General features: G+C 36.6%; 37 protein-coding genes and 1 pseudogene (1 of these 38 running past the window's edge). 8 read left to right on the top strand and 30 right to left on the bottom strand.

The window, feature by feature from the left end; all coding sequences use genetic code 11:
- Positions 1 to 664: 664 nt before the first annotated feature.
- The 7 genes from ACE025_RS06160 to ACE025_RS06130 form a co-directional block, all read right to left on the bottom strand.
- Entirely contained in the window at positions 665 to 2,935 is a 2,271-nt protein-coding gene (locus ACE025_RS06160; RefSeq protein ID WP_485938508.1) for a glycoside hydrolase family 65 protein, read from the bottom strand.
- Positions 2,936 to 2,954: 19 nt separating this feature from the next.
- Entirely contained in the window at positions 2,955 to 3,803 is an 849-nt protein-coding gene (locus ACE025_RS06155; protein WP_485938506.1) for a DUF1189 family protein, read from the bottom strand.
- A 40-nt stretch (positions 3,804 to 3,843) separates the two neighbouring features.
- Positions 3,844 to 4,701: a sugar ABC transporter permease gene (locus tag ACE025_RS06150; RefSeq protein ID WP_485938504.1), complete on the bottom strand. Its 858-nt coding sequence runs from the start codon at positions 4,699 to 4,701 to the stop codon at positions 3,844 to 3,846.
- A 3-nt stretch (positions 4,702 to 4,704) separates the two neighbouring features.
- The gene (locus ACE025_RS06145; protein WP_485938522.1) at positions 4,705 to 6,042 is read right to left on the bottom strand and encodes a carbohydrate ABC transporter permease; all 1,338 of its coding nucleotides are present in this window, start codon (positions 6,040 to 6,042) and stop codon (positions 4,705 to 4,707) included.
- A 94-nt stretch (positions 6,043 to 6,136) separates the two neighbouring features.
- Complete coding sequence (locus tag ACE025_RS06140) at positions 6,137 to 7,438, bottom strand: extracellular solute-binding protein (RefSeq protein ID WP_485938502.1); 1,302 nt, start codon at positions 7,436 to 7,438, stop codon at positions 6,137 to 6,139.
- Between the two features lie 254 nt (positions 7,439 to 7,692).
- Positions 7,693 to 9,522, bottom strand: a complete 1,830-nt coding sequence (locus ACE025_RS06135; RefSeq protein ID WP_485938500.1) for a glycoside hydrolase family 13 protein — start codon at positions 9,520 to 9,522, stop codon at positions 7,693 to 7,695.
- A gap of 26 nt (positions 9,523 to 9,548) precedes the next feature.
- Entirely contained in the window at positions 9,549 to 11,240 is a 1,692-nt protein-coding gene (locus ACE025_RS06130) for a glycoside hydrolase family 13 protein (RefSeq protein ID WP_485938498.1), read from the bottom strand.
- Between the two features lie 311 nt (positions 11,241 to 11,551).
- Between ACE025_RS06130 and dsdA the strand changes: the two genes are divergently transcribed.
- Positions 11,552 to 12,925 carry a D-serine ammonia-lyase gene (gene dsdA / locus ACE025_RS06125; protein WP_485938496.1) on the top strand — a complete coding sequence of 458 codons (1,374 nt, stop codon included), beginning with the start codon at positions 11,552 to 11,554 and terminating at the stop codon, positions 12,923 to 12,925.
- Positions 12,926 to 12,987: 62 nt separating this feature from the next.
- On the opposite strand, the gene ACE025_RS06120 is transcribed toward dsdA, so the two are convergent.
- The 3 genes from ACE025_RS06120 to ACE025_RS06110 form a co-directional block, all read right to left on the bottom strand.
- Positions 12,988 to 13,902, bottom strand: coding sequence for a diacylglycerol/lipid kinase family protein (locus ACE025_RS06120; protein WP_485938494.1), 915 nt, complete (start codon positions 13,900 to 13,902; stop codon positions 12,988 to 12,990).
- Between the two features lie 51 nt (positions 13,903 to 13,953).
- Positions 13,954 to 14,910: a LacI family DNA-binding transcriptional regulator gene (locus tag ACE025_RS06115; RefSeq protein WP_485938492.1), complete on the bottom strand. Its 957-nt coding sequence runs from the start codon at positions 14,908 to 14,910 to the stop codon at positions 13,954 to 13,956.
- A gap of 159 nt (positions 14,911 to 15,069) precedes the next feature.
- Positions 15,070 to 15,516 (bottom strand): Fur family transcriptional regulator, encoded by a 447-nt coding sequence (locus tag ACE025_RS06110; RefSeq protein WP_485938490.1) that lies wholly within the window; start codon positions 15,514 to 15,516, stop codon positions 15,070 to 15,072.
- Positions 15,517 to 15,817: 301 nt separating this feature from the next.
- Here ACE025_RS06110 and ACE025_RS06105 point away from each other — a divergent pair, with 301 nt between their 5' ends.
- Together ACE025_RS06105 and ACE025_RS06100 are read left to right on the top strand one after the other, a co-directional pair.
- A complete protein-coding gene (locus ACE025_RS06105) occupies positions 15,818 to 17,110 on the top strand; it encodes a glutamate-1-semialdehyde 2,1-aminomutase (RefSeq protein WP_485938488.1) in 1,293 nt (430 codons plus the stop codon).
- Between the two features lie 99 nt (positions 17,111 to 17,209).
- Positions 17,210 to 18,310, top strand: coding sequence for an FUSC family protein (locus ACE025_RS06100; protein ID WP_485938486.1), 1,101 nt, complete (start codon positions 17,210 to 17,212; stop codon positions 18,308 to 18,310).
- 46 nt (positions 18,311 to 18,356) lie between these two features.
- On the opposite strand, the gene ACE025_RS06095 is transcribed toward ACE025_RS06100, so the two are convergent.
- From ACE025_RS06095 to ACE025_RS06040, 12 genes are all read right to left on the bottom strand, one after another.
- A complete protein-coding gene (locus ACE025_RS06095) occupies positions 18,357 to 20,543 on the bottom strand; it encodes a family 2 glycosyl transferase (protein ID WP_485938484.1) in 2,187 nt (728 codons plus the stop codon).
- Complete coding sequence (locus ACE025_RS06090; RefSeq protein WP_485938482.1) at positions 20,540 to 21,961, bottom strand: glycosyltransferase family 2 protein; 1,422 nt, start codon at positions 21,959 to 21,961, stop codon at positions 20,540 to 20,542. The genes ACE025_RS06095 and ACE025_RS06090 overlap by 4 nt, the downstream gene beginning before the upstream one ends.
- Before the next feature lie 4 nt (positions 21,962 to 21,965).
- Complete coding sequence (locus ACE025_RS06085; protein ID WP_485938480.1) at positions 21,966 to 23,000, bottom strand: HEAT repeat domain-containing protein; 1,035 nt, start codon at positions 22,998 to 23,000, stop codon at positions 21,966 to 21,968.
- Positions 22,993 to 23,409: a response regulator gene (locus ACE025_RS06080; protein ID WP_485938478.1), complete on the bottom strand. Its 417-nt coding sequence runs from the start codon at positions 23,407 to 23,409 to the stop codon at positions 22,993 to 22,995. The genes ACE025_RS06085 and ACE025_RS06080 overlap by 8 nt, the downstream gene beginning before the upstream one ends.
- A 21-nt stretch (positions 23,410 to 23,430) precedes the next feature.
- Positions 23,431 to 24,279 (bottom strand): SGNH/GDSL hydrolase family protein, encoded by an 849-nt coding sequence (locus tag ACE025_RS06075; RefSeq protein WP_485938476.1) that lies wholly within the window; start codon positions 24,277 to 24,279, stop codon positions 23,431 to 23,433.
- Positions 24,280 to 24,501: 222 nt separating this feature from the next.
- The gene (ntdP, locus tag ACE025_RS06070) at positions 24,502 to 25,038 is read right to left on the bottom strand and encodes a nucleoside tri-diphosphate phosphatase (RefSeq protein ID WP_092479624.1); all 537 of its coding nucleotides are present in this window, start codon (positions 25,036 to 25,038) and stop codon (positions 24,502 to 24,504) included.
- 247 nt (positions 25,039 to 25,285) lie between these two features.
- Positions 25,286 to 26,464, bottom strand: a complete 1,179-nt coding sequence (gene mutY, locus ACE025_RS06065) for an A/G-specific adenine glycosylase (protein WP_485938473.1) — start codon at positions 26,462 to 26,464, stop codon at positions 25,286 to 25,288.
- A gap of 7 nt (positions 26,465 to 26,471) precedes the next feature.
- Complete coding sequence (recX, locus tag ACE025_RS06060; protein WP_485938471.1) at positions 26,472 to 27,320, bottom strand: recombination regulator RecX; 849 nt, start codon at positions 27,318 to 27,320, stop codon at positions 26,472 to 26,474.
- Between the two features lie 155 nt (positions 27,321 to 27,475).
- Positions 27,476 to 29,236, bottom strand: a complete 1,761-nt coding sequence (locus tag ACE025_RS06055) for a glycoside hydrolase family 3 protein (RefSeq protein WP_485938469.1) — start codon at positions 29,234 to 29,236, stop codon at positions 27,476 to 27,478.
- 184 nt (positions 29,237 to 29,420) lie between these two features.
- On the bottom strand, positions 29,421 to 29,957 hold the full coding sequence (locus tag ACE025_RS06050) for a general stress protein (RefSeq protein ID WP_485938467.1): 537 nt from the start codon (positions 29,955 to 29,957) through the stop codon (positions 29,421 to 29,423).
- A 34-nt stretch (positions 29,958 to 29,991) separates the two neighbouring features.
- On the bottom strand, positions 29,992 to 30,861 hold the full coding sequence (locus tag ACE025_RS06045; protein ID WP_485938465.1) for an SDR family oxidoreductase: 870 nt from the start codon (positions 30,859 to 30,861) through the stop codon (positions 29,992 to 29,994).
- A 183-nt stretch (positions 30,862 to 31,044) separates the two neighbouring features.
- Positions 31,045 to 31,875, bottom strand: a complete 831-nt coding sequence (locus tag ACE025_RS06040; protein ID WP_485938463.1) for a general stress protein — start codon at positions 31,873 to 31,875, stop codon at positions 31,045 to 31,047.
- A gap of 229 nt (positions 31,876 to 32,104) precedes the next feature.
- Here ACE025_RS06040 and ACE025_RS06035 point away from each other — a divergent pair, with 229 nt between their 5' ends.
- The 3 genes from ACE025_RS06035 to ACE025_RS06025 all read left to right on the top strand — a co-directional run bounded on the left by ACE025_RS06035 (position 32,105) and on the right by ACE025_RS06025 (position 33,738).
- On the top strand, positions 32,105 to 32,308 hold the full coding sequence (locus ACE025_RS06035) for a DUF1659 domain-containing protein (RefSeq protein ID WP_485938461.1): 204 nt from the start codon (positions 32,105 to 32,107) through the stop codon (positions 32,306 to 32,308).
- A gap of 33 nt (positions 32,309 to 32,341) precedes the next feature.
- Positions 32,342 to 32,566, top strand: a complete 225-nt coding sequence (locus tag ACE025_RS06030; RefSeq protein WP_485938459.1) for a DUF2922 domain-containing protein — start codon at positions 32,342 to 32,344, stop codon at positions 32,564 to 32,566.
- 98 nt (positions 32,567 to 32,664) lie between these two features.
- Positions 32,665 to 33,738 carry a peptidoglycan-binding protein gene (locus ACE025_RS06025; protein ID WP_485938457.1) on the top strand — a complete coding sequence of 358 codons (1,074 nt, stop codon included), beginning with the start codon at positions 32,665 to 32,667 and terminating at the stop codon, positions 33,736 to 33,738.
- Positions 33,739 to 33,796: 58 nt separating this feature from the next.
- Here ACE025_RS06025 and ACE025_RS06020 read toward each other — a convergent pair whose 3' ends face one another.
- From ACE025_RS06020 to ACE025_RS06005, 4 genes are all read right to left on the bottom strand, one after another.
- Complete coding sequence (locus tag ACE025_RS06020) at positions 33,797 to 34,666, bottom strand: MurR/RpiR family transcriptional regulator (RefSeq protein WP_485938455.1); 870 nt, start codon at positions 34,664 to 34,666, stop codon at positions 33,797 to 33,799.
- 127 nt (positions 34,667 to 34,793) lie between these two features.
- Positions 34,794 to 36,269 carry a PTS transporter subunit EIIC gene (locus ACE025_RS06015; protein ID WP_485938453.1) on the bottom strand — a complete coding sequence of 492 codons (1,476 nt, stop codon included), beginning with the start codon at positions 36,267 to 36,269 and terminating at the stop codon, positions 34,794 to 34,796.
- Between the two features lie 26 nt (positions 36,270 to 36,295).
- Complete coding sequence (gene murQ / locus ACE025_RS06010; protein WP_485938451.1) at positions 36,296 to 37,189, bottom strand: N-acetylmuramic acid 6-phosphate etherase; 894 nt, start codon at positions 37,187 to 37,189, stop codon at positions 36,296 to 36,298.
- Positions 37,176 to 38,279: a DUF871 domain-containing protein gene (locus ACE025_RS06005; protein ID WP_485938449.1), complete on the bottom strand. Its 1,104-nt coding sequence runs from the start codon at positions 38,277 to 38,279 to the stop codon at positions 37,176 to 37,178. The genes murQ and ACE025_RS06005 overlap by 14 nt, the downstream gene beginning before the upstream one ends.
- Positions 38,280 to 38,534: 255 nt before the next feature.
- Between ACE025_RS06005 and ACE025_RS06000 the strand changes: the two genes are divergently transcribed.
- On the top strand, positions 38,535 to 39,158 hold the full coding sequence (locus ACE025_RS06000) for a histidine phosphatase family protein (protein WP_485938447.1): 624 nt from the start codon (positions 38,535 to 38,537) through the stop codon (positions 39,156 to 39,158).
- 298 nt (positions 39,159 to 39,456) lie between these two features.
- The gene (locus ACE025_RS05995) at positions 39,457 to 40,134 is read left to right on the top strand and encodes a deoxynucleoside kinase (protein WP_485938445.1); all 678 of its coding nucleotides are present in this window, start codon (positions 39,457 to 39,459) and stop codon (positions 40,132 to 40,134) included.
- Between the two features lie 180 nt (positions 40,135 to 40,314).
- Here ACE025_RS05995 and ACE025_RS05990 read toward each other — a convergent pair whose 3' ends face one another.
- From ACE025_RS05990 to ACE025_RS05975, 4 genes and pseudogenes are all read right to left on the bottom strand, one after another.
- Positions 40,315 to 40,869 carry a dihydrolipoamide dehydrogenase gene (locus tag ACE025_RS05990; protein WP_485938443.1) on the bottom strand — a complete coding sequence of 185 codons (555 nt, stop codon included), beginning with the start codon at positions 40,867 to 40,869 and terminating at the stop codon, positions 40,315 to 40,317.
- Positions 40,870 to 41,025: 156 nt separating this feature from the next.
- Positions 41,026 to 41,352: a four-helix bundle copper-binding protein gene (locus ACE025_RS05985; protein ID WP_485938441.1), complete on the bottom strand. Its 327-nt coding sequence runs from the start codon at positions 41,350 to 41,352 to the stop codon at positions 41,026 to 41,028.
- 125 nt (positions 41,353 to 41,477) lie between these two features.
- Positions 41,478 to 42,400 (bottom strand): annotated as a pseudogene (locus ACE025_RS05980) (sugar kinase).
- Between the two features lie 26 nt (positions 42,401 to 42,426).
- On the bottom strand, positions 42,427 to 42,625 hold the 3' portion of the coding sequence (locus ACE025_RS05975) for a LacI family DNA-binding transcriptional regulator (RefSeq protein WP_485938439.1). Its footprint extends 839 nt past the window's final position; the window shows 199 of its 1,038 coding nt (coding positions 840–1,038); the start codon falls outside the window, past its right edge — the gene reads right to left on this strand; it ends in the stop codon at positions 42,427 to 42,429.

Raw genomic sequence — 42,625 nt, 5'->3', positions numbered from 1 at the left:
TAATTCATTGTCTCAGCGACAACTCCTTAATACTATCATCGTTTCAACTTAGTGTCAACAGTTATTTTCAACTTTTCTTACGAACACTTCGCATCAACAACTCCGTTAGTATAACAATTCCTAATTGCGTTGTCAATAGTTTTTTCGAATATTTTCTTCATTTGCTGAATATTTATTCAAAATACTAGAGATAATCTCTCTTGCCTATCAACTCTTATGAGTTTAACTTATTTTCTATATCGTGTCAATACTTAAAGTATAGAAAATAGTTTACCATCAAGTAAACTCTTACAAGTCCTCTCTGACGACATTTAATACTATAGCAACTTTTCTGTATTTGGTCAACCGTTAATTAAGATAAAATTACAATTATTTAAAATAGCGAACATTACTTAGTTCTTTCAATACGAATATATATACATTCCTTATCTTTTCAAGTGGTATCTCTATGACATAGCAGCTTTCGTTCGTTTTTCTTACGTTTCCCAAAGTATACGAGTATAAAGGTTATTCTATTGTTTCTACCTTACTTGCTCCAACTTTCTTTTCAAGAATTAGACGGTTTACTTAAATATCAAATAAGCTCAGAAAAAAATATCACTAAATCTCTACGATTTTCTTCTGAGCTTATTTTTATAATACTCCTATCTACTGCAACACAATTTTATTTGACTGAAGTTGATACGGTATCTTCTAATAGTTCTTTTTTATCGTACAATTTGATCTCTAACGGCTCTCCTTCTTTTAATTGAACCGTTACAATACTTTTTGTCACTTGGATTTCTAGTAATCGACCGCGATATTTTACTAAAAAGCTGTAACTTGACCAATTTGGCGGACAGAATGGTTTGAATACCAATTCTTCGTTAGCTGTTCTCATACCAGCGAATCCTTGGACGATTGCTAGCCAGCCTCCGCTCATAGAAGTAATGTGCAATCCATCTTCCGTATCGTTGTTGTAGTTATCCAAATCCAACCGCGCAGTTCTAGCATAAAATTCTACAGCTTTTTCTTCTTTTCCTAATTCAGCCGCCAAAATAGCATGGATAGCTGGTGATAAAGATGATTCATGTACCGTCATCGGTTCATAGAAATCAAAATTCCGTTCTTTTTCTTCTATAGTAAATTCATGGTTCAAATAATATAATCCTTGAAGAACATCTGCTTGTTTAATAAAAGGAGAACGTAAAATTTTATCCCATGACCAGTTTTGATTGATTGGTCTTTCATCTGGACTTAATGAATCAACAGTTTGTAAATCTTTGTCTAAAAATGTATCATGTTGAACAAAAACATCAAATTCCTCATCATATGGATAATACATCCGTTCGATAATATCTTGCCATTGCGCTAACTCTTCCTCGCTGACCCCTAGTTCTTCTTTTTTCACATGAGAAGCTTTCGCTAAACTATCTATCGTATAACGTAATGTCCATGTCGCCATTTTATTCGTGTACCAGTTATTGTTTATGTTATTCTCATATTCATTCGGCCCAGTAACTCCATGGATCATATAACTGTTTTTTCGTTTGGAAAAATGGACTCGATCAGCCCAAAAACGTGATATCCCTACTAAAACTTCTATACCCTTTTGCTGCAAGAAAGAGTCGTCTCCAGTATAGTTCGTATAATTGTAAATAGCATAGGCGATGGTTCCATTACGATGGATTTCTTCAAATGTAATTTCCCACTCGTTATGACTCTCAATACCATTGAATGTCACCATCGGGTATAAAGCACCTTTTAGTCCTTGTTGTCGAGCATTATGGTAAGCTCCCTCTAATTGATTATATCGATAGTCAAGAAGCTGCTCCGTGACTTCTTTATCTGATATAGACAAATACATCGGTAATATGAATGCTTCTGTATCCCAATAAGTTGCCCCTCCATATTTCTCTCCAGTAAATCCTTTTGGTCCAATGTTCAATCGAGAATCATTTCCGTAGTAAGTAGAAAAGAGTTGGAATATATTAAATCGGACTCCTTGCTGGCTTTCATCGTCTCCCTCAATCTTCACATCTGCCTTGCTCCAGCGTTCTGCCCAAGCTGCAATATGTTCGGCTTCCAGTTGTTCTGCCCCTTTTAAAAGAGCGGCTTCTAATAAGGCTGCCGCTTCATAAACTTGTCGATCCGCTATTGTGTCTCTGCTCGTCACTACTGTCACTAATTTAGAGACAAGCGCTTGTTCTCCTTCGCTAAGTTCAAAAGTAATCGTTTCTCCAACTAACATATGTTGGTCTCTAGTTTCTCGATGACTATTCCCTTCAGCAAGGTTCTGCATCATGGTTGTTACTGTAAACTGTTCTGTTCCAAATGGATTTTCAATGGTATCTGTGGTCAAGTAACTTTTTTCATTACTATCTCTTTGTCGTTCTATCCAAAACTTTTCTTCATAGTTGCTGTCTTCATTTTCTACATCGCCATCCAAATACGAATCAAATTTGACAGTCGCTGAACCTTTTAAGACTTCTGCATTTACTTCGATGACTGCCAGTTCTTTTTGCACAATACTTACATAACGTTTGAAGGAAAATCGTATTTCCACGTCTTCTTTACTCCATACGTAACTGCGTCTTAAAATCCCTTCTTGCATATTTAGAGATAAGTTGAAATCCTTTACTGCATCAATGGCTAGATCAACTTTTTCGTCATTCACATAAATAGCTACAGGTATAAAGTTAGTCGCATTAATCACTTTTCCGAAGTATTCTGGGTAACCAATTTTCCACCAGCCGACTCTAGTTTTGTCTGGGTACCAAACACCTGCTAGATATGTTCCAATATGTGTATCCCCAGAATAACCTTCTTCAAAATTGCCTCGCATACCCATATAGCCGTTTCCGATCGATGTGATGCTTTCTTGTAATCGTTTGTTCATTTTATCAAGAGACGTTGTCTTTATTTCCCATGAATCAATATCAAATAATCTTTTCATTTATCTCTCTCCCATTGGATTAATATTGAACTTGTTTAGACATTTCTTTCTGTGCTTTTATTTCACTTATTCTATTATGATAATAAATTACCCAGATAAATCCGATCATACCTATAGATTGAACAGTCACCATAGTAATAATGTTAAAATCGATCAATCCTATCAGCATAGCTAAAATCGTAGGAACACCCGTTGCATGCAGAACAACAGAAACCGACTCCTTATAACTACTTTTCAACAACGGTTTATTTTTTGAAGCTATATATAAGAAGAAAGCTGCTCCAAAAATCAAAAACACTAATTCAGCCAATACTAAAACAAATAAAATGAAGGATAATACGGCAATAAGAAATGACTGATTCTTTATAAACCATTGTTGAGAAACAGCCTCTTTTAACTGATTTGTTGAATCCATTCCTTCTAATGTAAAATCTTTTGTGTAAGGGATATAGGAAGCAGATTGATTTGCCTCTTTGATGATCAACTGATCTTTAAGAAATAATACTGCATTCCCTTCTTTACCGAGTATTTGTTCTGCTCTTTGTGAAGAGATCCCGGCCATTACGACACCTTTTTCTGAGTTGACCGTAAATTCATCTATCGTCATTTCCCCATTCTCAATGGAAGCTTCTGTCATTTCATTGACTACCGATTGATCCAGCAATTGAAAAGTATTTGGAAAAGTATTTTCTAGCGAATAACTGTTCATTTTTGTATAGTTTAGACTCACTGGAACGATCATCAATGCATTTAAAAATAATAGAAGAAACAACAATTGAAACCAGCTTAGTGGTTGACGTTTTTCTATGATTCTTTTAGGGCTCCATATCGTCTTAAAATAATTTAATGGAAAAGTATCTGTTTTCAATAGTAATTTCACTTCCTTTTATATTGCATCTGCCCAATAATCATCCTTTTGTTCCACCCTTAGTCAATCCTGTTACAAAGCTCTTTTGTAAATAGAAGAATAAAATAGAAATTGGAACAGCTATTAAAATCGCTCCAGCTGAAAAGAGCGCTACTTGTTGATTTTGCGGATTGTTAATGAACGTCTGTAACCCAATCGCTACTGTATAATTTTCTGTTGACCGTAGTAAGAAACGAGCCAGCATAAACTCTCCAAATGGGTTCATAAAAGCCCATAAAGCTTGTACTGCAATCATTGGGCGTACTAACGGCATAATGATTTGCCAGAAAATACGGAAATGGCCTGCTCCATCTAAACGAGCTGATTCATCCAAGTCAATCGGAACCGTATCAAAGTAACCCTTCATTAACCAAGTATTCATTGGAATTCCTCCGCCGATATACACAAGAATCAAGAACCAATGCTGATCTAGACCACCTACCAGCAAAGCCATTACATAAAACGCTGTAAGAGCAGCAGTTGTTGGAACCATCTGGATAATCAAAAAGAATTTCAATGTTACTTTTCGACCAGTAAAGCGGTAACGGCTGTATGCAAAACCGGATAAGGTTACAGCTGCAACTTGTACCAACATAGCCATAACGGCCACCTTTAATGTATTCATGTACCATTGTCCGTACTGTGTTTCAGCAAATAAACGTCTAAAATTGTTAAGCGTCCATTCAAAACCGAAATCCAATTTAAATGCCAATAAGTTTCCAGGTTTGAATGCAGAAGTAACTGTGATCAGTAACGGATAAATGATGATGACTGACATAAACAACAAAAATAGGTACGTAAAGATTTTCCCCCATATGCGTTGATTTTTTTGTGTTTTAACTTTTTTTGTATTTTGCATCGCTTAATCCTCCATTTCAAATGCCCGTGTCCGTTTAAAGACTAGTAAGGACACAAAGATCACTATTGCCGAAATAATCAACGTGATAGCTGAGGCGATATTGTATTGTGGAGAAGTTCCAGTAGTTAATTTATAGATCCACGAAATCAAAATATCTGTTGCTCCTGCTCCTGACCCCACACTTCCAGGTCCACCTTCATTAAAGAGGTAAATCATAGAAAAATTATTGAAGTTGAACGTATATTGAGTAATAAAAACAGGTGCGGCTACCGCAAAAATTTGCGGCAAAGTAATGTATCTGAACTTCTGCAATATGCTCGCTCCATCAATAATGGAAGCTTCATACCAATCATCCGGAATAGATTGCAATATACCAGAAGTCAAGACGTAAATATAAGGGAATCCAAGCCAGCCTTGAATGGAAATGATGGCTATTTTTGTCCAGAAAGGATCTGTCTTCCAAGAAATAGCCGGAATATCAATGAATGGCAAACTATTGATTAATGGAATTACTTGAGTATTGATTGCACCTGCACTGTCGTTAAACATATTGGAAAAAGAAAGAATAGTGATAAAAGCAGGTACTGCCCAAGGCAAGAGTAAAATAACACCAAAAATCCGTTTAAATTTAATGAATGGCTGATGCATTACAATAGCAGCAAAAATACCAATAATGATTTGTAGTGTTGTGGCGGAAAGCGTCCATATTACTGTCCATCCAAATACAGCCCCAAATGAATCTCGATAGGTGCTCAATGTAAAGATGGCAGCGAAGTTTTCAAAACCGGTCCAATCAATCAAAGTTGCAGGTGGTATATGATAAAAATCGTAATTTGTAAAAGCGATAAAAATCGTCACTAATACAGGAAATACAATGGTAAATATCATTAAGATATAGGCTGGAATAGTCAATAAGTAAGCAAAACCATTATTCCAAGTGTTTAATAATGTATTTTTGATAGAGTAACTAACTTTTTCAGGAGTTAATGCTTTCAGTGCTGCGATACGTCTTGCATCACTGATGTTAGCTGCATAAAACACTATAAAAATCAATGTAACTAAAATCTGCAATGTCCCTTGAATCATTAAAAATAAAGAATGGTCTTCTCTAGGGATCGAACCTAATGTGATCAAATTTTCAAAAGCGCTGACTCCGAATAAAACCATTTCTATTACGAATAGCAGAAACACTGCTAGAAAAAGTGCACCTTTAAAGTATTGTTTATTGTAAAACTGTCCTAATCCCGGAATAATTGAGAACACACCTGCTTTTTGGATGTGTTTTTTATCTTCTGGAGAGTATTCTACTTTTTTCTTACGTACCTCACTCGTCTCCACAATTATTCATCTCCTTCTTAAAAATTTTCGGCAGAGATATAGTCAATCATCTCCGCCGAAATCACGTTCCTACTATTTAGTATTTACGTTATCTTTTTTAGTATTTTTGTTCGATATTTTGTTCAATAACTTTAACTGTGTCGTTAGCTGATTCTTCTGGAGTTTTGTTGCCTGATCCAGCATCAAACATCATTGTTTCAGCACCTACCCAAACTTCTGCCATTTCTGGAATGTTTGGCATTGGAGATGAAACGTTGTATTGGTTTACTACAGCCATTGCTAATTCGTCATCATTAGCATCAATGATTGTTTGTCTTACCATTTGGTTAGCAGGTACTTCATTTGTATATTCTGAATATAATGCTTCCATGTTTTCTTCATTTGTAGCAAAGTCTAGGAATGCTTGACCTAATTCAGGATTTTCTGAATATTGGCTGACTACCCATCCTTTACCACCAGCAAAAGGTTGGTATTCTTCTCCATTTGGCAATGTTGGTACTGTTGCAACTCCAACATTTACTCCAGATTCCATATAATTCGATGCAGCCCAAGGTCCATTGATTACTGCTCCAGCTGTACCTGTTGTAAATTGCTCATCAATAAAGTTACCAGCTGTTGTAACATCTAACATTCCTTTTGGCCATGTGTTTTGGAACCAATCTGTTGCATATTGGATACCTTCGATAGCTTCAGGTTTATTCAACCCAATGTCTGAAGGGTCAGTTCCGTCAGCGCCGAATACATATCCGCCGTAACCATTCAATAATCCGTATGAGTTATAGAAATCTACCCAGTTCGCAAGGAATGCTACACTCTTACCTGCTTCACCTTCATAATCATATTGCTCATCTTCCGTTAACGCTTCCAACTCTTCGAAAGTTTCAGGCGCTTTTTCTACTAAATCTGTATTGTAGTATAGAACCATTGACTCGATAACAAAAGGTGCTCCATAGATTTTATCTTGCATTGTTACTTGTTGTTCGTCGATCTCATCATAACGACCGTCGTCAGGTAATGTGTACTCAGCTAAATGTCCTTGCTGTCCAAGACCTCCGATTCTGTCATACGGTGCCAATGTTACGTCTGGAGATAGACCAGCTGGACCATCTAAAGGCAAAGCTTCAAGAGTTTCGAACATATCTTTTTCTTCTACTTCAATCGTTGCTCCTGTTTCTTCTTCAAAAGAATCAGAAATGCCTTCGATAAATCCAGTATACATTGGGTCAATAGAGATTTTTAATGTTTCCCCATCAAAATTAGAACCTGAAGTTTCTGTTGAGTCATTTGTTCCAGAACTTGATTCGGCAGCTTCTTCCTCGCCTCCTCCACATGCAGCTAACAGTAAAGCGCTTGCAGAAACAACGCCCATTAAGTATTTTTTAAATCTTTTTTGATTCATGAATAATTCCTCCCTAATGTGTTCTTTTTAAGTACATCCTTATTATTACGAATATTACCTGTTTTTGCAAACGTTTTCTTAATGTTACCGGTAACAGAAATATTATCATCAGAACGCTCTCTGTAGAACAGACTGTTCTACCTTACTCTACCCTCAGCTGCTTTGGTTTTATGGCAATTTTAATACAAAACTGTTTTTCAAAAAAAACTACCCTTCCTTACTATCAAAGTAAGAGGATAGCCCTTTAGTGTTAATTAGTGTTCTTGATAGTTGTAGTTGTCATGATCTAACTTTACTTCATCACCTAAAGTAAAGAGGACGAATCCATATGGCTTGATGCGTATTTCATTGGCTTTTATAGAGGTTAAATTTCTAAAGATAGGCACTGGCTCTTGATGGTATTTCAATGAGACGGTTTCTTCGCCTTGATTGAAGTATCCATAGATATCTGCCCCGTTATAGAATTTTTTAAACCCAACCACTCGTTCGTCTTCTCTTACATCCAGCCACTCAGTTTCTCCAAAGCTCAATAAATCCTGATGTTCTTTTCTAAATGTGATCAAGCTTTTAATAAAATGATACATATCGTTGTCTCGTTCTTCTTCATCCCAGATCATACATTTTCGACAATCAGGGTCATTATAACCTTCCAGACCAACTTCTGTTCCATAATAAAGACAAGGAGCCCCTGTTTGAGTGAACATAAAAGTCAGTTCTGCTTTAGCAATTTGCTTGTTCCCATTTGCTTTTGTCAATAGTCGCGGAGTATCGTGAGAATCTAGCATGTTGAACATAACTTCATTGGTTTGTCTGCGATACAACATCAATTGCTCATTTAATCCGGAAACCATTTTTACAGCGGAACTTGATTTATTAGTAAAGAATTCTTCGATTTGTTCCGTAAATGCATAATTCATAACAGCGTGAAATTCATCTCCTTGCAGCCAACTTTGAGAAGAATGCCAGATTTCTCCTAGAATATAGATCTCAGGGTTGACCTTACGTACAGAGCGATTGAATTTTTTCCAAAAACGATGATCTACTTCGTTTGCTACGTCTAATCTCCATGCATCAATACCAAATTCTCTTACCCAGTATGTTGCGATATTGATCAAATATTTTTGAACTGCAGGGTTTGCTGTATTCAATTTGGGCATATGTCCAGTAAATGCAAAAGTATGATAGTTCAATGGGCCTACGTTCTCCAATTCATCTGCACTTAATCCTTCTAACGATCTGATTGGAAACTCATCGATATGGAACCAATCGATGTATTCTGAAGCTTCTTGTTTGTCTAATACATCTTGCCATTGATAAGAAGACATCCCCATATGATTGAACACCGCATCCAGCATGACACGTATCCCGCGTTTATGAGCTTCTTCAACTAAATTTTTGAATAATTGTTTGTCGCCGAAATGCGGATCGACTTCGAAGTAATCCACTGTATCATACTTATGGTTAGATGGTGCTTTGAATATCGGCGTAAAATAAATCCCATTGATTCCCAGATCAACTAGATAGTCCAAATGATCGATTACACCTTGAAGATCTCCACCATAAAAATCATCTCGTGAAGGGTGCTTTTTTCCTCCCCACTCTAAGACGTTTTCAGGATCGTTAGATTTGTCTCCATTTGCAAACCGTTCTGGAAAAATTTGGTACCAAATCGTTTCCCGAGCCCAGTTTGGTATAGCTACGCGGTCAATGTCATGGAAATAAGGCATACGGAAAAAACTATTGATATTTTCCATGTACCGATCTTCGTAAGGATACGCTCCCCTGTCTGAATATAAGACTTCAATCCCATCTTTTCCGGTAATATGAAATGCATAAGCTAAACGATTATGAGGTGCAGAAGCAACGATTCCCCAGTAGTCATGAATATTTGTTTGAGCGATTAATTTTAAGGGCTGCTCGTTTTCTTTCCATTCCTCTTTTTTATATGCATAGTTGTCCCCGCTGATCAGGGTAATTTTTTCTGCTTCTCCAGCTTTCGTGCGTAATCGAATATTGAATTTGTTGTCATCATAAAGATAAGCATACTCGCTATCTGGACGATGCAATAATGCTGATGTGTCCATTGGTTGTTCCTCATTTCTTATTCAATTTATTGTTCTGTTTGTTCAAATACCACTACAACTGCGCCATAGGGAGCAAGTGTTACTTTGTCTGCTTCAATTATATTATGCTCATTTTGCAAGATATCCCTGTAAGACAGCTTAGTTAACCGAGCATCTATGAATAGCTGTTCTTGGTCGCTGAAGTTGCAGCAAACCAAAGCAGTAAAATCTCCTAAAGTTCTTTCGTAACAGTACAAATGATGATTTGTATCAAGGAGTTGAAAATCACCTTTTGTAAACAAAGGTGTTTTTTTGTATTTTAACAACTTCTTGTAATAATTCAATATACTTGTTTCATCCTGTTCTTGCATTTCAACAGTATACTTCGGTTCTTCATTCACTCCGCTCCATGGTGGACAAGTAGAAAACCCCGCATAATCGCTTGTATCCCATTGCATAACTCCACGACTCGCGTTGATGCTTCTAGCATTCAGCTGTTCAATAATAAAATCATCTGAATACCCTAACGATTGAGCTTTCTCTATAAAATAAATTTCCTTCATCTTCTTGAAGTCATCTAGTGAGTCGCGCTCCAAGTTCTTCATGCCGATCTCTTCTCCGTTCAAGAGAATCGGGATACCTTTTTGCAGATACATCAATGTTGCCAGCATTTTCGTACTGTTGTCTCTCTCCTTTTCTGTACTGCCGAAACGAGATACCATACGAGCCATATCATGGTTATTCCAATACAAAGTCGGTCCCCCGATATCGCTCAATCCTTCTTGAAATTCGCTCATAGTCTTTTTAAATGCAGGAATATCCAATTTTTCTATTTGCATGTCAGATGGTAATCTAGCATCTTTTTGAGAATCATCCATAGGAAAAAATCGGAACGTAACGACTGTATCACATGCTCCATTCGCAGGATCAGAATACTCTCTCGCTTTTTTAACATCTGCTGATGCAGCTTCACCTAATATAAAAATATCTTCTTTTTTCCGACGAAGTGTCTTTGCCATTTCAGCTATATAGTCCGTTACTTTTTCGAGATTAGAATAATATTCCTCGGCTAAGACGATTTCTCCCTCTTTTGCATGGACATCAGGAAATCCCTTAGCTTTATCTAGATGAATGAATGCATCTAATCGAAATCCATCTACTCCCTTTTCCAGCCAATAATCAGCTATGTTGACTACTTCTTGCTGGACCATTTCATTTTCCCAATTTAAATCAGGCATCGTCTTATCAAATAAATGAAAATAATACTGATCCCCTGACGGTTCTTTCTCCCACACAGATCCTCCGAAAAAAGAAGCCCAATTGTTAGGAAGCTGATCACCTGGTTTAGGATCCCTCCATATATAAAAATCCCGATAAGGATTATCTCTTCCTTTTATAGCCTCCTGAAACCAATGATGTTCTCTAGAAGTATGATTCAGGACTAGATCAAAAATCACTTTAAGTCCTAAACTATGTGCTTTATCCAGCAATTCTTCTACATCTTCCATCGTGCCGTACAAAGGATCTATCGTGTAATAATCAGATACGTCATAACCATTGTCTACTTGAGGAGATTGAAAAATGGGATTTAACCAAATAACGTTAGCTCCTAAAGATTGAATATGCTTCAATCGCTCAATAAGCCCTCTGATATCGCCAATCCCGTCATTATTTGTATCTTGAAAACTTCCAGGATAAACTTGATATACAACAGCTTGCTGCCACCACTTTTCTTCCATTTTGTTCTCTCCTAACTTTTAATTAATGATCCGTTTTTAATTTCCTGTTTCGTATTAAGATTAACGAAATTAGAAAGCACTTACAAGGTTTAATAAATGTTACCGATAACATCTTTTTTAAATTTCCCCTTTTCTTTCACTTCTGTACTGCACATATCTTATTAGTTTATTAGACAACCTTTTTAAACATCAGTTTTTATTAATCATAGTTTATACTTCAACACTTGGTATGATTGAAGATATGCTAGCATTTCTTTGTTGAGTATGCTATTGTAGTGGTGTATTTTTGAGATATTGGAGGAGGGATTTTCGTGAGTGAAAAAATCGTTGCAGGTAAAAGTTTACCTCAATGGATTGAGTCGGTACCAATATTAGAAAAGATTATAAAAACAGAAGAAATATTTTGGATCAACCAAAACAAAACAGCTTTCGACACCGCTAATGAACAAGTTGATTATACTCAAAAGGATGTTGATGATGCTGAAAGTCGTTTAAAACGATTTGCTTCTTATTTAAAAATTGCTTTCCCCGAAACCAAGGAATCAAACGGTATCATCGAATCTGATTTAACTCCCTTAACTGAAATGAAAAAAATTATCGAAAAAGAAACAGATACTTTTATCCAAGGAAATTTTTTATTAAAAAGAGATGATACTTTGCCCATTGCTGGAACGATCAAAGCCAGAGGTGCTATCTACGAAGTACTAAAACACGCTGAGACATTAGCTTTGGAGTATGGTCTTCTAAACTCTATGGATGAGGATTACAGTATTTTTGCCAGTGAAAAGTTTCATGATTTTTTTGCAAAACATAAAATTGCTGTAGGCACGACTGGCAACCTAGGTATCAGTGTGGGGACGGTCGGCGCTAAGTTAGGCTTTGAAGTAACTGTCCATATGTCTGTCGAAGCTAAAAAATGGAAAAAAGATTTTTTACGCTCGCGCGGGGTAACGGTTATTGAACATGAGTCAGACTTTACTAAAGCCGTTGAAATGGGACGGGCCGAATCAAATGCAGATCCTATGTCTTACTTTGTCGATGACGAACATTCTGTAGATCTCTTTTTAGGATATACGGTCGCTGGAAGTCGATTAAAAACACAACTTGATGATAAAGGTATCACAGTTGATAAAGACCATCCTCTCTTCGTTTATTTGCCTTGCGGAATTGGCGGAAGCCCAGGAGGTATCACTTTCGGTTTGAAACAAATTTATGGTGACAACGTCCACTGCTTCTTTGCTGAACCTACTCATACTCCTTCTATGCTGGTAGGGCTTGTTACACAGCAATACGATAATGTGTCTGTTAAAGACTTTACTATTGATGGAAAAACATGTGCGGATGGATTGGCTGTTCCTCGTACTTCTGGTTTTGTGGCTAAAGTAATGGAAAACTTCTTCAGCGGGTCTTATACACTTGATGATCGCCATACTTATCAATTACTCGCTTCTTTAGCGGACAGCGAACAAATCTTTTTAGAACCCGCTGCTGTAGCCGGTTTACCTGGAGCTGTTCGTTTATTATCTACTGAAGAAGGCAAGCAATACTTGCAAAAACATGATTTGATTGATAAACTGCCTCATGCTACCCATATTGCTTGGGCGACTGGAGGAAGCATGGTTCCGGAAAGTGACCGAGAAGAATTTTATCTTCAAAGTACAACACCTCTAGATTACATGCAGTAATTCTTAAACACAAATGAAAACTGCACCTAAACGAGAATGAATCCTCGTTTAGGTGCAGTTTTTTATTTATCCTCGATCACAGTGGAATCAGCAGGAATAAGTACATTTAACGATTTCGGGAAAACTTCGATCTCAGCCGGAAAACTTAGTCCAACTTCTCCATCGATCGTCGTTTTTAAATCATTATTTTCATCCAGTCTGATTTGTCCTTTACTAAAAGGTATCATGTCCACTTGTTCAGAATAATCTGTATGATTTTGGAACAACTTAGGAACTAAAACCAATTTTTGATGCAACGTAGTTTCTTTCAATCCTAGAAAATACAATTTTCCATCTTCAATAGTTGCTTCAGGAATGAAATTTTGAATACCGGCTACCGAATTGCTTAATGCAATGATGACTAAGCTATACTGTTCTTCCAGCTCTTTCCCATCAAAAAGCAGCGTAAATGGATAAACGGTTTCTTGATCTAAGGCCTTCACACCTTGGATGAAATAGGCTAATGGGCCAAAAGTTGTTTTCATTTCACTGTCGACGTGTTGAACCGTTTCCGGTATCGGACCAGCCGAAACGGAACTGACAAAATAAGTCTCATTGATCTTACCTGTATCAATCGAAACCATCTGCGCATCCGCAAAAACTTCTATTGCTTCTAGCGGATCATTTGGAATGCCTAAAGCTTTGGCGAAGTTATTGACTGTTCCAAGCGGAACAATACCTAAAGCTGCTGATTGATCGTTTTTTCTTAACCCATTTACTACTTCATGCATCGTTCCGTCTCCACCCATAGCAATTACAGTATCAAATCCTTCACTAGTTGCTTTACGTGCGTATTCTTCAGCATCACCTTTTTCTTTTGTTTGGTTGATTTTGATCTCTTGGGCTGTTTCACCTAAGATTGACTGTAATTTTTCTAAGTATTCTTCAGACTTTTCTTTTCCTGAAGATGGATTTGCGATGATCATTATTTTTTTCATACAGTTGCTCACTCTTTTCTGTCTATTCAGTAGATTTTAATGGGTATTCAGCTATTTCTTTTTTCTTGTCGATCCTCTTTCTACCAACGTTGATTCAAAGACTAGATTTCCTTGAGATGTACCATTTTCAGCTATTTTTTTCAAAATCATTTTAGCACAGGCTTCCCCCATTTCCACTACAGGCTGCCTCATAGTCGTCAATCTGGGATAAGCAATCTGGTCTAGGAACACGCCGTCATGTCCTACTATACCAAAATCATCTGGAATACTGCCGTTCATTTTTAAGATGCCTCTTTCGATTCCTAATGCTAAACGATCAGAACTGCAGACAAAAGCCGTATTTGGTTCAAATAAGCCCCAGTTTTCTTCTATAAATTGTGATGACAGAGAAGAATGGTTTTTAAAATGGAATGCAGTCTTTTCTTTATGATGTTTTTCCATTACCTCTTTATAGCCAGATTCTCTCGATTTTTCAAATTTTTCATTAATATCAATTCCTATGTAAACAACTTTCTCATAACCTAAATCTAACACATGCTGGGTGGCAGCTGATACACCTTGTTTATTATCTGTATCTATAAAGTCGTATCCGCGATCATTTTCTCCAAACAATACCACAGGTTTTGTCGCTCTGGCAATCCATTCATAGTCTTTTTGACGTACTCCTGTCATGATATACCCATCGCATAACCCGATATCAAAGTTGTTTTGCGTCACTAATTGAAGCGAGTACTGTTCTTCTTCCAACCCTTTAGCAATTCCGGTCAGCAAATTCATGTAATAAGGCTCTGTCGTACTCATTTTTTCTAAAATAAAAAATTTGATGACTAGAGTTCGATTATTTACTAGAGCTTTGGCGGCTGTATTAGGGCGATAATTCAACTCTTTCATCGCTTGTATCACTAATGTTTTCAATTCATCTGTTACTTGCTCTGGATGGTTGATCACTCGAGAAACAGTCATTTTAGAAACATTGGCTTTTTTTGCCACATCATTTAACGTCGCCATTTAGAATCCCCTTTCAATCTACCTAACTTGATTAGGTTTCTTCTATTTTATTATCACTATTTTTTTGTCAAAAAACAACAGACAAGAGAAAAATAGAAACCTTGAAATCTAAAATCGTTCAAGGTTTCTACATAACTGTTCATGAAAAACAATTCTATACTATTTTACCTCAGAAAATTGCTCCAGTTTTTGACAATCCATGCATAATCCATAAATCTCTAAGCGGTGATGTGTAATTTTGAAACCTGTAAGATCTGCAGTAACACTTTCAACATCTTCTAGACCTGGATAGTAAACGTCTTCTACTTTACCGCAATTTTCACAGACAGCATGATAATGCTCAGTCGTTGCGAAATCAAATCTGCTGGAAGCATCTCCGAATCTCATTTCTTTAACAAAACCAATTTCTGTAAATAACCGCAAATTATTGTAAACGGTAGCTACACTCATACTGGGGAATCGATCAGACAATGCTTTATAAATTTCATCAGCAGTCGGATGACTATCATGTTCAATCAAATACTCCAATATCCCATAACGCTGAGGTGTGATACGAATGTTATTTGCTTTTAATTTATTAATGGATTGAGACACACGCTCACTCATAAATAGGGCTCCCCTTTTTTAAAATAGATTATAACCATTATTAGATAATAATGACCTACTCTATCATTTTACTTACTTTTCCTCTTTTTTGCAACTAGATTTCTTTAACTAACAAGTTTTCTTTATACAAATACACAAAGTCTTCTCTAGTCTTAGAATCATAGCCGGTCAAAACATCTTTTTATGAGAGTTTTGATGACTTTTCACAATAAAGATTGAAAATTCTGTACAATTCTCCTATGATTAAAGTACAAAGAATTTAGTTTTTTGCGATTTTCACAGATATTTTAGGAGGAACAATATGAAGTTAGACCATTCAAAATCAAATCAAGTAGGCGCGGAAGCAGAAAAAGTTATTGTAGGGGGTGTAAACAGTCCAAGTCGTTCTTATAAAGCAGTCGGCGGCGGGTACCCTGTTACAATGGAATACGGAGATGGTGCTTATTTATATGACGTTGATGGCAACCGGTATATTGATTACTTAGCAGCATATGGTCCTATCATTACAGGATTCAATCATCCTCATGTTGTAAAAGCTGTCAAAAGTGCAGCAGAAACAGGGGTTTTATTTGGTACACCAACTAAACATGAAGTTAAATTTGCAAAAATGTTGACGGATGCTATTCCTTCAATGGATAAAGTTCGTTTTACAAACTCTGGAACTGAAGCTGTCATGACGACAGTCAGGGTTGCTCGGGCATATACAAATCGCGAATTGATCGTTAAATTCTCCGGTCAATACCATGGTCACTTTGACTTGGTTCTGGTAGAAGCAGGAAGTGGTCCTTCAACTTTAGGAACGAATAGTTCTGGCGGAGTAACAGTTGGAACTGCAAGAGAAGTAATCACTGTTCCTTATAATGATGTTGAATCTTATCGTGCGGTCATGGAAAAATGGGGAGACCAAGTCGCTGCTGTATTAGTTGAACCGATTGTAGGAAACTTCGGTATGGTTGCACCTAAACCAGGATTCTTGGAAGCTGTCAACGAAATCACTCACCAACATGGTGCTTTAGTGATCTATGATGAAGTAATCACTAATTTCCGTTTCCATTACGGCGCTGCTCAAGATCTATTAGGAGTTATCCCGGATTTAACTGCCTTTGGTAAGTCTATTGGCGGCGGTCTGCCGATCGGTGCTTATGGTGGTCCAGTTGAAATCATGGATACTGTCGCTCCTTTAGGCCCTGCTTATCAAGCTGGAACTATGGCTGGAAATCCGCTTTCGATGCAAGCTGGTATTGCCTGTTTAGAAGTTTTACAAGAACCAGGTATTTACGAAAGAATGGCTGGCTTCGCTGAACAATTAAGAGATGCTTTAGAAGCTGCTGGTAAAAAATATTCTATTCCAACTGTTGTCAACCAGATAGGCGGATCATTACAAGTCTACTTTACCGACCACGAAGTAAAAGATTATAATGACGCCGTTGACACAGATGCTGAACGTTATGGGCAATTCTTTAAAGCGATGTTGGATGAAGGTATCAATTTAGCACCTAGCAAATACGAAGCGATGTATATCACTATTATGCATACTCAAGAAGACATTGATGAAACTAAAAAAGCTATCGATACTGCCTTTTCTAAATTATAAGATAACTGTTTGCCTTCGTATGCCCTTTGCAAAACCATTAAGGTTTGGTATAATAAATCAATTGTAGACAATTATTAATCATGAGGGGACTCAGTTTTTATGAAAATTGGCGCTCGTACGTTTAAAACAGGACTTGCAGTTGCACTCGCATTATTAGTTCCACCCATACTTGGTATGCCGGAAGGAAGTATCTTGGCTGGAATTTCTGCTGTTTTTGCAATGCAGCCTTCACCTAAACGTCAGTGGGTTCAAGTTCGAAATCGAATTTTAGGAAATACTATAGGTGGTATAGTTGCTGTTATTTTCACCGTGAGTTTTGGAAGTCATTATTTGATCGTTGGTTTTGCATCTGCCATATTGATCGCTATTTTACACCAGTTGAATTTTGACAATGTTATTGGGAATGCTGTAGTGACATTGATCGTTATTAGTTTTACTACAGCAGATTCTTTTGTATTGGCTGCAGGAATACGTGTGTTGTCCACGATTATGGGTGTCATCATTGGAACAATGGTGAACACGTTTTTGTATCGGCCAAAGTATGAAGATAAGCTTTTTCACTTAATGGATTACACATCGTCTGAATTGATGAAATGGATTCGAGCAAGCGTTCGAAAAAATACACAGTTTACTCTTTTGAAAAAAGATTTGAAGTTCATTCAATCTGAGATCAAACGGATGGACAACTACATGTCTATGATGAAGGAAGACAACATTTTAACCAAATCCAGACCTAAACAAATCAGAAACCTTCGTAGAATCGCAGTTTATCGACAATTGGTCGAAACAACTAGAGCTGCATACAACTTAGCTAGTACATTGCATTCTGCAGAAAATGTTTTTAATCACTTTTCTTCTGATTTGCGTATACTGATTCGAGAAAGATTGGAAGTTTTGCTAAGCGGTCATGAGCAGATACTGCTGAAGTTTAATGGTCGTGTAGATCCCGAAGCGGTTAATTTTATTGCGTATAAATCTTCTCTTCGAAAAGAATTTATGAGTACCTTTTTTGATGAAGCTAAATTAGATTCATACATGCATGACGATTACGGTGACAGCAATGCTGTTATTCATATTATGTCAGCTATATTGGAATATGAAGAAAATCTGATTCTATTGAATCGATTAGTTACAAGCTACCGACACTATGATTGGTCGCAGAAAGAAGCCATTGACAATATTCAAAATATTGAACAATAATAAATAAAATCCGCCATTGGGTATTAACTACTCAATGACGGATTTTTTATTCATAATTTAAAAATAACTGTTTAATGATTTGATAAGAAGTTTTTAGTCTTTCTTTTGTTTGGGGCAAGTCCCAGTTTTCCCAGGTATATCTCTTCATTTCAGGCAGCTCTTTTCCGTTTTCCAATGCTGGGAACGATTCAACAACCTCACCATTTCCAGAAATATATAATGCTCCAATAGAGATTTCATCAATTACTTTGCTTGCAGAAATACCGTCTTTATATATGTCGCCAATAAACTCTTTTTGACTGGGATCTTTTGCTTGCAGCAACAACCAAGGAATTCGCAGTTCTATCATCTCATCTTCAAGGACATGATAATCTGTCAACGAGTCATAATTTTCTGAAGCTGGATCTGCATTCCCTTCTTTCAACTTGCCTGTTTCATAAAATTGGAATGGAACAGTCCTGTTTTCAGTCGGTAAATAATATTCCTTATTCAGTGCATAATAAATTGGTATAAATTTACCGCTATTGTCCTCCGGTTTTTCTGGTTTTGGATCAATAAAATCACTTTGGATTCCATATTGATAAGTATAGAAATCATAATAATCGTTAATCAGGATACGCGATTCATCATCATTTAATTGGATCAAAAATTCTGCTCCATTTTTAAATTGAATTCCATTCATATTTTCAGCAGCCTTATTCCCTTGCTCTGGTACAGTATCCAGCAAAATAATAGGATATCCTTTACTACTTCCCGTCCCAATATCTAACCTCACATACAAATAAGATTCATCGTGATCTGTATAAAGAGCTTTTAAGTCTCCATTTTCTTTTTCATAAATAGGCTCTGTGGTCCAGTCCTCTTTATTTCCGTTAGGATGTATTTTTAAAGGATCAAAACTCAGCAATCCAAACCTTTGCTCGTTCGTTTGTACATTCGACCAGAACGGACGACGATCGGGATTATCATAATCCATGGTGTTCCAAGTGCGTTTGAACCATTCGTCTTGCCACGAAAAAATCAAACCGCCTAAATAATCTTCAGCTATGATATCTTCATACAAGCTGCTGATGAGCTCTCCTTGTGTAGTCTCGGATAAAAATCCTTGGTTTTTCCCGAATGGGTTCGTGTGTGTCATCCCTCGCGAAGCAGGGACACCGAACTCAGCTACTAAAATAGGTAAGCGATGCACACTTTTCAACTCATTCAAATACCCTGCGTAATTATTTTTCTCTCCTCGATGATCCTCATAGTTCAAATAATCCGGATCATAATTTAAAAAATCAGGATAGTAAGGATAAACATGGTACGAAGCAAACTGACCAGTCTCTTCTGCTTCCCCTTTAGCATAAATCACATTTGGATCCACACTGACAATATCTTCAGCATTACTGGAATCTGCTGGATGTTCAAGAATATCAGTAGTCACCCAGTTCGTAAAACTCATAGGGCGTTTCCAGTCGTATTCTTCAAGCTCATATTGGGTCAACTCGTCCATCAATTGGGCTAACCAGTATTCGAATGGCTGAGCATCTTTCGTCTCAAAAAATGTCCCAGTATAATCACTTATATCGCTGGAATGCTTCTCATTAGTTGAAAGCACAACTTCCGGATTCCACTCTACTCCTATGATCCATCCAATAATGTATTGAGAAACATCACTTTCGTAAACGCCATGAGCATGTCCAGGTGAAGGTTCAATTGTTTTATTTCCGTGAATCAAATCGACTATTGATTCCATTTCTTGTTTAAAAAGAGCAAGGTTCTCCGGCTCAAATGCATCCATTGAATCAAGGAGATTTTCTTCATTCATCCATACACCGTGGAAGATATAAATAGGATTTTCATTTGTTTCATTATATTTTTTCAATGCGTTATAAAAACCAGGCGGATGGATTGTATAAATACGGATAGTATTAGCGTTCATTTCACCAATCTGTTCAAACCACCTATAATATTCATCTTCTGTAATACCTGCTTCTCCAGGAAAAGTACCTGGTTTAGCCATCCCCATATTGACTCCTTTAATGGTCATAGGGACCCATTTACCATTTTCGTAAACTTCAAAACTATTCTCTTCTATTCTGGCATTATAATTGAATGATGACTCTTCTTCCATTCCAACGTCATTTGGCTTATCTTCTGGTCTTTGCATATAGAAAATCGATCCTCCAATTAAAAACAATAGCAAGCCTAGTACTATAATCATCAACTTTTTTATACTCAACTTCATGATAATGTGTCTTCCTTTGTGAACCCAGCGCGTTCCATCTTGCCCCACTCTTTATTTCCTCGAAGGAATCGGAATAATCCCTCCAATCGCCATAAAAGAGTCAATGGTTTATACCAAAAAATTTCTGTCAAAGCGCATCCCATGATTTTTCCGATATCTTTGAAAGAAGGATACACATTTGTTGACCAAGCATCTAATAAAACAGCCGCTACTGAGTACACTGCACTGTAGATAACAAATAATAAAAATAAGACGATTGCATAGTCATAATAAACATTTCCAAGGAACATTGACAAAATAACAAATAGATAGCCGCCTACTTCAACGATCGGCCCTAATGCTTCTACAAACCAAAAATAAGGCATCGCTATCATACCTATTGCTTTATACTTTGGATTAAAAGACATTGTTTTATGACGTGTTAAACTTTCTAACAACCCTTGATGCCATCTACGTCTTTGACTTCTTAAAATAGACAATTTTTGAGGTGCTTCTGTATAACATACCGGATCCGCTACATAAGCAATTTTATGGTTTGACTTGCGTTCTTTGATCAATTTGTGCAATTTAACTACCAATTCCATATCCTCACCAATGATATCCACTGAGTAGCCTCCCGCATCAATCACCCATTTACGATTGAATACACTGAAAGCTCCAGAAATGATCAAAACTAGATTGAATTTGCTCAAAGCAATACGTCCGATTAGAAAAGCTCGAATGTATTCAATCGTCTGCATGATTACTAAAGGATTTTTAGCCAAACCTTTTCCAGCTATTGTTCCGGATTCAACAGTCAAACCATTCACAATCCTGATCGTTCCTCCAGCAGCTATAACTTCTTCATTAGAATTGATAATTGGTTTCATAACTCTTAATAGCGCATTTTTTTCTAAAATAGAATCTCCATCAATTGAACAAAAATAAGGATACTTAGCCACATTGATTCCTGTATTTAAAGCGTCTGCTTTTCCACCATTTATTTTATCCACCATCACAAGATTAGGGTGTTTTAAAGAACGATAAATTTGTTTAACTTCTTGCGTATTCAATTGTTTTCTTATGATGCGATCAACAGGTACCATTTCAAATTCATTGATTACTTTAGTTTGTGTACTATCTGTAGAACCATCATTAACAATGATGTATTCTACTTGAGGATAGCGAATATTCAATAAAGAATAAACACTCTCTATAATACCTTCTTCTTCATTGTATGCTGGAACTATAATAGATATTGGTTTTGCATAGGCAGCATTTATGTAATCGGCATCCTGTGTTTTTTTATCTAATTTTGATTGTCTTCCTTCTTCAGAAGACGCGATGATCAACATGACGATATACGAACCTATAATACTGAGCATATAAAAAGCAATCAGAGAACCAACAAATAACATCAATACATTAATCAAATCCATAAGATCATCCCTTCTCGTTCAGTAACTCATTAGCAATATCTACAGCATAAGCGTCTTTAGAGAATTGGACGATTTCTTTCAATACGGCTTTTCCATTTTTCCCTTGTCGGATTACTTCAGCCGCTTTCGATCGCACCCACCAGTTCTGATCTTCTATTAAATTACGAAGATGTGCAATCGAACTTTCTGTAGGCAAGATACTCAGCAGCCTGACACACATCAAACGTTCCTCCCAAATGGGCGAAGCAATAAAATGTGTTAGTTTTTCTACTTCAATCGGTATTCCGATTTCATAAGCTGCTTTTAGTGATCGAATTCTAATTTCCAGCTGCTCACTCTCGCGCTGCTTTTCTAAAAAAACTAGTGATCTTGCTTTTCGTTTCAACCCGAGTGTGTCTATATAAGCTAACTGAGTTGTCTGCGGCAGCTGTTCAAATTGTTTTTCTAATTCGCTCTCAGCTTGGTCGCTGATCCCAAAGAATATTTTTTTGTATTCGTATTCTGAAAACACTATTTTTGCTGCAATTAATTCTTCTATAAAGTAAGAAATGTCAAAATAGGAACTTAAGATCATAATTTCAAAATATTCTTCTTTACTGATTTTTTTATGCAGCACCTTTTTACACTCATCAAAAAGGCTCTCCATTCTGAAGTCACCAATTCGGTAGAGAGCATTCATTCTTATACTCCATTTGCTGCTTTTTAACTGTTGTCGGTAAAAGCTCAAAAGGTTTTCACTAGTGAATTTTTGAATATTGAACAAAATATTTTTATCTGACGCATTTCGTGTATAGGATATCAATATCTCTTCAATGGCTTCAATCTCATATTGTTCATAAGTCAATTTATGGTTTAATTGCTTTTGTTGACCAATCAAGTACTGGTACCAGTCTAGTTCATTGTTCTTAATATACTGTTCTTTGTTTTGTTCAAAACGTTCTATTTTTTTACCATAGAAAACTAAGTAAACGAAAAATAAAATAAAAATCAGCAACAACAATACAATCAGCCACACCAAAAAAGATATTAAATCATTCATGTTTGCCGACCCTTTCTATCATACTTTCCATGCGCGCCTTAAAAACACGTAGACTAAATGGCTTTCGTAAATGAAAATCAATACCGCTTTTATATGCAAAAATAATATCATCTTCTGAAATTCCTTGTGTCATCATAATAATGTTATCATTCTTATTTTCTGGTCTTTTTCTTAATAACTGAATCAATTCTAACCCGCTCTTTTTAGGTAAAAAGTCGTTTAAAATAATAATTTGAGGCTGACCCGACAAAGACCATTCATCATTGATAAATAATAAACCATCCGAAAAAGCTTTCAATTCGATAGGGTATTTTTCAGAGTCTAATGAGTCTAGTGTATGGTAAAGAGCATTTAAAAACACTGGGTCTTCATCAATAATACTGATTTTCACTAATTTCTTGTTATTCATTTTTTGTTAACCGCCTTTAAATTAATTCCCAGCACCTGAAGTTGTATCTACTGGTACTGCCAATTCTTCATTAAATATTTCACCCATCAACTGGTTGCCTTCTTCGTTTAATGTCACTCCGTTTTCTTCAACATTGGTTTCTATAGAGCCATTTTGCTGTTCTAATAGTTCTAAGTATTTTTCATGTATATCAAACAATGGTAATTCGATTTCCTCTGCTACTTCTACTGCAGCATCTTTATAATCTATGTAAGTCAGCATTCTAGAGTTGTAATCTTCTGATTCTTCATTAGGTGTAGGGGTTACTAACACAACTAAGGCATCTGGCAACATCTCTTGGATTTGATTTACATTCCTAACCAAATAGTCTTTAGAATCCTCTATACTGACATCACGGATTTGATCACCTAAAGCTGGAGTCAAAAAGAATACAACATCTGCATTTGTTTCTGTTAAGCTTTGTGCTGCATTAGTAATATATAGATCATAAGAATCTGTTTCTGGTTTCAAGAGCGAAGTTGATTGCAGATCATTGGTCAATGAAGAATTTAGTGCTGCAGCAACACTTTCTACCCAAACGGCGTCATCTGCTGATTGCCCGTAAAAAGCAATAGCTGGTTCTTTCTCTGTTAACTCTATGTATTTTATGTAATCTATGATAGACAACTGATTGCGCTTACTTTCATAAGAAGAAATATCATTTTCCTGAACGGGTACTTCTTGATCAGTACTTTCTTTTTTTTCTCCCTCAGCTGAAGTTGCTTGAATCAACTCTTGCTGTTGTTGATTTGAAAAATCATATCCTGCATACACTACACCTACTGTAATAAAAAATAACAACACAACTAATATCATACTTTTCTTTTTCATGGTTCCACTCCTTATTTTTAACATCTATCATTATTATAATAAAAAAACAGGTCATCTTCACAATTTTCATTATGGTGATGACCTGTTCGGCTCTATCTCACATTACTAGACAAAACGCTTCAATACCTATTTTTATTCAAAAAGTAACCACGGTATTCGCTTGTCAAAAACGCTTGATGAAGATTTCACTTTATTGGAACACTCACAACCTTGTACCAAGACCTATTGTTTCCCAGATAATTGACGGTATCGGTCATACCAAATGTCCATGTATGCCTGAGAGAATGGACCTTTGCCTTCGTTGATCCAATCTACAAGGATTTTGACATTTTCTTTCAATATATGATCAATATCTTCTGGATATTCCCATTTACGACTATGGTCTTCGTACTCGTCTACATCCAACAACCGCTTTTCGCCATCTGGAAATACTTTGATGTCTAAATCATAATCAATATATTTTAATCCTTCTTCATCAATAAGAGCTGGTGAGGCAAGGTTACAATAATAAGATACTCCGTTATCGCGAATCATAGCGATGATGTTGAACCAGTATTTTTTATGGAAATAAAGAATAGCCGGTTCTCTTGTCACCCATCTTCTGCCATCTGCTTCGGTAACTAGAGTATGGTCATTGCAGCCGATCAAGGATTGATTACTTGTTTTTAGTACCATTGTATCTCGCCACGTGCGATGTAAACTGCCGTCGTGTTTATAGCTTTGGATCGTGATGTATTCTCCTTCTTTTGGATGATGCATCGCTAACCCAACTTTCTTTATCTCTATTACTTGTTAAGAGATAGTTACTTTACCACAAGTGTAAGAATACACTCGAATCATTAAATAGTATACCATAATCATTTTAATAAAGTAAAAAAAAGGTGGGTGTTTAGCCCACCTTTTTTTTCGTTGATCTAAAGCATCAATTTCCCGCCTCTTTTCGGTGCACAAATGCTCTTAAGGTAACAGTGAAAAAAGCCTTTATCGATATTCAAAATAAGTTTGTTTATTTCTGTAAAAATTTATTTTTATACGCTGCCCACATCTTCATTTGAGGACCCGGGAAAGTATATTGATCAAAATCTTCGGGTTTCACCCATGCACAATGCTCTGGAATCGTAGCAATTGAGTCTTCGTGGCTGAGTTCTCCATAATAAATAGCCATGTGCCATTTAAGATGGCTGAAAATATGTGTATCTCCAGCAAACGGCTCTGTTATCAAAACGGGTTTTATTCCGTAAAATAAATCCAGTTGATTGCTCAAGTCATTAACTGAATAGTCTGTCAGTCTATCTTTTGTCGTGACGAACTTCCCTTTGGAGAAAAACTGACTCATCTGGTTCTCTTCCAACAACGGAAAAGTCCACATACTGGCTAACAAACCATTGCTTGGTCGCTTTTCAAGTAATAATTCTCCTTTACGGTTGCTAACGACAACTCCAACATAATAAACAGGTTTTGCTTTTTTCTTTTTGCTTTTTACAGGATATTTTTCCCATGTGCCATTTAGAAAAGATTGATTGAATTCTTTCACAGGACTTTTTTCAGGATGATAATTTTTCGGCGTACAAATAGTAGCACCTAAATCCATCAGAGCTTGATTGAAGTCTCCTGGTCTATAAGGATCAATGATTTCTCTTAAAATCTCTTCAAACAGCTTACGATTGGCAGGTAAAGCAATATCTGCATCAATTTCAAATAAGCGGCTTAAAATGCGCATGATATTTCCGTCCACGGCCGGTTCAGGTAATCCGAAAGCCATACTGGCGATTGCTCCCGTCGTATATGGCCCAATCCCTTTTAACTTGATGATTTCTTTTGGATCACGCGGCATTTCGCCATTGTAATCTTCGACGATCTGGATTGCTGCTTTCTGCAAATTACGAACCCGAGAATAATATCCTAGTCCTTCCCAAGCTTTTAATAAAGTATCTTCTTCTGCTTGGGCTAAAGCTTCAATAGAAGGGAATGTTCTCATAAAGTTTAAATAATACGGAATAACCGTGTCTACACGTGTTTGCTGTAGCATGATCTCCGATACCCAGATACGATAAGGATCATTATTCTTCCGCCATGGAAGATCTCGTTTTTCTATATCGTACCAGCTTAATAAAGTTGTTCGAAAGCGTTCGATTTTTTCTTTTGGCCAAATTTGTATTCCATTGATTGCTTTTTCCTTCGCCATACTCAATTCACTCATCTTCTTCTAATTCCTTCTCATTAATAAATTGGGTAATCAATTCACCATCAAAACCCTTTTGGTATAAATTAGTCTTCACTTTTTGAATTTTTTTGCTGCCTATCAGCTTAGATTGTTTACGCCAAATCTTTTCTCCATGTCTCTTTAATGCTTCATATTCATCATCTTCTTCTTTTTCTGTATCTATATGAGTCAAGATTTCAGTGATCTCATCACTGTTGAATCCTTTTTGCATGAGATTTTGCCTAACCTTATTTGCTGTTTCTTTCGAAGAACTTTGTTTAGTTCTTTTCAACACCTTGTTCGCTGCAGCAACACCATTTTCGATTCGCTGTTCTAAAGGATACTGCAATAAGGCTTGTTCAATGATCGTGTCCTGAACGCCACGCTTTTTCAGTTCCTGACGTATAGTGTAAGGTCCTTTTCCATTAAGATTAGCTGCAGTTCTCGTATAACTTTCTGCGTAAGTCAAATCATCAATGTACTTCATTGTTTTTAATTTTTCGATAGCTTTTTCTGCTGTTTCTAATGAAAACTCATGTTTCAACAAATCGTCTCGGACTTCTTTTTCTGAGCGCAGTGAATAACTTAAGTAATTTACGGCTCGTGAAAAAGCTTTGCTGAAATCGTCTTCTTCCTCGAGCTGTTTTTGAAATTCTTTTGAAATTTCCATTCCTTTAAAAAGAACATGGTTTACTAAAACTGATTCATCTATAGGAAAAGCGTACTCTCCGTCTAAATAAACGTTGTATCGTCCCTTACGTTTTTGGGTTTCTATTTTCGTGATCTTGGGATTCGTTTTTTTCTCATTCTTTGGTTGGTCATTTGGAGTAAGTGACAAACCTCCCACCTCCTAATCCTATTTCTTGCTCTTATTATAGCGTACCTCAAACAAATGTTCGAATCAATTCTTTTCCATCAAATTTGTAGTATACAAAAAGCACTTATGAGAGAGATTTATCCCCACATAAATGCTTAATTTACCTATCGTTTAGTTTAGTAATGAGTATCTTCGAATCCGCAAAATACGTCTACTGGAGATACTCCTTTGAATTCTGAACGGCCTATGAATTTGTCCACTAACGCTTTCATTGTGAAGTCTTTGTTGTCATAAGCGTTGATGTACGTTTGTACTTGAGGCACATCAGCTAAGTGGAATGGAGATTGCAATGAAACAAAAATCATCGGTGCTTCGTGTACATAGAATGGAATATCCGGAGTACCTTTTGAAGCTGGCCATTGGATACGTTGATCCATATTGGGATTAACAATAGCCAAGTTGATGATCAAATCATACTTTTCTGTTAATTCGGCAATTGGACGTTTTTGAGCATATACGTTTGCCAATGCTGCTTTTCTTTCTTCTTCAGGCATTTTCATGATTTTTTCTTCAGCAGCTTCCCAAATTGATACTTCAAAACCTTCTGCTTCAAGTAACTCTTTTATTTTAGCAGATGAGCGTACATTTTCACCAACCATTGCTCCGAAACCACCTTGTGTTCCCTTAACATCTACTAGCAGCACACGTTTTTTGTCTTCTGGAGAAATCGGGAAGATATTTTCTTTATTTTTAACTAATGTGATTGCTTTGTCAGCAACTTCTTCTGCAATTTTTTGATTTTCTGGGAGACCGATTTTAGCCATTGCTTCTTCTTTCGAAGGCAAAATTTCTGTTTTAGCTTTTTTGTGCAAGCCTAAAGCAGCTTTTGTTCCTAAAATACGAGTCAACGCTTCTTTTAGACGATCTTCAGTAATAACGCCATTTTTGTATCCATCCATCATCCATTGTAAGTCTTCGTCTGGATCATTGAAGAATAAGAATAAATCTGGACCAGCAGCGATAGAAGCTGGAAGCATGTCTTTACGTTTCATAGCACCTGTTAAAGCAACCATATGGCTAGCATCAGTTACAACTAACCCATTGAATCCCATTCTATCTCTTAATAAGTCTGTCAAAATATATTTGCTAAGAGTGGCTGGCAAATATGCTTCTTGCACTGTTGCTTCAGGATTGAAGTGACGTAAGTAAGAAGGTAATGAGATGTGTCCAGCCATGATAGATGGAAGTCCAGCATCAAATAATGAACCGTAAACTTTACCAAAAGTAGCATCCCACTCTTCTACAGAGTAATGGTTAGGCGCAAATGATAAATGTTGGTCACGCTCATCGATTCCGTCTCCTGGGAAATGTTTTGCAACTGGAGCGATACCGCTCTCTTGAATTCCTCTCATATATTCTAGAGAAAGTTCAATGGTTTGATCCACATCTGAACTCCAAGTACGAGTAGAGATGATCGGATTACGCCAGTTGCGTAAAAGGTCAACAATCGGAGCAAAACTCCAGTTACATCCAATAGCTGCCGCTTCAATCCCCGAAACGCGTCCCATTTCGTAAGCGTACTTCGGATCATTTGTAGCAGCAATTTTTACTTCGTTACCGATATATGTTCCATCAGTGCTTGCGCCGTTTCCACCCATTTCAGTGTTAGCAGCGATCAATAGTGGAATTTTACTATTTTCTTGTAAAATGCGGTTTTGTACGTAAACTTCATCTGATTTACCAGGATTGTAACGAACTCCCCCAATATGGTAGTCATTTAAGACACCTGTTAAATATTCTTTAGTACGGCTTGAACCCATGTTAATAAACAATTGACCGATTTTTTCTTCATCTGTCATACTTTCAATTGTATTTTCTGCCCATTTAATGGATTCAGCGTCTAAGTTATATGGTTTTGTAGTTAAATCATCTTTCATTTTATAAATCTCCCTTCAATTTATAGAACGTTTTCTATATCATTATAAAATAAGCAACTACATATCACAGTACAAAACTTTGTTTTATTTTCAAAATTAATTGTTTCTTCATAATCTATTCTGTTATGTAAAAAAACCTTGCTGTATAAAAAATTATTTTTATACAGCAAGGTTTTTAATCTATTTATTTTTTAGTGGTATCATCATCTACAATATCATCTAGAGGTCTAGCGTTAGTTTCTTCTTTGACTACTCCATAAATAGGTCCTCTATCTACAGACCCATTCAATAAGGGATCTTCATCTAATTCTACATCAGATTTATCCTCTCTCGATTCTACGACAGCATCATCAATACTCGTTGCTGCATCATTATTCTTTTCATTCAGAGCAGTATCATTTACAATGACGACATAATTCCCGTGTATTAAATCCTCTTCTAATTTAACAGCCTCGTGCATCTCAATTCCATATTGTTCCAAAGTGGCTTCTTCACTAGGTTTAGCAAACATACCTTTGAAACGATCCCACGCGCTTTTGTCTTCTACAGTGTCCACTTTATCTACTTGAACTGAAGTTAAGTCTTCTAAATTTTCGTGGTTTTTCTTATTTGTTACTACAATAATATCGCCAGATAAATAATATCCTTCATTTAATAAACGACGAACTGCTTGTATTGTTTCATTAATTGACTTATAAGAACCTTCTATTCTTTTTACCATAATTATCTGCCTCCAGTTTCCTTAAGAAAGACTGTTAACCATTGATGATTTCTCCACCGTTGACATGCAACATTTGACCTGACACATAGCTTGAGTCTGAGCTCGCTAAATATACATAAGCGCCTGCCAGCTCATAAGCTTTCCCCGGTCGACCTAAAGCTCCGCTTTTACCCCAAGTCTTCAATTGTTCTTCATTAAACGTAGCAGGGATCATAGGAGTTAAAATTGGACCTGGTGCAACTCCATTTACACGGATTTTTTTATCTAATATTTGTGAGTGTTGTGATAATGCTCTTGTAAAGCTTACAACTGCCCCATTAGATGCAGAATAATCAAGAAGGATCGGTTTTCCTTTGTAGGCTGTGATTGACGCTGTATTGATGATTGAACTTCCTTCAGATAAATATGGAAGAGCAGCTTTTACAAAGTAATGCATGCTATAAACATTCGTACGGAAAGTGCGATCTATTTGTTCAGCTGTGATATCTTCGATTTTTTCTTGTACATGTTGTTCTCCTGCATGGTTCACCAACACATCGATTTGACCCCATTTATCCGTCACTTCTTTGACTACTTTTACAACAAAATTTTCATTACCGACATCACCTTTGAGCGTTAAAACTTTTACACCTAACTCTTCTAAGCGATTTTTTGTCTTTTCGGCATCTTCATCGTTTTCATGGTAGACGATTGCTACATTGGCTCCTTCTTTCGCAAATGCAATGGCTGTGGCTTGACCGATACCGCTATCTCCACCTGTAACAATAGTGTTTTTGCCTTTTAATTTTCCAGCTGGTTTATAATTTGGATCTTCTGTTTCAATTTCTTGAGGAACATCTGCTGTAGCGTCGCTCATCAGATATCCTTTTTTTGGTTCTTGTGATTTCAATTCTTCATTTGTCATAATTTATCCTCAACCCTTCTGAGATTTTATTCTGTTTAGCATTCATTTATTTGCTTTTCATTTTAAAGATAACAAAAAGCTTTTTTAGTTACAAAAAAGACGCTTGTCACTTGATAAATAATAAAAAGAAGTTAGAAAATTTCTAACTTCTTTTTATTCACAATTTAAGTGATGTTAAATTTCTTAATGATTATTCTTTTCAGTATTGTCAGTGGTTTTTTCACCACTTTGGATATAAGTGTCATCATTGTTTGCGTCATTGTCTGGTTTATTGACATAGTCGGATGAGTCATCCGCATCATTTTTAGCATTGCCCGCTGTATAGCCTGTGTTGATATTGTCTGGGTAGACATGGTTTCCTTCATCTATAGTGACACTTGTTTCATCGCCCGTTAATTGAGGAGCCTCTTCATCTTCTAACATATTATCATTTTCATTATTATCTACAGGTTCTTGAGCATTTTTATTTAATTTTTTGTCATCCATGAGCGCTGCCTCCTTATTTTGGTTTGGTTTATCTTCTCTAGCAGATTGTGCTTTAGTTGGATCAAAAATTTCTTCATCCCCTGGAGAAGGTTCATAATCCTCTTTCATTGCCTCTTTTGAAGCGATGATTGCTGGATCTTCTTGTTCTACTGATGCAGTTTGACTTTGATTTGATATGTCTTTCTCTGCAACTAACAGCAGAACATCTCCATTTTTTAAAGCTGCATTATATTTTTCTGCCTCATTTTCATCTACGTCATATTTTGTAAGAGGTGCATTTGATTCTTCAGAATCATACTTACCAAAAGTCAGCATTTCCTTTGCTTTTTCCCAAAATGAAGTTCCTTCATTAGGATCAACAGTATCTACCTCCACCAAAGTCAGATCTTTCAATTCTTCTTGGTGTTTTGATTTGCGGTCTGTAACGACTACGATTTCTTCAGCCTTATGTCCTTCATTTAATAATCTTTCTACTGCTTTGATCACTTCTGTTGAAGTTTGATAAGTTCCTTCTACTCGTCTTTGCATTCTTCTCACGCTCCAATTTAGTTAAAACAATTTTTTGGTTCATACTAAAGTCTACTCAAGTTCAATGTAAGCATATCAAAAACCCTTGTTCTCTTCAAAGAAGATGACTCGTATGCAACCCAGTTAAATAAAATAACCGTAAAAGGAAACAGATAAAAACCGGGTTACGTTACTAGACATGTAAGCAGTCATGACAACCTTACACAAACAGAAAAAGGAGGAATGAGTTATGCAAAGAGAATGGAATAAAGGGGCAATTGAATTATATTTTGAAGATATTGAAAACGAGGAATTTCTTCGTCGAAGCTACCCGAATACAATTGAAAATGTCTCTGCAGAACAAGTTGAAGGATTTACTGCAGCTATTGAATCTTTATCTGGATTAGATTTAGGCCACACAATAATTGTCGAAGAATACAAATATACTCGTTAACCCAACGTAAAATACTAAAAGGAGGAATAAATCATGGCAAAAACGTTAGAATTGAAGTTTGGAACAAGTATCAATAAAACAAAAACAATTAGTGTGAAAGACCCGCTTCTTGATGTAACTTCTGAGACTGCTCAAAAAGCAATGGCAGATATCATTCACTTGAATATGTTTGACATTGAAGGTGTTAACCCTTATGCAACCAGTCTTTCAGCTCGTTATGTGGAACGATTAGTAACAGATATTTTTGAAACCGAGTAACGATGTGTCCTAACTGAAACAGAATTCACATCAAAACTGGACCAATCCTATTGGTCCAGTTTTTTTACGTCTCGATTAAAAAATAAGGAGGTCTATCTATGTATACGATCGAAAAACAATTTATCCCTATCAATCAAAAATCCTTAATAGCATCAAAGTTCATTATCGCCCATGACTCTGGTAATCCCGCTAATGTTGGCAAAAATGCATTGATCAACGAAGTAACTTACATGTCTCGAAAAGCGAAAGAAGGTGGGGTTTTTACCAGCCATTGGGTAGGAGGTGGAGGAAGAATTATTCAAATAGCTCAAACTGGAAAGCTTCAACATGGTGCAGGACCAAAAGCCAATCCCTATGCTTATGCCCAAGTTGAATTGGCTCGAACAGCAAACAAAAAACAATTTGCTATAGATTATCTCGCTTATGTTTGGTTATTAAAACATTTAGCTGCTGAAGCTTCTCTCCCATTTACGTTAAATACTGGAGATTCTATCAAAGATAAAGGCATCAAGACTCATCATTGGGTCAGCCGAAATTTAGGAGGGACCACACATACTGACCCAGATCGTTATCTAGCTCAATTTGGAGTGACAATGGATCAATTCGCACACGATCTTTCTAAAGGAGCACAAAGTTTTTCTAAAAAACAAGTTACGATGTCTCATTTAGTCAAAAGAGGCGATACCCTTTGGAGCATTGCTGAAAAATACCACACCACTATTCAGCAGTTGATAATGATCAACTTTTTGCCTTCTGAAGTCATTTATACTGGACAAATACTCAGACTAAAAAAGGATTCCAGTATTTTAACTGATGCAGAAGTCATCACTCAAATCCAACGTACGATCGGTACTGAACCTAATGGTCTTTTTGGATCGAATACTAAGATTGCTATTTTAAAATTATACCAACGGACTTATGGTATCTATCCAACTGGCATCTGGAAGGATTCCTTATCTCTTTCAACGCGCACTTTGAAATCAGGTAGTGAAGGTTGGGACGTATATGCTGTACAAGCTATGTTGTATTGTTTAAATTACAATTGCGTAGGTCTTATAGATAAGAAGTACGGTGCCAATACTGAAAAAGCCGTTCGATTGTTTCAAAAAAATCACTACCTAAAAGATGATGGTCTTTTTGGGCCAAAAACACAGGAAAAACTTTTTAGTTAAAAAAAGAGACCTATAAAAATAAGCAGGTGCTGGTAGACATCCAGCGACCTGCTTATTTTTATAAGTTGAAAAACTCGTACTGCTGATATAAATGATCAATAGCTTCTTTTGATTTTTCCAATTTTTGTATACTAGCTTGGTAATAATTCGTAACATAAGCATAGAATAAAATATCGATTGCATACATTTGTGCTAGTAATGAAACAGTTGCTCCGCTTCTCAATGGAGGCTCTTGCGCAAAAGCTGTTTTCAGCGGCACATCTGACAAAGTACTCAATGTATTTTCAGTATTGCGTGTTAACGAAATGGTTTGTACGCCAAAATCTTTTGCCATCTTCGTCAACGCCAAAACTTCACTTTTTTCTCCTCCGTTAGAGATGCCCAAAAACAATGCTTTATCATCTGCCACAGCCAATGCAGTAGCTAACACGTGTTGATCTTGAAGAATGATTACTTTTTTTCCTATTCGACTGAACTTTTGCTGAAAATCTTCAGCCACAATGCCTGAAGCTCCAACTCCAAATGGATAAATCACTGAACTTTCGTAAAATAATTTAGTCGCTTGGGATACAGCCTCGGAATCTAACGTATGATTCGTTTCTTTGAAAACATGATGCGTGTTCACCAGAAATTTCTTCTTTATTTGTTCTAAGTCTTCGCCTGGAACGATATCGGTGTAGACATTATCATTGATTCCTTGTAGATCTGCTGAAAGCTGCAGCTTCAAATCCACGAAACCTTTTAAACCAATGGAACGGCAAAAGCGAATGACCGCTGCTGAACTGGAGTCGGCTTTTTTTGCCAATAGTGATGAATTCATATTGATAACAGATACAGGATCCTTCAAAATGACTTCAGCGATCTTTTTTTCTGACAATGGTAGAAATGCTTTTTTTTCTTTTATCTGCAGTAAGATATTGTTTAACATATATTTTCCCCTTTTGGTGCTTGCTGATCGATTTGGACGAATAATCCTCTATAAAAAGAAAAGGCATCTAAACTGATTTCAGTTAGTTGCCTTTTACAGTTACCTTTATAGTATAAAGCTTAAGTGCTTAATAGTCGATGACCGTTTCACCATCAATTTCAGTAGTAGGTAACTCAGTTGGTTCCATAGCTTCTGCAGGTACTCCAAAGAAGTACGTTGCTGCAAAACCTCCAGCGTATGCAGCTAGTAAACCTAATACATATCCCCACCATAAGCCATCAGCAATTAATGGAATTAAAGCAACCCCACTTGGTCCAATAGCAGTAGCTCCGACTCCACCGATCAATCCGATAACAGCACCACCGATTCCTCCACCAATACATGCTGTAATAAATGGACGGCCTAATGGTAATGTAACAGCATAGATCAACGGTTCGCCAATTCCTAAAATCCCTACTGGCAATGATCCTTTGATCATATTTGTTAATTGTTTGTTCTTACGGCATTTTACCCATAAAGCCATAGCTGCTCCGACTTGACCAGCACCAGCCATTGCTAAAATAGGTAAAAGCAATGTTGAACCTTGAGAAGCAATCATTTCAATATGGATCGGTGTTAAAATTTGGTGTAAACCAAACATAACCATTGGTAAGAATGCCGCTCCTAAAACGAATCCAGCAAAAGCCCCACCAACATTCAATACCCAAGTGATAGCACCGACTAATGAACCTGAAACAAATCCTGCAAGCGGCATAATTAAAAATATAGTCGTAAGTCCAATAACCAGTAATGTTATTGTTGGAGTCACAATGACGTCTAATGAATCAGGAACAACTTTGCGTAAGTTCTTTTCTACAATAGATAATAACCAAACTGCTAAGACAACTCCGATTACTCCACCTTGTCCTGCTGCTAAAGGTTGACCAGTGAAAATGTTTGGTAATGGACTTTCAGGTAACATTCCTGGAAGGTAGATCAATCCCCCAATAATACCGCCTAATCCTTCTGTAGCTCCAAAAACTTTTGCTGCATTGATACCGATATAAATATTTAAATAAATAAATAGTCCATTTTTAATAATATTTAGCACTAGTACACTGTAGCCCCATGTTTCAGCATCAATACTTCCAGCAGTAATCAAGTTTTGGAAAACTGAAGCAATACCACCGATGATACCCGCTCCAACGAATGCTGGAATTAATGGTACAAAAATATTCGCGATTGATTTTAAAGCACGTTTGAATGGAGTATTATTGCGTTTCTTTTGTTCAGATTTAGTAGCTGCTGCTTTTCTTTCAGCTTCTTGTCGTCCTGAAGGTACACCAGTAGTGTCCACTTCAGCTGGACGGCCTTTTTTCATTTGAGACATTTCATTGGCCACTTTAGTAACAATTCCAGGTCCTAAAACGATTTGCAACGTATCGTCTTCTACTACACCCAAAACACCCTCAACTTTTTTCAACTTTTCGATATCGACTTGGTCGTAATCTTTGATGTCTAAACGGACACGAGTCATACAGTTGATCACATTGCCCACGTTACTCATCCCGCCAACTTGACTGTAAATATCTTTAGCTAATTTTTCTTCTTTTGCACTTGCCATTACTCTTCCTCCTTTTAATCTATGCTTTATTTATCCATCGTATTTCTAACAAATCCTTGCGATTCTTCTAGCTTTTGTTCAGCTTCTTCTTTAGTAGAGTCAGTTAAGATCATAACAATAGCTGTTTTCACTTGTTGATTTGCACTTGTAAAAGCTTGAGAAGCCTGTTCATAAGAGCAGTCTGTTGCTTGCATGATGATGCGTTTTGAACGTTCTACCAATTTTTCGTTAGACGGTTTTACGTCAACCATCAAGTTTTGATACACTTTTCCGATGCCGATCATTGAACTGGTAGACAACATATTCAACACTAGTTTTTGTGCTGTACCGGATTTCAGTCTAGTTGAACCAGTTAAAATTTCAGGTCCTACTTCTACTTCAATAGGTAAAGTCGCATAGCGGCTGATCTCAGCATCTTTATTACAAGAAAGAGAAGCAGTTGTTGCTCCGATTTCATTTGCATAAGTCAATGCTCCGATAACGTATGGTGTTCTTCCGCTAGCTGCGATTCCTAAGACTACATCATTTTCAGTCAAGTCAATATGTTGCAAATCTTCTTTTCCTAAAGTAGCAGAGTCTTCAGCACCTTCAACAGCAACTGTCATGGCTTTCATTCCGCCAGCAATCAATCCTTGTACCATAGTAGGTTCTACACTAAAAGTCGGAACACACTCAGCTGCATCTAAAACGCCTAGACGTCCACTGGTACCGGCACCCATATAAATCAAGCGTCCTCCTTTCTTAAAGCTTTCAATGATGGCTTCAGCTACTTTTGAAATTGCAGACAGCTCTTTTTCAACTGCATACGCAACTTTTTTGTCTTCCTCATTCATTAACTGTACTACTTCACTTGTAGTCAGTTCATCTAAATTCATTGTTTGATGATTTCTAGTTTCTGTGGTTAATTTATCTAAGTTCACTTATATTCTCCTCTGTTTGATTCATTTGTTCTTTCAACTCAAAATATCCGCCAGCAGGACACCAATCCAATAGTGGCAAGTCCTCTGCTCTAATACGTGCTGCAACATTGACTTTTTCGTCTTTAGGCAGATCATGAACGACAATTTGGATTTCGCCCATATAACGTTGGTAGTCCTGATTGTCTATTGTTACAGATCCACGTGTTCGTTCAATCGTTTCATATGGACTGATTTGAGGTATCTCTTTAAAACGAGCATCCGCACTTCTCAGCACATCTTTAGCTGGATCCCATCGGTTTTGATGCCTCCCTAAAACGGTTTCAAAATAGGGAGACTGTTTTGCCGGTTTAATAAAATATACAACCGTTTTGTCAGTGATGTATCTCTTGAATTGATAGATTGTAGATTCTGCTATTTCAGGGTCTCCGATATACACTTCATCTACGAAACATTCTGTAATCAATTCAATCGCTGCAGCCAAAGGATGTCTGCCTCGGTGATCTTCTAACGTCGGCAACTGTTTATACAGAGGACCTCTCAACTGTTTATCTCCAGGAACAAATGCAGCTACTGTAAATCCTGTCTCTACCAACCACTGGTTTTTTTCTTTTAGTACTTCCTTCGCTAAACCCGTTTCAGGTCTAGGATAATAATTGTGCATAGCCACCATATGAGGGAAATTCGCACCATATTGATTCAATTCTGCAACATCATTTTGAGTAATCGTACTAGCATTTAAAACGATTGGTAGTTCGTTAGACATAAAAGCAATTTCTTGGTTTGAAAATCCGTAATCGACTCTTAGACCGTCAACTCCTTTTTCTTTCAGTTGTTTCAATTCCTCTGCTGAAAAATCACAAACGCCTATCTTAGCTAAAGCACCCTTAGAAACATCTGCCACTAGTTCCATTTCCAGTTTTTTCATCAATGCTCCCAATTCAGACAACCGTACTAGATACTGCTCAGCATCTTCTTCTGGGATATGTAATGAAGTAAACACTTTTGTGAAACCTGCTTCTTTCATTTGTTTCAAATACCTTTTTCTCTCTTGAGTCAACTCATCACCTAAGAATATAGATAAGCCAAACATGGCATTCCTCCTTACAGCGTTTTCATTTCCAATTTCATATTAACACATTGAAATTTTATTTCAACCTCTATTTTTACGCACATTAGTTATACCACTATAATATATACGTCTAAAAACACAATAAAACATGACACAGTCATGGCATACCTTTCAAGTTCATGTATCCGTTTTATTTTTTAGAAATTTATCCCTTCTCTTTTATTATGCCGAGGATGTGTTATGATGAAATTAAATTTTAATATAGGAGAGATAAATATGACTAAACTTTATTTTGTTCGTCATGGGAAAACAGAATACAATCTTGCTGACCGAGTACAAGGCGGTGACGTTGATTCTCCGCTTCTTCCAGAAAGCAAAGAAGATGCTGTCAAAACAGGACTAGCTTTAAAAGAGAAAGGAATCACTCATGTGATCGCCAGTCCTCAACATCGTGCCGTAGAAACGTGTGAACTGATTACCAACCAATTTGAGCATCAATTTACTGTTCATTTTGAGGAAAAATTTAAAGAATTGAAGTATGGAGAGTGGGAAGGAGCTTTCATTCCTCAATTAAAACAATCATTCCCGGAAATGTTCCATCACTTAAGAGTGAAACCGGAATTATACGACCCAACTAAAATTGGAGGCGAAACCTACCTAGAATTGGTCAAAAGAGGTACTGAAGTGGTAAAAACTGCCTGTGCAGCTTTTCCAAATCAAGATCTTTTATTTGTTGGTCACAGCATCACTATAACTTGTACTATGCTTTCTCTGCTTGGAAAAGAAACAAAAGATCTTCGTTCTTCTCCGCCGCTTGAGAATACGAGTATTTCAGTCTTGGATTTAATTAATGGTCAATATTCTTTAGAAAAATGGAATGAGGTTAGTCATCTACTATAACATTAAGAATACTTATTGATGATTTAAATCATCACTAAATGAAATTTTTACAACCCAACCCCTACTTCTTTATTCCATTTTCCGGTTCGTCAAATTTCCGTAACATTTACATCATTAGTTTTCTTGTTTTCATTATTTTACACACTCATATGCGTGGAAAAAAGCAGAACTCTTATAATCTGATCTCTAAAACAGAAAAAATATGCTATACTAGTTAAGGCTATTTGAGGAAAGCTGAAGCTTTTTTAAATAAAGGATAAAGACATAATCGGTCTTTGTTTGGGAGGATGACCGTTAATTGAAAGGAGAACAAAACGCAGTGATTGTATTAGCAGGAATGATTGGCGCAGGAAAAAGTACTTATACCGCTTTAATATCTGAAGCACTTGGCAGCGAAGCATTTTATGAAAGTGTAGATGACAACCGTATTTTAGAAAAATTTTATGAGGACCCAAAGAGATGGGCTTTCTCACTGCAAATTTATTTCTTAAACACTCGCTTTAGAAGCATAAAAGAAGCTTTTAAACATAAAAACAACGTTTTGGACCGCTCTATCTATGAAGATGCTTTATTCACCCGCATCAACTATGAGCAAGGCAACATGAGTGAACCGGAAATGGATACTTATTTAGATTTGTTGGAAAACATGATGGAAGAATTGGACAGCATGCCTAAAAAATCTCCAGATCTATTGATTTATTTGAGAGGTTCTCTGGATACCGTTTTAGAACGCATCGAAAAACGCGGACGTGACTATGAACAAGTTGAAAAAAATTCAGGACTGTTGGACTATTATAAACACTTACATAGTCGTTACGACGGCTGGTTTAATGGTTACAACAAAAGCGCTACATTAACGATTGATATCGATAAGTACGACTTGGAAAACCCAGACCATGCTGATGCAATTATTTCTATGGTGAATAAGAGACTTGCTGAAGTTCGCAGTGAAGCGGAAACTATTGTCTCTCCATAATAAAAAAAGAAGCTGAGGGATACTCTCAGCTTCTTTTTTTATTAGTTCTTATTGTTATTTAGAATTTCTTCGCAAATGAGAAAATCAGCATGTATTGAATCATTGATTTTTTTCAGTTGATCACTACAACTAATGTTCTTGCTGCTATTTGAGCATGATATCACGAAAAAAGAGACGTTATTAGCTAACGTTTCTTTTTTCTATCCAGACACAACCGATTGTTTGAGAGGCAGGGATAACTGCTTGATATCTTCCATGATTGTCATACGCTTTAAAAAATAATTTACCGTCTTCATTGTAACCATATGCATAAACCAGCAACCAATGATTTTTATATTCGCTCCCAAACAACTTAGCTGTCCCTACTGCTAAAGGCATAGGATTAGGCTGCTCGAGTAACTTCACTACTGTTCTCTCCGGAATCAAACTCATTTTAACTTTCAGGTCCGGGATATCCTTCAAGACATAGTCTAATCCCACTTTTAAATCCCAAGGAAAAGTTCCTTTATAAGGAAACAAGTCATCGATGACTGATTTTAAACCTGTCAATAATTCGTCTTTAGCTAAATCAATTTTATATTCTTTTAAAAAAGTATCATGTACTAATGCTGCGCTTGCGTAAGTACCGCAGATTCCAGGTTTTTCTCGGTTGATCCATGATTGGTATTTTTTAAATCGATATGGTTTTAACCCTACCCACTTCACTGGATAAGAAGTAGAACTTTTTTCTTTCATCCCTTATAACATCCCTTAAGTTATATTGTGTTATTTGTACACGTTAACTGATAGTTCTATTTGCCTCATTCCTGCTTAATATACCATACCCTATACGAAACAGCTTAAAAAATCCACTAGAAGTTCTGGTAAACTCCTAATGGATTTTTGACTTATTTATGCAACATAAGACCGACAAACTTCGGCACACTCATGACAAACCTTTGCGCATTCTTGGCAATGATCATGGTCATGTTTTTGACACTCATCTCCGCAAGCTTGACAAACATCTGCACACAATTGAATCAATTCTTTTGTGAAACGACTGTCTCTGCTGGAGAAACTTGCAACTAAACCGCAAATATCCGCACAATCTCTATCTAACCGAATGCATTCAGCCATCATTTTTACATGATCCTCTTTTAAACAAGCACTGAAACACTCATTACACGTTTGTTGGCATTCTAAAGCTTTGTGAGCAACTTCTTTTATTGTCGTATCCATCAATGATCCCTCTTTCTTTTTTTAGTTTACAAATTCAGTATAAATAGTCCATAAAAATGATTCAAATCATACGGGTTAAAATAAGAGCTCTCACTTTTTAGTGAAGAGCTCTTGAATCAGACACTTTAATTTAATGGATTATTTTCTTGAATGTATTTTTCTAACTCATCACGTGTAGGCAACCCTTCATTGTCGCCTTGGTTTTGTGCTTGCAGTGAGCCTATAGCGTTCGTACGAAGCACACTGTTTTGCATGTCTAATCCATCCAAGTAGCCACTGATGACTCCAACTGCGAATCCGTCTCCAGCCCCTACTATATCAAGGACTTCTTTCACTGCAAATCCAGGTACATTTTTCATTTCTTGACCTTGTTTTTTATAAATGCACCATCAGACCCAGTTTTAATCACAACATAATCTACACCCATGTCTAAATAAAATTGCGTGATCGTTTCTTTGTCTCTAGAACCCGTTAATTTTTCGCCTTCACTGATTCCAGGAAGGACCACATTTGCATAGCGAGCCATGTTGTTCAATACTTTGATCATCGTTTCTTCATTTTTCCATAACTCAGGACGCAAATTTGGGTCGAAAGTAATAAAGGTTCCTGCTTCTCTCGCTTTAGCCATCAAATGGTAGACAGCTCCTCGAGTGATACGATTTACAGCAGGAGGAATCCCGGTTACATGCAGCAGGCGAACTTCAGAAAAATCAATATCCATTACGTCTTCAATAGAGAAGTTCGTAAAAGCACTCTCATTTCGATAATAAGCAGTGATAGGATCTCCTTCTTTGGTTTTGTTTTTCAACATGATTCCTGTATTCAGTTCTTCATCAAAGGAAATATGTTCTGTACCGATTTTTTCATTTTGTAAATATTTATAGATATATTGTCCAAATGGGTCCTTGCCTAGCTTGGTGAGAAAATCCACCTCAAATCCAAGTCTGGCTAATCCTGTCCCTACATTGACTTCAGCTCCGGCGATTCCTTTAAAAAAAGTCTTCCCTTCTTCTAATTCACCATACTCATTCGAAATAAATAATCCCATTGGTTCGCCAATCAAAATTACATCACTCATTGCTTATACCTTTCCCATTCTTCTATTCTAGTAGATTTTCGTATTCTCAGTTCTCCAGGTAATTCCTTGTAAGTAACGGAATAGTCCTCTTTTTTTTCGTTGATTTTCTGGACCAATAAAGATGTACTTTCTTTTCCTAATCCATATGAATTTTGAGCAACTGTTGTGATACCAGGGCTGATAATGGATGCAGAT

Source organism: Desemzia sp. AGC72 (assembly GCF_057334175.1).
The sequence above is the reverse complement of the archived record's forward strand: the minus strand, read 5'-3'. Positions and strand labels throughout refer to the sequence as shown.

Coding starts and splice junctions, on each gene's coding strand:
- mutY (WP_485938473.1), bottom strand. CDS start 26,464: ATGGCGAAGGAAAAAGCAATCAATGGAATACAAATTTGGCCAAAAGAA.
- ACE025_RS06095 (WP_485938484.1), bottom strand. CDS start 20,543: ATGAAGTTGAGTATAAAAAAGTTGATGATTATAGTACTAGGCTTGCTA.
- ACE025_RS06040 (WP_485938463.1), bottom strand. CDS start 31,875: ATGCAAAGACGAGTAGAAGGAACTTATCAAACTTCAACAGAAGTGATC.
- ACE025_RS06110 (WP_485938490.1), bottom strand. CDS start 15,516: ATGAGTGAGCGTGTGTCTCAATCCATTAATAAATTAAAAGCAAATAAC.
- ACE025_RS06105 (WP_485938488.1), top strand. CDS start 15,818: ATGAAGTTAGACCATTCAAAATCAAATCAAGTAGGCGCGGAAGCAGAA.
- ACE025_RS06115 (WP_485938492.1), bottom strand. CDS start 14,910: ATGGCGACGTTAAATGATGTGGCAAAAAAAGCCAATGTTTCTAAAATG.
- ACE025_RS05985 (WP_485938441.1), bottom strand. CDS start 41,352: ATGGATACGACAATAAAAGAAGTTGCTCACAAAGCTTTAGAATGCCAA.
- ACE025_RS06015 (WP_485938453.1), bottom strand. CDS start 36,269: ATGGCAAGTGCAAAAGAAGAAAAATTAGCTAAAGATATTTACAGTCAA.
- ACE025_RS06150 (WP_485938504.1), bottom strand. CDS start 4,701: ATGCAAAATACAAAAAAAGTTAAAACACAAAAAAATCAACGCATATGG.
- ACE025_RS06050 (WP_485938467.1), bottom strand. CDS start 29,957: ATGGTAAAAAGAATAGAAGGTTCTTATAAGTCAATTAATGAAACAATA.
- ACE025_RS05990 (WP_485938443.1), bottom strand. CDS start 40,869: ATGAAAGAAAAAAGTTCTACTTCTTATCCAGTGAAGTGGGTAGGGTTA.
- ACE025_RS06140 (WP_485938502.1), bottom strand. CDS start 7,438: ATGAATCAAAAAAGATTTAAAAAATACTTAATGGGCGTTGTTTCTGCA.
- ACE025_RS06005 (WP_485938449.1), bottom strand. CDS start 38,279: ATGTTTGGCTTATCTATATTCTTAGGTGATGAGTTGACTCAAGAGAGA.
- ACE025_RS06025 (WP_485938457.1), top strand. CDS start 32,665: ATGTATACGATCGAAAAACAATTTATCCCTATCAATCAAAAATCCTTA.
- ACE025_RS06135 (WP_485938500.1), bottom strand. CDS start 9,522: ATGGACACATCAGCATTATTGCATCGTCCAGATAGCGAGTATGCTTAT.
- ACE025_RS06045 (WP_485938465.1), bottom strand. CDS start 30,861: ATGACAAATGAAGAATTGAAATCACAAGAACCAAAAAAAGGATATCTG.
- ntdP (WP_092479624.1), bottom strand. CDS start 25,038: ATGCATCATCCAAAAGAAGGAGAATACATCACGATCCAAAGCTATAAA.
- ACE025_RS06020 (WP_485938455.1), bottom strand. CDS start 34,666: ATGTTAAACAATATCTTACTGCAGATAAAAGAAAAAAAAGCATTTCTA.
- ACE025_RS06075 (WP_485938476.1), bottom strand. CDS start 24,279: ATGAAAAAGAAAAGTATGATATTAGTTGTGTTGTTATTTTTTATTACA.
- ACE025_RS06085 (WP_485938480.1), bottom strand. CDS start 23,000: ATGAATGATTTAATATCTTTTTTGGTGTGGCTGATTGTATTGTTGTTG.
- ACE025_RS06090 (WP_485938482.1), bottom strand. CDS start 21,961: ATGGATTTGATTAATGTATTGATGTTATTTGTTGGTTCTCTGATTGCT.
- ACE025_RS06030 (WP_485938459.1), top strand. CDS start 32,342: ATGGCAAAAACGTTAGAATTGAAGTTTGGAACAAGTATCAATAAAACA.
- ACE025_RS06120 (WP_485938494.1), bottom strand. CDS start 13,902: ATGAAAAAAATAATGATCATCGCAAATCCATCTTCAGGAAAAGAAAAG.
- ACE025_RS06100 (WP_485938486.1), top strand. CDS start 17,210: ATGAAAATTGGCGCTCGTACGTTTAAAACAGGACTTGCAGTTGCACTC.
- ACE025_RS06130 (WP_485938498.1), bottom strand. CDS start 11,240: ATGGAAGAAAAGTGGTGGCAGCAAGCTGTTGTATATCAAGTTTATCCT.
- ACE025_RS06035 (WP_485938461.1), top strand. CDS start 32,105: ATGCAAAGAGAATGGAATAAAGGGGCAATTGAATTATATTTTGAAGAT.
- ACE025_RS06055 (WP_485938469.1), bottom strand. CDS start 29,236: ATGAAAGATGATTTAACTACAAAACCATATAACTTAGACGCTGAATCC.
- ACE025_RS06160 (WP_485938508.1), bottom strand. CDS start 2,935: ATGAAAAGATTATTTGATATTGATTCATGGGAAATAAAGACAACGTCT.
- ACE025_RS06000 (WP_485938447.1), top strand. CDS start 38,535: ATGACTAAACTTTATTTTGTTCGTCATGGGAAAACAGAATACAATCTT.
- ACE025_RS06080 (WP_485938478.1), bottom strand. CDS start 23,409: ATGAATAACAAGAAATTAGTGAAAATCAGTATTATTGATGAAGACCCA.